The following is a 46,330-nucleotide window of genomic DNA, read 5'->3' as shown; positions in this document are numbered from 1 at the left end:
CGTCGGGTAGGCAGAGACGCAATGAAGGAGCGTGATGTCGCGACAACCTGCTTCCCGTAATGTCGTGACTGCCTCGGCAATTTCCTCCATGGTCGCCATGCCGGTGGAAAGAACAACTGGCTTGCCGGTTTCGGCACAGGCGATCAGGAGATCTTTCCAGAGCAGTTCGTAGGATGCGATCTTGTAGAAACTGACAAACGGAGCCAGCTCGTTCACCGCTTCCAGATAGAATGGCGTACATGAAAAAGCAATATCATGTTCCACGCATTTTTCATGGAGAAGAGGAAGAAACTCGGTGGGCAGTTCCCACTGTTTTCTTTTTCGATGCTCGGCACTGCGCCGGAGGACAGAGGGGGCAAAAAGTTGGTCTATTCTGAACAACTGAAATTTGACAACGGTGCACCCTATCCATGCGGCTGTTTCGATAAAGCGATAACAGCGCTCGAGATCCTGATTGTGGTTGCTGGATACCTCGGCAATGAAGCTGACAGTCATGTTATGGCTGCTCGAAGAGTGACTTTATTTTACGCACAATGTTCGGGGTGCCGTCTTTCATGGTGTCTCCTGTCTGTTCGCCCAGGGCCATGTTGATTATCCTGGCAAGTTCGTCCTCACGCAGGTCATCTGGCACCATGATTGGTTTGAGTCCAAGGTTTCTGTAGAAAGATCGGGCATCACGATCATGGGCAGCGGAAAACGGCCAGGTTACCGGATAGGTGCCCAAGGCAACAGCCTCGTAAAAGGAGACTCCAAATCCGCTCAGCAAGACCCGGCTCCGGGCCAGGAGATGATGGAAATTGGTACATTGTTGTTCTATGACGTGCACAGAGAGATCCGTCTTTCCTGCGAACTTTCTGATCACGTCTTGCTGCCATTTGTGGTGCAGATAGACCAACAGGTCAATGTCCTTTGCAACCTTGTTCCTTGTCATCCTGCTGATCTCCCGGCGAAGAATCACATAGTCGCGGCCCGCAAGGATTGCAGGGTTTTCGCCGGTGGTTTTGTTGGTCAGGATTTGCGCTGTAACGCCCGGGATAATAACAAGATCCGATTCTTGGGTCCAGTCGTCGATCCTGTCCAGGACGACGACCTTTGTCTCGTTTGAGAGAGCTTCTCTCCACCTGCATGGCAGGGTATTATCACTGTTCAGGTCCAGGATTATAAGATCAAAGGAAGGAAGCCGGACGTTTTTTTCAGGATCGAAAAGATCCGATATCGTGATGTCCATGGGAAGAAGAGGAAACCCCACTGCCTGAAGAGAGCTTCGTGCTTCCTGGTCACCGGACAGGAATGTGCACGGCCATCCAAGCCGTTCCGTGATCTGCAGGGCCAGCTCACGGCTCCGCATGAGATGTCCGTATCCGTAGTCTTCACCGGCATCCACCACCACAAGAACCTTTCTGCTGCTCTCCTCAACCCCTTTCTGGTGGACGTGACTGTTGATGTCCAGAAGAGAGTGGTCCTGCTGCAGGAGACCAATGGCTGCAGAGAGGCTGTAGGCAGAACCCCGGGCGGCAAGAGCATTGTACAACGCATTGTGAAATTCGAGATCCGCCCAGGTGTCAATAGAATATCGATGGTGGAACGGGGCATGGATTTCCTCTGGCAACGTGATCCTGTGACAGGTGAAAAGATCTGGCCGCTGATGAAGAATCGGGAAATGATGTTCCTTCAGGGCCGGACGATCCGACAGATCATCGGCACGTTGCCAGGCTTTAATTCTGGCAACCAGGACACCTTGCAGGGCAGGGTAGTTTCCTGGTTTGTTCTGTCCGGCTGTGACAAAGTCCGCCTCAGGATGGCACTTGATTGCTGAAATCAGTCGATCAATGGCCGGAGCATGGATCAGGGGGCAGTCGCCGCTGACAAGTACGCATATGTCTGCCGAGAATTTTTCCGCTCCTTTCCTCAGCCTGGTGGTCACACGATTAACGTCTCCCTGGTAACTGTACGCAGAGATCCCGTGCTTTCTGGTCCAGGACAAGAGGGGGATGTTTTCAGGTTCGTCTGATGTGGCAAGGACTATCTCATCGATATGTCGGCATTTTTTGAGTTCATCAAGAAGGTGGTCAATGAGTGTTTTGTGGCCGATTTTCCGGAACTGTTTTGCCGGAAGTCTGGATGACCCGAGACGGGCCACAATAAATGCGACTGTTCGTTCCGGTTGATTTGTATCCTTGCTGTGACCCTGCATGCCTGCCTGTTCAGCTCAAGTTTTGAATCGAGGATCTTGGGGGGCGTTGGGAGCAGAGCCGGAGTCCTCAATTAAAGTGGAAGTTTTCAGGACTCCTTGCTGGCTCTGTTGCCAGCAACATCATCCTGGTTCTTTTTGCTTTTTACTTTCCAGAGGGTTCCACCCTGGGCAGCGGAGTCCTGACATCATAGGGAGAGTTTTCCAGTATCACCTGGACCGCACGGTTGCTTTCGGGAGCAAATAAGAGTGGGGCTTTCAGGTTCAGGGTGATTTGTTGATCCGGGTGCACTGTAACTATGGCCAGAACGAAAAGCTTGGACTCCTGGTCAGACTCAAGCCTGCTGAGGATATCTTCACCTGGTTCCGGGACTGCGTAATCGGGAAAAAAGTTGGTTGGATCGGTTACGACAAAGGCAAACTCCGGGTTGTCGACGCACTGGATCCAGAACAGGGGCCCTTCTTTCTTGTTGGGCATGACAATGAAGTGCTGGAGATCTTCGAGCCCTACGAGTCCTTCCGGAAAATAAATTGTTTTTTCAGGGTCGTATTCCACCTCGCCAAAGCGGGTTATTATTTTTTTAAGCGTCATTTTTTTACCGTCCTGGTTGCAAGAGAATCGCTGAGATTATCGAGGTCTGTAATATCCCAGCGGGCAGCTTCTATGTTTTCCTGGCAAATCCGGTCGTAAACTTCCTGGCGGTATATTTTCGTCGTCCGGGGAGCTTCAATACCGATCCGGATGGAGCCTCCCTTGGACTCGATGATTTTGACAACAATGTTGTCGCCGATGACGATACCTTCTCCCGGCTTTCTGGTCAGAACCAGCATGATGGGGTTACTCCTGTCCGCACCTCAGTTCCAGGTGCTGGTTTTGTATTTTTGATACGAGCAGCAGTGTTGACGCATTGACATCTCTGAATGGTCAATGATTCCTGATACCAGGATGGAGGCGGTGGAGAGTTGTTCTCCTTTGTGAAATCGCTGCTCCCATGCGGTTACCGACCGGTGATCTTCCGGCACCTGTGTGTCTGCGGCCGGGCGCGACCGGTGACCGCCTTTCATTACGTATCCTGATATGATGCGTTTTTTCATGTCCTTACAGTATGGGATAGATTTCTTATAATTACAACCGTATTCTCAATCTCTGCACCAGGAGTTTGGAGAAGGGGCCTCAGCGCAGTGCGTATTCGGAGAAAGCGGTTTCGCGCGATTTGCGAGTATTGGTCAGGCACAACCGTGCAAAGATAGGGCCCCTGTGAGCGTTTGCGTTACATGAAATCAAGGATTGATAGCCTGGAGATTTTAGAAGTTATGCTGAGAGCCGCCTCGTAAGCAGTTTCCTGTTCCATGATTGCGTTGAATGCCTCGATGGCATCTGCGTCTTCGTATCTGGAAAGGATCTGTTTAAGGTCAATTTTAACCTGTTGCTGGTGCAGGATCGCTTCATCTATTCTGGCGGCCCTGTTGCCCATCTGACTGCGAAGCCGCCGGTTTTGTTCGGCCGCCTTGTCAAGCTGGATTTGCTGAACATTGAGCGCATCCATGTCGCCTCTTCTGATGGCGTCCTCGGTCAGGGCCAGAACAGCGAAAATATCGACCCGGTCACTGTCAACGGAACCGTCCAGGTCTGAGTCCCCAATAAACAGTTCCGCCCCGGTCAGGTTTGTCTGTATTTTTTCGCCAGGTGAAATTTCAAGATAAACGTGGTTGTTGTCTCCCTGGTAGGTGTAGGGCCAGGTGGTTGAGTCGTTTGGATCATACAGGTCCGGGTCGAAGGAATCGTTTTTGACAAAAGGGATTGTTTTGTCTTCAAAGCCGGAGAATATGTATCGGTCGTTTATGATTCCATTGGCTGTGTCGGCCAGTTCTTCCTGGATATTCTTCAGCTCATCGGCCAACACTGCCCGGTCTTCGGAGTTAAGGGTTGCGTTGGCCGCGTTGATGGCTATTTCCTTGGCTCGTTGCATGATTCTTTCCACATGCTCCAGAAAACCATCTGTGGCCTGCATGGTATCTGCCGAAGTAGCCATGGTTTCCAGGTAGCGGTCCACATTGCTGATCTGTTTTCGCATCGAGAGAACCGGACGAATGGCCGAAGGATCATCGGAAGGCTTGATGAGCCGTTTGCCGGTTGCGCCGATATTCCGCAGTTCTTCAAGACGGGTCGTGATATCGTCCAGGCGTGAGCCCAGCATTCTGTAGGTGGTTCCCTGGGTGGCCTTCATGGTTTACCTCTTCATCTGGAGGAGAGAGTTCATCATTTCGTCAATGGTGCTCAGGAATTTTGCCGACGACTCGAATCCTCTCTGGTACTGGACCAGGTCAATCATTTCTTCGTCCAGAGATACGCCTGAGTATCCATCCCGCAAGTTCTGCAGCTGGACAAGGGCGTCTTCTGCACCATTACGTGCCAGGTCGTTACGGTTGGCCTCGATTCCTACGGTTGAAACCATCTTGGAAAAGTAGGCATCATAGGTGTCCCCGTTCAAACCTGCGATTGCCTGCCGCTCGAGAGCTGCCATGGCAAGGGCGTTGGTGTTGTCTCCGGGAGGAGCAGGGGTTCCTGGCGGATCGGTGGGGCCACCGGCAGCCAGCTGGCTGGCATCGGTGATTTGTACTGTCAGGTTACGGCTGGGATGATCTTCTGGATCCAGGGTTGCGGGATCGACAAAGAAGTTCAGTCCTGTGGAACCATCCAGTCCGGTACCGTTTTGATGAACCTGGTTTACTGAGTTGGCGATTTCGGTGGCAAGGGTGTCAAGGTTGTCGCGCAGGTCCCCGATGAATACATCGCGCATATAAAAAAGGCCTTTCATCTCTCCGCCAAGCTGGTTCAGGCCTATGTCCTGGGTTGATCCGGCAATGTTGACCTGCAGGTTGACATCGCTGCCATTCATGACAACCTCGATCTTCATTGCCTGCCCCCCCTGGACAAGAGGCAGCCCGCCTGGCAGTTGCACGTTCAGCATGCCGTTGCTGTCGGTATATGTCTGTACTCCCAATGTCTGGGAAAGATCCTGAATCAGCAGGTCTCTCTGGTCTCTGGCCGCGTTGGCGGTTTGACCTGATGTTTCCACCTGGCGGATACGATCGTTTACTTCCGCTATCTGGTTCAGTTGTTCGTTGATGGTGTCTACCTTGGAAAGAATGGAGTTGTTGATGTTTTGACGGACATTTTCCAGTTCGTCGTAACTGGTTTTGAAGGCGTCACCAAGGAGCTGGCCCCGCTGGATAACCGTGTCCCGTTCCACGAGACCGCTCGGGTTGGCTGCGAGCTGCTGCCAGGCGTCGAAGAATCGGTCTATTTCCGAGGCCAGGTTGTCTTCCGAAATGCTGAATATACGCTCGAGCTCGGCCAGGGAATTGGATTTTCCCAGCTCCTCGCCATAATCAATGTTTTTTTCCTGGAGCTGGCGATTGATGAACACATCGTAGTCGCGCTTCACATCGGTGACCGTTACGCCCTGGCCGACGAAAAAGTCTCCCCAGTTCACCGCCGGGATCTGTGTCAGCTCGGCCCGTTGCCGGGAGTAGCCCGGCGTGTTGACGTTGGCGATATTATTACCGACAATTTCGATGGATTTCTGATTAACCGACAGGCTTGTCTTGCCTGCATTCAATGCTGTGAGAAGTCCGCCCATGTCTTTGTGTCCCTGTTAAGGATATCGAGGCTTTTTGGAGACCCCAGCGTCAGTCATGGGGCCAGAGGCACTACCTGCCTATCATATCGGCAGAAAAGAGGTAGATGTTTAGAGCAGCTTTGATTTGCAGCGGGACTGGAAAATGAAAAAAAAGGGAGCGAAGAAGGAGAGAGCTACAGTCGAGACAGCTTTGCAGGGGTCGGTGAGCTGCAAAGGCGACAGCTGGGACTGATATTCTTTTTGGCCCGTGTCGGGCCAGGCTATATGGTGAAGGCTGGCAGCGGGTTGTTTAGATTTTGCCGGAGAGCAGACGACCGTTGACCGGTGGGGCCATGGTTTGGCCAGTTTGGCCGTAGATGGCTGGCACGGTCCTGCGGCCGAAAAATTCCATGGTCTCCTGGATCCAGTTCAGTGTTGACTTGAAAAGATAGGCGTTGCGCCTGTTTTCCATCCTGACCTGACGGGCGTATTCATGATCGTCGGGATGCAGGTCCTTGACCGTATCGAGAACCTGGATCAGGGCCTCTTTCTCCTTTCTCAAACGGGCCATGGCCTCAAGGTCCATGTTCTTGGCATGTTCCCGTTCTTCACGGATGAGGTCCCGCAGCCGGATGAGATGCTGGCGCACGGTTTCCCTGGTCATGGCGTTAACCTTCCTCCACCAGAAACTTGAGCAGGCTTGAAGCCACCCGGTCGAGATCCGGCTGGTACGAGCCGTTGCTGACCTGTTCTTTGAGCGCCTGTACCCTGGCTGCCCGTTCTGTGTTTTGTGTGGGGGTCGTTGCCTGCATTTCGGATGCACCCTGAAGTGCGGTGGCAAAGGTGGTTGATTGTCCTTTTTCACCTTTTTCTGCTTTTTGAGGACCTCCGGGGGAATCTGTCTTGCGGACTCCGCCGACCTGGCCAAACCCTTGGACTCCGAAAAAGTTGACTGTCATGATGCTCACCTTTAATTTACTGAAATCAGGTCTTTTTTTGTTTTAAGAGCTTCTTGCTTTACCTGATTTTCATCCTGTCTGTGATTCGATCTTGCGAATCACTGCAGTTTATTTTCTTTCTCTTACTTATCGTATCGACAGCAAGAAAAAATATCTTTATACAAAAAAATTTTTTTTTGGCTGAGTCATTTCGGCTGGCAGCGCTCCAGCATTCCCGGCAATATGGGTTCTGGAATGTTTTGCAGTCATCAGAGTGTATTTTCGTTTTTGTCCAGCAGTCTCTGCATTTGCCGGTACATGGTGTCTGCCATGCCTGTGCTCTGGGTCCGGGCCATTTCAGCCGCGAGTTGGCTGTCAAGCATGTCCTGGTAAATATCATGGGCATTGTCTTTGTCGAACAGGCCGCCCTCCGGTACGGTCTTTCGCATTGATTTCAGGAGGTACTGGATAAAGATCGCCTCAAAATCCTGGCAGAGCTTTTTCAAGGTCTCAGGATCATTTTTTGTCTCCTTCGGCGCAGGATTTGTTGAGGGACTGATAACGGTTCGGGGATCAATCTGCAGGTTCATGGTTTTCACAGTATGACAAGTTCTCCCTGAAGGGCTCCGGCGGCCTTGATGGCCTGGAAAATAGCGATCAGGTCGCGGGGTGTTGCGCCTATCGCGTTCAGGGCCTTGGCGATATCGCCAATGGAGACGCCCATTTCGAGCACCACCATGTTTCCCTGATCCTCGCTCATATTGATGGTTGTCCGTGGCGCAGCCACTGTCTGCCCCTCTCCCAGGGGGTTGGGCTGTGTAACTTCGATTGGCTCGGTGATCACCAGGTTCAGGTTGCCATGGGACACGGCTACGGTGGAGATCCGTACGTCTCTGCCCATGACGATGGTGCCGGTGCGTTCATTGACCACGATTCTTGCAGGAGCATCGGTCTGGACTTCGATCTTTTCAAGATCGGCGACAAAGGACACCACATCGCCCTGGTATGCCGACGGCATTTTGACCCGGACCGAACTCGAGTCCATCGAGTGGGCGGTATCCTGGCCAAACCGGGAGTTGATCGCTTCTGTCATCCTGGCCGCGGTGGTAAAGTCCGGCTGCCGGAGCTGGTAGAGCAGGTTGCCGGTGTCTGGGAGTCGGTAGTCGATCGGCCGCTCGATAACCGCACCGCCCGGAATGCGGCCCACGGTGGGGTGATTTTTCTGGACCTTGGCCGTCTTGCCTCCGTACGAGATCGCTCCAACGTTCAGCGGGCCCTGGGCCACAGCGTAAACCTTGCCGTCAGGCCCCTTGAGGGTGGTCATCAGGAGTGAGCCGCCGGCCAGACTCGAGGCGTCACCCATGGAGGAAACGGTTACGTCAATGGCTGTTCCGGGACGGGCAAACGGGGGCAGGGAAGCTGTGACCATGACAGAGGCCACGTTTTTTGTTTTCATCTGGTCAAATGTTTCCGGGGTCAGGGCCAGGCCCAGTCTCTTGACCATGTTGATCATCGCCTGTTTGGTGAAAACAGATTTCTTGATGTCATCTCCGGTTCCATTGAGACCGATGACCAGGCCATAACCGATCAGCTGGTTTTCCCTGACACCCTGAATATCGGCGATGTCCTTGATCCGGGCAGCCTGGCTCCATGATTCGGCAAGCAACGAAAAGAGTATCGTCAGGACCACCGTATACATTTTAAATGAAGTCTGTTTCATGGCCATATCAGTTGTCGTCTGTCTGTCCGGGAAAGGTCATTTAGAAAGGCCATACATTGTCGACAATCCGCATCAGCCAGCCCGGTTTCTGTTTGTCGGACAATGCTCCTTTTCCGGTATATGCTATCCTGGCATTGAGGATATGACTGGAGTCAATGGTGTTGTCTGCTGTTATGTCTTCGGGCCGGACGATTCCTGTCAGATAGATAATCTGCTCCTCATTGTTGACGATGATGGATTTGCCGCCCCTTATTTTCATGGTTCCGTTGGGGTAAACTTTGATTACCTGGGTTGTCAGGGTGGCAACCAGGTCCTCTTTGCGCATGGTTTTGCCAGATCCTTTGAACTGGTTGCTGAAAGTTGCGTCAAGCAGAGTGGTCATGTCCACTTTCTGATTTTTGGCCATGATGGATTTTTCAAGGCCGAAAAGAGCGGGAATACCGGCAGACATGGAAGTGTCGCGTCCGCTTTGGGTGGAAGCTTCCTTGCTGGCCCTGGCTTCTTCCTTGATCGTGATGGTGACAATATCTCCAACTCGCCTTGCTTTGACGTCGGCATACAATCCCTCACGCTCACCGGGCCATAACGAGCCGGGCGACCTGGTGCCTGGTGGTGCACTCATAACGGGTTCGAGGGTGTCCGGAATTTTTACGATCCGAGGTTCTCGGGAAGCGCAGCCGGTGAGCACCAGAAGAGATGAGAAGAAAAGAATGAAAAGCTGTTTCATGGTTAAAACTCCACAGAAACCAGACCAGGGGCATCCACCCGGCAGTAGATCAGTTTTCCAGAATTCATGTTTTGTACCCGAACAACATCACCGGGACGACCATCCATGCGCGACATGCCGGTGGCCGTCAGCTGGAGACCGCTGCGGCTGGCAATAATCTTGACCAGGTCTCCCTTGCGGATAACCGGTGGCTCTTCAACATGCCGATGCTCGATTGCTTTTCCCGCGTGCAGGGTATAGCGGACCTGCATCCCGATGATATTGTCAGGGTTGAAGAAAGGGTCCTGCAGGGAGGCGATATCTTGTCTGGTCATGCGAATTTTGTCTGCGGTTACAATCTGTCCCCGGCGCAGGGTAACAGCAGCGGTGGCTACCCTGGCCAGGACTTCAATTCTGCCCCGGACAGTGCAGTTACGCACAGTGGTTCCGTTCACTTTAAAGATGATCGAAAAACTGGAGCTGCCGATTATTTCAGGTCTTGAAGGGACGACCTTCCAGTTCAGCCTTCCGGACGGCAATGTGAATGGGGCCGGAATGCGTAGAGAGGAAAAACGTATCTGGCCCCTGGGCAGTTTGTTCAGGTTTTGCTGGAGGTAGTCTGCCAGAATCTTTTGTATTTGTTTCCTGTCTATGACAATGCCGTCACGCTCCACGATGATATTGCCGGATCCCTGCCAATATGCGTCTTGCAGCCGCTGGTCACCGGCCAGTCGGCGGATCACGTCTTCAGCCTGAAGTTTCCTGGATTGGCCTGGTAGAGGTGCGCGGCCGACCAGGAGGCTGGCAATGGAGCGGGTCTGGTCGTTCTCCGGGTTCAGAGTGGCTATGTCCCCCAGGGTGATTTTGTCCGCCTGTACCACGGCTTTTTCCCTGAAGGTCACCACCAGGGATGAAGCCTGGGTTATAGCCGGGAGAACAACAAGAAGAAGGAGAAAGACAGATTTAACCAGAAACATTTCAGGTTACACCATATTGACCGTTGTGCGCATCATTTCGTCTGTGGTGGTTACGGACTTGGAGTTGATTTCAAAGGCCCGCTGAACGGTAATCATGTTGGCCATTTCCTCGACCATGTTGACATTGGAACTTTCGAGATAGGTCTGCAGAAGAATACCGAGACCGTCGGTCCCCGGCGTGCCAACCGTGGCGGCGCCCGAGGCGTCGGTTTCCCGGAACAGGTTCTGGCCGATGGCGAGGAGGCCCGAGTTGTTGGTGAATGTGGCCAGGTCGATGTTTCCAAGCTGGGTGGCCGTGGTGTCATCTCCCAGGAGAGCGCTGACAATACCGGTTTCGCTGATGGTGATCTGTCTTGCATTATCGGGGATGACGATTTCCGGATCCAGCGGGTAACCATCGGAGGTTGTCAATCGACCGTCGCCGTCGCGTTTGAGTGCCCCGGCCCTGGTGTAGCCGGTAATACCGTTGGGCATGGCAACCATGAAAAATCCTTCCCCTTCGATGGCCACGTCAAGGGGGTTGCCGGTCTGGATCAGTTCACCCTGGCTGAACACTTTCTGGACAGCGGCGGTGCGTACTCCGAGACCGACCTGGATGCCGGTGGGGGACCTGGTTTCCTCCGACGTCGGGCTGCCAGGAACCTTGATGGCCTGGTAGAGCAGATCCTGAAAGTCGGCTCTGCTTTTTTTGAAGCCGGTGGTCCCGACATTGGCCAGGTTGTTGGCAATAACATCCATGTTGAGGTTTTGAGCCCCCATGCCGGTAGTTGCTGTCCACAGCGATCTCATAATAGTTGTCTCCCGTGAGTTTCAAGCAGTTGGCTGTCGTTTACGCTGGTACTTTTTCCTGTCATGCAACAGTGCCAAGCTCGCTCTGCTTTTCGCCCAGCTTCGAATAGCTTTTCATGGCCTTGTGATAGGCCTCGTATTTACGTAATGTATTGATCATCAGGACCATCTCCTCCATCATATTGACGTTGGAGAGTTCAAGGTGCCCCTGGACTACCCGGCTTTCAGGGTCCGGAACCGGTATGGCTCCATCGAAGGTAAACAGGGAATGTCCCGCCTTCTTAAGCTGGTCGGGATCATCCACGGTATAGATCTGCACCCTGCTTTCAACCGTTCCGTCCACCGAGATATTGCCGTTGTTGTCGATAATGATGCTTTTTCCGGAATAACCACTTATCTGCACCGGTCCGCCACCGTCATCGAGCAGGTTGTGTCCGGCAGGGGTTTTGATGAAACCATCCTGATCGACGATGAAATGACCCTGGCGGGTGAGATAGCTGGTGGTTTGGTCCTGGACCATAAAAAAACCCTTTCCGTCAATGGCAAGGTCAAGGGGGTTATCTGTCTGGCGCATGGGGCCAGGGGTGAAGTCTGTCCCGATCTTACGGATTCTGGTGAAGTTTATCCCTTTGGCTTCGTTCACCTGCTGGCGGCCACGGAGCAGGGATTCAAAAGAAACCCGGTCTTTCCTGAAGCCAGAGGTTGATACATTGGCAAGATTGTTGCTGATGGTGGACATGGCCTGTTCCCTGGCCACTGCACCTGAAAGAGCACTGTATTTTCCTGATACCATAACTCTTGTGTCCTGTTTTGTTGCCCGGGTTCTCCGGACACGTGGAACCTGTGACAGGTTGCTCTTTGATTCTTTCGTCACTATCCCGGGTAATCTTTAGCCGCGCGAGGCCATTCTTGCCAGGGTGACCAGTTGCCTTGCCTCCGCTCGGGCAATGCCCAGTATGGAGGAAATTTCGTCGATGGTCATACCGTTTTGGACCATGCTGGCTGCATAACGGTACTTCTCCGGCGGCTCTGCGCTGCCGTTCTGGTGCAGGGCGAGGCGGGGTTTTTGCAGCCTGGTGGTGATTTCCGCACTTGCCAGGGTGTCGATGAACTCTTCCTGTTCCCGGCGGCTGGTCTCGAGCCGGTTTATTTTTTCCCGGGTTTCCTGCAGGGTTGTTTCCAGCCGGGTGATCTCTTTGTGCTGCTTTCGCACTGTTCTTCGAAGAGAGAAAATCACCATGACAAGAAGAAGAAAGAGCACGAGGAGCCAGGATGTTGTCCACAATTCGGAAGAGGTGGTGATCATTGGAGTCATGACGTCTAGTTGGGACTCTGTTAACCGTCGTAGAAGTCCGCGTTGAGCAGCTTGACACGCAGCTTCAAAAGGGCCTGGCTGTGGAGCTGTGATACCCTCCCCTCAGAAACCTGAATGACCTCGGCGATTTCTTTCTGGGTCAATTCTTCATAATAGTAGAGAGCGATGACCAGCCGTTCCTTTTCGGTCAGCTCTTCGAGCAGTTCGGCAAGCAGTCTGGTCAGTTCCTGATTTTCGATCAGCTCCAGGGGGGTCGGGCCCTCGTGATCTTCCAGGCTGTCGAGGAAGTTGCGGCCCTCCTCGGTGTGATCCAGGGTCTGGTGCAGACTGACGCATCCAAGATGGCTGACCTGGCCAAGGAGATCGTGATACTCGTCCAGGGTCATGTCCAGCGCTTCAGCCATCTCTTCTTCACTCGGTGACTGTCCGAGTTGACGTTCGAGTCGGAGCATGGTCTGGGTGAGGCGGTTCTGTTTCTCCCTCAGGGAACGGGAGAACCAGTCCTGTTTACGCATTTCGTCGAGTATGGCCCCGCGTATCCGGTACTCGGCAAAGGTTCTGAACTTGACCCCCTTGGATTCATCGAACCGGTTGGCGGCATCGATCAACCCCACCATGGCGGCGCTGGTCATGTCGTCTCTGGACATGAACGAAGGAACTTGCGGGACCATCCTTTCCACAAGCAGCTCTACGAGAGGCATGTGCTCGCGGATAAGCAAGGAACGATCATCCAGTGGCGGGACTTGAGGAATCATTTTTATACTTGTTGATGCAACAGGTTTACGTTTTCGTTTTTGAATTTTGGTTTGTCGCAATATCAAACCCCTTGGACTCGGTCCCGATTCGGGGCTTATTTGCCGAAATCCAGGAGTCTTTTCCAGAAAAACTGTATGGAACCTTTAGGTTCGAGATGCTGTGTTTCTTCGATCATGGCCCGGGCTATGTTTTCAAAAGCCGCACTGGTCCTGCTGGCAGGGTGCAGTTCGACTATGACTTTCTGTTTGCGGATGGCGTCGACCATTTGCCGGTCCATGGGGATGGATCCCAGGTAGTCGATGGATATGTCAAGATATCGGTTGGCGACCATGGTCAGCTTGCGGAACACATCCAGGGCTTCGTCTTCACTGCGAATGCAGTTGACTATGAGGTTGAAGTGTTTTTCATGATACTGGGTGGACAGCAGTTTCATGAGAGCATAGGCATCTGTGATGGCGGTCGGTTCCGGGGTGGTGACCACCAGGATTTCCTGGGCCGCGGTGTTGAAGTAGGTCACGTTTTCGGAGATACCCGCTTCGGTGTCAATCAGTACGACATCGAATTTGCTGTGCATGGAATCCAGGGCCTCGAGCAGGCGCATTTTCTGCCTGGAGTCAAGCTTGGTGAAACGCTGGACCCCGGAACCGGCCGGAAGAATCATTATGCCTTCCGGTCCGCGGACCAGAATTGACTCAAGGTCGATGTCGCCGGAAAAAAAATGATTGAGGTTATAGCTCGGAGCCAGGCCGAACACCACATCTATATTGGCAAGTCCCAGGTCTGCATCCAGTATGAGGACGCGTTTGCCCATGCGGGCCAGCAGAACGGCCGTGTTGGCAACCACTGCTGTTTTGCCGACCCCGCCTTTACCGCTGGTGACGGAAAAAACTCTGGTCGTATGGCCGGCCTGGCCGGATAAATCTGGATTGTCGAAGTTGCGGGCCCTCAGGGTTTGGGCCTGGTCGTTGTAATCTACTGCGTTGTCAGCCATGATGCAGAGTCCTGTTTGTGTCCATGATCATCCCTGCGATGGTCTCGGGGTCCGGGGTGATGATGTCTTCTGGCACGCGCTGTCCGTTGGTCAGGAACGAGATCGGGGTTCCTTGCCTGATGTGCAGATTCAGCAGTACACCCAGCTGGGAACACTCGTCTGCCTTGGTAAAGATAAAATGGTCTATGGGCAGGCTTGAGAAGCGGCGGATAATGGTATCGAGCTCTTCGTCTCTTGTGGTCGCCGAAAGGACCAGGTGGTTTTCAATTTCAAAATGAGGCCGCAGAAAGCCGGCCATTTCCTCGATATCCATGCTGTTATGTGGGCTGCGTCCGGCTGTGTCAATGAGTACAAGTTCCTTGTCCCTGTGTTTTTCAAGGGCTTTTTCCATGTCTTCGGGGCGGATGACCACCTCCACCGGCAGTTTCATGATCTCTCCATAGACTTTGAGCTGCTCGACCGCGGCAATGCGGTAGGTATCAATGGTGACCAGGGCGATGCTTGGCGAGTGACGGCTCAGGTAGTTTGCCGCGATCTTGGCTATGGTGGTGGTTTTTCCCACCCCGGTAGGACCTATGAGGGCCAGACGCTGTTGCTTTGTTTCCCGGACCGTCAGCGGGTGGCTGGTCCGGAACAGGCCGGTGATGGTTTGGGTTAGAAATTTGTCAAGAGTGGCGGGGTCCGGCAACTGGTCGCCAAAGCTCTGGCGGGTGTATTCAGCGATGGTGGCCGCAGCTCCGTTGTTGATTCCCAGTCTGGCCAGCCGATCCATGACCGGGTGTTCCACAGTTTCCTTCCTGCGGGAGTGGATATATTCCGGTTCCACGTATGGACTGGCGACACTTTGACTGGTTATTCCGGCGAGCCGTTCGCTCAGACCGTGTATCAGGCTGCGCAGTTCGCTCAATTCCTCACGCATTGAGGCGTCCGGCCTGTCCTGGGAGGAGGTGGCGGTGTTCCCCGCACCTTTTCCCGGCTCAGGGGCAGAGTTTTTCCACAACGATTCATAGGTCAGCTCGGTGCCAACCGGTTCCTGTCCGGCCGGGTCGAGAAGGGCCTGGCGGTCTATGCTGTCCGGTTCGGTCCTGCTTTCAGGCCATGGTTTGTCAATGGCTGCTGTTATTTCAAGGACCGGCTTGCCAAGCATTCCCAGTTTCCCCCGACGGACGGTTCTTGTGGAAAGAATAAGGGCGTCCGGCCCGAGGGCTTCTTTGACCTTTTTCAGCCCGCTCGCCATGTCCCGGGCCTCAAAAACTTTAACCTGCATCGATGGTCACCGTGTCGAGTGATTGGATTTTCATGTTGGTGGCGATCTCGTTATGGGAGAGTACTGCCAGGTTAGGATAATAGCGCTCAGTCAGCCTTCTGACATGGGGGCGGATCTGAGGAATGACCAGCAGTACAGGTTGTTGGCCGGGAGGAAAATTGTTGAGAATTGTGCCCAGGCTGTCGAGAATTTTTTGGGCAATCTGCGGATCCAGGGCCAGAAAACTGCCGTGTTCCCGGTGCTGGATGGATTTCTGTATAGTTTCCTCGACACTCCGGTCCAAGGTGATCACCGGCAAAGTGTTGTCAGGCTGGACATACTGGGACGAGATGGAGCGGGCCAGGGCATGGCGGACATACTCGGTCAGTACGTCGGTGTCCTGGGTCATGGGGATGTAGTCAGCCATGGTTTCCAGGATGGTTCGCAGGTCTCGGATGGACACACCCTCTCGGAGAAGGTTCTGGAGTACCCGCATGATGGTGCCCAGGTTCAGGACACCGGGTACAAGGTCCTCGACCAGTTTGGGATAGCTTTTTGCCAGGTTGTCAATCAGGTCCTGGGTCTCCTGGCGGCCAAGCAGTTCGTGTGCGTGCTGTTTGATTATCTCGCTTATATGAGTGGCCATGACAGTTGTGCAGTCAACAACCGTGTATCCTGCGATCTGGGCCTGTTCCTTCTTGTCTTCGGTGATCCAGACCGCGGGCAGGCCAAACGCCGGCTCCTGGGTCGGTATTCCCTTGATGGTTTCAGTGACGGTTCCCGGATCCATGGCCATATAGTACCCCGGCATCATCTCGGCCGTGGCAATCTGAACGCCCTTAAGGCTGATCACATACTGGTTGGGACTGAGCTGCAGGTTGTCTTTGATGTGGACTGGCGGGACGATGAAACCAGAGTTCATGGCAAACTGTTTACGGATCCCCTGGATCCGCTGGAGCAGTTCACCGTTTTGCGCGGCATCGACAAAGGGGATCAGTCCGTAGCCAACTTCCAGCTCAAGGAGATCCACTGTCAGCATGGCTTCGTAATTTTCTTCCTGGATTGCTTCAGGTTCTGGAGGACTGACGACTGTCTCGTCCTGCTTTCTTTTCTCTGCCAGATCGATACGCCAGGCAAGGAAAGCCATGGCGGACGAGATGACCAGGAAAGGAAAGAAAGGCAGGCCCGGGATAAGGGCAAACAGAAGCAGGATGCAGGAAACCACCCAGAGTGCTTTTGAGTAGCGGGTGAACTGTTCCTTGAGCTCGGATCCGAAATCGTCCTGACCCGCTGCCCTGGTGACCAGCATACCTGCTGCAGTTGAGATTATCAGGGCTGGAATCTGCCCCACAAGGCCGTCGCCAATGGTCAGGATCGTGTAGTTCTGGGCCGCTTCGGCCATGGGCATGCCTTTCTGCATCACTCCGATGATGAATCCAGCACCAATATTGATAATGGTGATGATGATACCGGCGATAGCATCACCACGGACAAACTTTGAGGCACCATCCATTGCGCCGTGGAAATTGGCCTCGTTGGCGATTTCTTCCCGCCGCCGCCGAGCCTCGTCTTCGTTTATGAGTCCGGCGTTCAGGTCAGCATCTATTGCCATCTGTTTGCCGGGCATGGCGTCCAGTGTGAATCGGGCAGCGACCTCGGCGACCCGGCCTGCGCCTTTGGTAATGACGATGAAATTGATGATGACCAGGATGACAAAAATAACCAGGCCGACCACATATGAACCGCCCACCACAAATTGCCCGAAAGCCTTGATGACCGAACCGGCCGCTCCAAGCCCCTCGTTGCCGTGGAGCAGGATCAGCCTTGTGGAGGCGACATTGAGCGACAGGCGAAACAGTGTGGTTGCAAGCAGGATGGACGGAAAGATGGAAAATTCCACCGCTTTTTCGGTGTACAGGCTGATAATAAGGATCAGCACTGCAAGGGTAATGTTCAAAGACAGGCAAAGGTCAAGCACCAGGGGCGGAAGCGGGATGATCATCAACATCAGGATGCCGATCAGGGCGAGGGAGGCCCATATATCACTGCGCCCCATGAATTCTCCCAGCCGTTTCTGGCTGAACAGTGCCTGTTGCTGGACGGATTCCATTACCTGGTGTTGTGTCCTTTAAGTGAGTATACGTGAGCCAGTATCTCGGCCACAGCCCGGAAAAGCTCTTCCGGTATCGACTGGCCTATCTCGACTTTCGAATGCAATAATCTTGCCACAGGAGGGTTTTCGACAATTGGGACGTTGTGCTCCCGGGCAAGTTCACGAATTTTTCCGGCCACCAGTTCCTGGCCTTTTGCCAGTACTATCGGGGCTTCCATCTCGCTCATGCGATACTGGATCGCCACGGCTATCCTGGTCGGATTGGTTATGACCACATCGGCATCAGGAACCGCAGCCATCATGCGGCTGCGGGCCATTTGTTGCTGGATAGTACGGATTTTTGACTTTATGTGCGGATCACCCTCTGTATCCTTCATTTCTTCTTTTTGTTCCTGCTTGGTCATTTTCATTTTTTCTTCCATCTCCCAGCGCACAAAGCCATAGTCAATAATTGCCAGAACAATCATGACACCACTGACCTTCAGCATTATTTTAGCGGCGACAACAGCAAAATATCGCAGGGAATCAATGAGTTCCGCATCCATTAGGATGAGCAGTCGATCAAATTCGCCCTCTATGGTTCTAAAGGCGATGTAACCGATGATGACAACCTTGAGGGTGGACTTGATCAGCTCAACAAGTGAGCGTTTGGAAAAAAAACGGCCCACGCCCTTGATGGGGTCGAGCTTGCTGAAGTCAGGTATCAGTGGTTTGGTGGTAAAGAGCCATCCGACCTGGGAAAATGTCGAAAAAAAACCAATGACCAGGGCCAACAGAAAAAGTGGTGCCATGAGCAGTCCCAACTGCTGGAGAAGAAAGACCGAGAACTGATGAACAGAAGACGGGGTGATGGAAAACGTTCCTGCACTGGCCCAGATGGAGCCGGCCAGCCTGGCCAGGTGGCCCCAGAATGACGGCGCGTAGAACCACCAGAGCAGCAGCATGGTGGTGAATAATGCCGCTGTGGCAACTTCGCGGCTCTGGGCCACCTGGCCTTTTTCGCGGAAATCCTGTCTTCGTTTCGCGGATGGGGATTCTGTACGTTCCCCGGTTGGTGTGTCTTCTGCCATTCTTTTCGTATTTTACGGAAGAAGAAGATGTGGCGTGGCGGAACCTGTCTGCCGGCTGGGATCTGGTGGCTGCCATGCAAACAATGAACCGGAAAGGTTATGCGGGATGATATATGTTGGATTCCGGCCTTTGACTGCCTGGTTGATGGGGTTTTGTCGTGGACGTTAGCGCAGAAGTTCGAAGAGGAGGAGAATATTTCTGCCCAGAGTGTCAAATTCTCGTCCAAGGACCAGAAGTACAGAGTTCAGTGTCAAACCTATGACAATAAGGGCAATACCTATATTGAGAGGAAAAGAGAGCATGAAGACGTTGAGTTGAGGAAAGATGCGGGCCATGATACCAAGCACCATGTTGGACAGCAGGAGAATGATAAGAATCGGGGCCGAAAATTTTACCCCCAGGATGAACATCCTTGACCCAAGATTCATTAGAAGTTCCACTGCACCATTTGAGAAGTTGAGATATCCCGGTGGGAGAAGCTGGTATGATTCGATGATGAGACGAAAGAACATGTGGTGGACATCGAGAGCCAGAAAAATGAGAATGGCCATAACATTTTGAAACTGACTCATCAAAGACAGCTGCTGGGTTGTTTGGGGATCAAAGATGTTGGCTGCTGCAAACCCCATCTGGTAGCCGATAACAGTGCCGCCAAAGTTGACTGCTGTAAAAACAAGGTTTGCCGTGAGTCCGATCATAAGTCCCAGGAGAACTTCGTTGGCCATGAGAAGGCCCAGGGTAAGGGGAGAGTATGTTGTGTCCGGGGTGTAGGGCGCCATGAGCGGGAAAAGAAGCAGGGCGGTGGCAAACGTGAGGCCCACTTTCAGCTGGGGAGGGATCTGCCTGCTGCTGAAGACCGGAATGGCGCCGATGATGGCCCCGGTTCGAGAGGCGCAGATGAGAAAATTTTCGAACTGGGCCAGGGGGATAATTTGCAGGTCCATGCCGTGTTACCGGCCGACAGTGGAAATCCCGCTGATCAGTCCGGTGGTGAATGTGATCAGCAGGTTCATGATCCAGGGGCCGAAGATAAGAAGGGTTATAAAAACAGCGATTATTTTTGGAATAAAGGTCATGGTCTGCTCATTGATCTGTGTCGCGGCCTGAAAAGTACTGACCAGAAGACCTACGAGCAGGGCAACGATAAGCATGGGCCCTGAGGCGAGCAGAACTGTTTCTACGGCTTTTCTTCCTATGTCGACAACGGTTTCCGGACTCATGATTTCTTACCTGTGGGACTTAATCCTTTTCCTTGCATGTCGGCCTTGTTCTTGTCTGTGAAAGGTCTTGTTCAGTGTTGCTCCGGATTTTCAGAGCATTTTGTCTATTCCCTGTTCGTTCCACAGCACAAGTTTTTTGCCCCTGTAGAGCTGTTGGAACAGTACGTCTTCTTGTCGAACGGGTTTGTCCACGGGCTCATAGGTGATAAGAAGTATTTTTTTGTTTGTATCTGCTATGGCTCTGATACTTTGTACATTGTGAACAACGACAATCGGCTTTGTCAGTCTGCCGATGAACTGAAACTGACCATAATATTTTCCCATGTTGACCAGCAGATATCCCCGATTTTCCATTTGTTTGAGAATCGAGGCCGCCTGGCTGACATCATAACGCTTGAAAAACCTGGTGCCAGACACCAGTATTAAGCATATGAGCGCGGCCGACGACAAACTTGTCCAGGTGATCAGTGCTGCAGTTTTTCTCTTTCTCAGGGCCAGGAAGACAATACCAGTAACGATCAGGCCTGTAGCGAGGAAATCGGTGTTGAAGTACAAAAGGTCGGCCGAACTGCCTTTTAATGGCAATCTATTCAATAAGTATGCCAGGAAGCCTAGAGAAATGTATGCGATTGCCGGCGGCCACGACCACCGCCCGTCCTGTCTGTCGGCAGGCACGAGGCTGAGATTGCGGGCAATGAGCAGGGCGAAGGCGGGTACCATGGGGATGAGGTAATAGACCTGTTTGCCGCTGATTATGGAAAGAACCGTTAGCGAGGACAGGGCCCAGACCAGGGGAAAGCGGACGGAATTATTTTCAGACCAGCCTGGAAGCCTGTAGATGGGGGCGATCATTGTCCACGGCATCAGCAGGGCGGGAATCACGGGCAGGTACCACCACCAGGGGTGCCGGTGGGCAAAGGAGGAAACAACCCGGTTGACGGTCTGTCCCCAGAGGATATCCTGGCGGTAACTTGGCCCACCGGTTGCGACCGCAGGGACAAGCCAGAGGGAAACCAGACCCAGGCCGAGGACAAGGGCCAGCAGGAGCCCGCCGTACCATCTGCTCAGTCGCCTGGATTGCGGAAGCCAGAGAAAGCCCAGCAGGGCCACGGGTACCACATGCGCCAGGATGACAGGCCCCTTGGTCAAAAGGCCACCCCCCAGTGCCGCTCCGACAAGAAGCCAGGGTTTTATCGAGTCTGTCTGTCCGGCCTTCAGCAGGCCGTGGATAGCAAGCAAAACCCAGAATGTCAGAACTATATCAAACATGATAAGGGGGGACCAGACAAGGTAGAGAAGGCAGGATGCAGTGACGGTGGCTGTCAGTCTGGCTGTGCGGGTATCCTGCCACAGTTTCAGGCTGATACGGTATGCCAGGAGGATATTGAGCAGGCTGAAAAGTATCGGGATGGCCCGGATGGTTTGTTCGTTTACCCCGAATATCCACCAGTCCAAGTTGATAAGCCAGAACAGAAGCGGTGGTTTGTGGGAATAGGGAAGACCATTGAGGTGGGGAACGATGAATGAGTTGTTCTGGAGCATCTCCCAGGCCACCGCCAGGTACCGTGTTTCGTCGATGGGCATCGGCGGCATGCAGTAAAGAAACAGCACTCCGGGAAGGAGAATGACGAGGAAGGGAGGCAATAGTTCCCTACATGGTTTCACTGTGTTTTTCCTTGTGTATAAAGTAGAGATTTCTCAAGTAGATAGCCGAACCCATGGACTGTCCGAGTATAAAAACCGGATCCCGCCGATGAATTGCATAGGTGAGCAGAACAAGGGACCCCGTGATGCTGAAATACCAGAACAGCTCCGGGATGACACTTTTTCTGCTTCTTTCGCTGGCAATCCACTGGACGATGAACCGCATGGTAAAGAAAAACTGGCCGGTTAGTCCTATGCCGATCCAGATGGTTTCGCTTGCCGTCATCTCTCTTTTTCATGCCTGAGTTTTATGATTTTTGCCCGTTTTTTGAGCCAGAAGACGCCCATTACATCCACTATACCGGCCAGAAACCGGTTCATGGTTCCGTAATGGGATGCGCCATGCTTCCTTGGCCGATGGGAGACTTCAAGGGATACAACCTGACCGCCCCTTATCTGGACCAGGGCCGGGAGGAAACGATGCATGTGGTCAAAAAACGGTAGCCGCTCAAAGGTGCTTTTGTAAAAGACTTTCAGGCCGCAGCCCGTATCCGGCGTGCCATCCCCGAGAAGATAACTCCGCACTGCGTTGGCCAGTCTGGATGAGACAATACGCCATCTTGAGTCGTTTCTCTTCCTGCGAAATCCAGCCACCATCTGGAGTTCCGGAGGTTGCTGCTCCAGTAACCGGGACACCAGTTTGGGGATATCGGCCGGGTTGTTCTGACCGTCACCGTCCAGGGTGACAATGATTTCTCCCCGTGCATTATAGATACCGGTGGCCAGGGCGGCACTCTGGCCATAATTTTCTTTGTGTTCCAGGACGATCAGTTCGGGAATATTTTTTTGCAGATTCCTGAGGATGGTCCGGGTGTCGTCATTGCTTGCGTCGTCAACGGTTATTATTTCACATGGATACTCCAGGTTGGTCGCTTGGATTTCTCTGATGAGCTCTTCAATATTTTCCGCCTCGTTATGGACGGGCAGTACTACGGATATAGAGATCATTTTGAGCTGTTGTCCTGTTTCAGGGTCTGAAAGCGGATGACATGGATACCGTAACCCAGGTCTGGTACAAAGTATCTCATTCAGTCCGGATAAGGAAAACCTATTCTGTGGGGCCTTACAATGAAATGAATCATAATACCAGGAAATATTTTTTTCAAAAAATGCAGGCCCAGGGGATCCAGCTGGAACCGGCGGCCAGGAGGCGGTTTTCTGCCCCGGCCAAGGGCCTGGTTTCGTCCGCCGGCAGGAATGATCGGTAAAACATGGTGACGGTCCAGGAAGATGTGGTACCTTGAATGGAGCGAATGATGATATGTGGAAATCAATCACGGGAGAAGTGAAATGTCTGTTCTGAAGTGGCTGCTTAAAGGCGTGGTCGGCGTCATCGTTTTGATGATCATTGCCACGATTATCCTGCCCAGAATAATCGACAGTGAAGCTCTTGAAAAACAGGTCTTGAATCGTATTGAGAAGCAAACTGGATACAGTCTGCAGATAGAAGGGCCACTCCGGTGGTCGGTCTTCCCCTGGATAGGTTTGGAGACGGGCAGGGTTACGGTGGAAAACAGGGAAGGGTTTGGTGCCGAGCCGCTGGCCGCCGTTGATAAGCTCGATGTCAAGGTGAAAGTAACTCCGCTTTTTCGCAAACTGGTCGTGGTCGACACCGTTACCTTGAAAGGGGTACGCCTTAACCTGGTTCGTGATCTGTCCGGGCGTGGGAACTGGGAAGTTCCTCTTTCTGACGCAAAGGATAAGACAGAAAAAGCCCAGAAAGAGGAAGGTCCCCCCAGAAGCGGCGGGCCCGGCATGAGCAACCTGGTTTTTGAGATGAACGGTCTTTCCATGCAGGATGTCGCAGTTTGCTTTGAGGATCGGCGTAAAGACTCCAGGATCGAGATTCAGGGCCTTGCCCTTGATGTCGGGAAGCTTGTTCCTGAAAAACCTGCCCCTGTCAAGGTAAGGTTTGGATTGGCAAGCACTGAACCGGATTTGAAACTGGAGGTCGATTTGGGTACCAGTGTTCAGTTTTCCGGCGATTTGCAACGTCTTGAATTGCGCGATTCCGGGTTGGATGTGAAAATCATGGGTGACGGTTTGCCGGAAAAAGGCCTGCGATACAGGCTGGGTGGCGACTTGTCGCTGGATCTGGACAGGGATGAATTAGCTGTTCAGAGACTGACCCTGTCCGGTCCCGGAATGAATGCAGGAGGCAGCCTGAATGTGACTGGAACAGGACCGCAGCTGCGTGCAAATGGCAGGCTGGATTTGAGGCAGGTTCAACCAAGAGAGATTCTGGAGCAGTTCGGTGTTGCCGTGGAGCTTGGAGATCCTCGCGCTCTTTCGACGTTGTCTGGAGAGGTGTCTTTTACCCTTGAAGGAGAAACCCTGACCTTCAAACCCATATCTCTGCAATTGGATGATACCACTGTGACCGGGGATATCAGGGTCCTTTCATTGACAGGCCCGGTTGTGCGGGCAGGTATTTCAATGGATGACATTGATCTGGACCGTTACCTCCCCGCAGGAGCCGGAGAAAAGGACACAGCCTCTTCCGGATCAGCTCCTGAGGAAGAAGATTTGACTGGTAAAACAAAGGACCTGGAACCAAATCAGCAACAGGACGTGTCTCCATCCTTTGATGCATTGCGCCGTCTCGACATGAAAGTGGAGCTCCGGGTTGGCCGGCTCAAAGTGCGTAACCTGCACCTGCAGAAGGTGGTTGCCGGACTTTCGGCCGCTCATGGTGTCATCAGGATGGATCCTCTGGAGGCTGCACTGTATGACGGACAACTTTCAGCCCTGATTTTTGCTGATGTGCGTAAGGATGTTCCTGAAATCAAGATAACAAAGCAGCTTTCCTCCATTCATGTGGGGCCGCTTCTCCGGGATCTGTCCGGTCGGGAGCAGTTGACCGGTATTGGCGACGTTCGGGTCGAGGTTCGTTCCAGGGGATTTTCCGAAGCCATGATTACCAGGAACATGAACGGAAAGTTCTCCTTTGTTCTCAGGGACGGTGCGTACAGGGGATTTAACCTGGGCCGGGCCATTCGTCGGGCACAGGCTGCTGCAGCCGGTAAAACCCTGGCGGCTGACCAGGTAAAACAGACTGATTTTACGGAATTACGCGGCACTGCCCGGGTCATCAGCGGTATAGTGGAAAACAAGGATCTCTATATGGCTTCTCCTGTTCTGCGGATTACAGGTCAGGGAAAAATAGATCTTGTGCGGAAAATGATCGACTATCAGGTTCAGGCCAAGGTCGTTGACTCTCTTGCCGGTCAGGGTGGCAGGGCTGGAGACGAGCTCAGGGGGCTTGCCGTACCGGTACGCATAAAAGGGAGCCTGGACGAGCCTGCGTTCAGGGTCGATGTGGAAGCCGCCTTGAAAAATGCGGCGAAAGAGCAACTTGAAAAAAGGAAATCCGAACTCCTGGAAAAGGCCGCGGAAAAGGTGGAAGGGCGGTTGGGCAGGCAGCTTCTGGAGGGATTTATCGGTCAGTAGGGCAGGCAGTGGGCAGCAAGGGGAGCGGGCCGGCGTTCCGGGTATCTCCGAAGTTTTTCCGGTCAGCCAAAGCTCTGGACGAGTGATCCCACGACCAGTGCCCAGCCGTCCACAAGGACAAAAAGCAGCAGCTTGAAGGGGAGGGAGATGATGATCGGGGGCAGCATCATCATGCCCATGGACATGAGAACTGAGGCCACGATCATATCAATGACCAGAAACGGTACATAAATCATGAATCCCATCTGAAAGGCCAGTTTGAGTTCGGAGAGCATGAAAGCTGGAATCAATACCGTGGTGGACAGGTCGTTTTTATCTTCTGGCTGCTCTTTTCTGGTGATGTCAATGAAAAGCTGAAGCTCTTCTTCCTGAACCTGAGAAAACATAAATTCCCGCATCTCCTGCACGGCGATGTTCAGGGCCTGTTCCTGGGAAATGGTTTCCTGAAGATATGGTTGCAGGGCCTGGTCGTTGATGCGGTTGATGACCGGTGACATGATGAAAAGGGTCAGGAACAGGGCCAGGCCAATGATTATCTGGTTTGGCGGCATGTTCTGGGTCCCCATGGCCTGGCGGACAAAGCCAAGCACTATGACGATGCGGGTAAAGGCAGTGGTCATCAGCAGTATGGCTGGGGCAATGGAGAGTATTGTCAGGACAAAGAGGACCTGGAGGGCTGTAGATACTTCCTGGGGGCCGGCCGCCTCCTTGATGCCAAGAGAAATGGTTGGCAGCCCTGCGGTCAGGGCTGGTGCAGGAAGCAGCAGAGCAGCAAGCATGATGAGGGAAAGAGGCCATACTTTCACTGTGTGCTCTCGTCCATTATTTTTTCGAAATCTGTGCGGTCACGTTTACCCATGTCCGCGAGCAATTCTATTTGGCCGTTACCGACACCAAGCAGCAGCTCTCTGTCCCGTACTTCCACCAGGACGATGGAGGCTTTTGGCTGCAGATGTCTGATTTCCCGAATCTTGATCACCCCTCTCCCGGAATGGCCCAGTCCCATTCTTTTCCGGGCAATGGCATAGATGACGAGAATAAGCCCGACGACCACGAGCAGCGCCCAGACCATCTGCAGTGCTGAAGATCCCAGGGAGTTTGATGACTGGGCTGCCGACGCTTTTTGTGGCAGCATCAGCAGTAATGTCAGCAAATGGAAGGGGAAACGCATGGCTCAGCCGAGTTTCTCGATCCGGTCGGACTGGCTGACGACCTCGGTCAGTTTGATGCCGAATTTGTCCCCCACCTTGACCGCTTCACCTCTGGCAATGAGCCTGGAGTTGACATACAGGTCAAGAGGCTCACCCGCCAGCTTGTCCAGCTCGACCACATAGCCTTCTCCCATCTGGAGGAGATCCTTGATAAGTATCCTGGCCCTTCCAACTTCCACAGATACCTGGAGCGGAACGTCGAACAGAAACTCCAGGTCACGTGGCAGGTTTTTGCGCTCGTCGGCTGTCCTGCCGGCAAGTTCGGCCGCGGTCTCCTTCAGGAGCTCGGCGGTTTCTTCTGGATTCAGGGTTTTTCCGGAAGCATCCGGATCAATATGGTCAGTTGTTTCCATGAAATTCTCCTAATCGATTGGTGTGGATTCCTGTAATGTGGAAAGCCTTTTTGCCGTTCCGTTCGCCTGGAATGGCGAAAAACTTTGGCTTGTCTTCCACGAGAATGGTCAAAGGGCTGTCCGGATCGTATCCAAGATCGATAATATCGCCTTCCTCAAGCTCCAGAATCTGCCTGATGGCCATGTTCAATTTGCCGGACTGTGCTATCACCAATGAGCTCATTTCCTTGACTTCGTCCTGAAACACATTGGCCCAGGTGGAAACGGAATGTGTAACTGTTACTATTTCTTTTATTTTTTCGCGGATTGGTTCCAGTGTCAAATAAGGTATGATCAGACGCATCTCCCCTGTCTGCTGGCCCACTTTCAGCTGGAACCGGCTGACCAGGACCTCGGTTTCAGAGTCGACAATGTTGACCAGGCGAAAGTTGTTTTCCACCTTGATCAGCTTCGGATCAATGGCGACCACCTGCCGGAAAGATTTTCGAAGGTCCGTGCCGATGGAGGCCATGATGCTCTTGAGAACATTAATCTCAATGGTGGTTAACTGCCGGTTCAGGGCTATGGATTCCAAGGTGTTGGAGGAGCCGAGCATGATCTCCAGCAGGGTGAACGAGAGCATGGTATCGAAATGGAACAGGCAGCCGTATTTTAGAGGATCAATGGAATAGATGCCTATGGCCCCCTGGTCCTCGAGTTCCAGCAGACTGTCCTGGAATGTGGAACTGGTGATCTCGAGTCGGTTTATAGTAAAAGTGCGCTGCAGCTGATTCGTCAGTGCTATGCTGAAATTTTTGGCGAAAACATCCAGCAGGATATCCAGGTTGGGTATTCGGAGCTCATCCTTGTCGTCCCGGACATAGATCTGGAGCAGGTCCAGGTCCCTGGTCGGCTTGGGCACGGGTGTGTACCCGCTCTCCTGGTCAATGGAGTCCGGTGAGATGCGTCCTTCCCTGACCGCTGCCAGCAGATCGGCGATCTCTTCTTTGGTGAGGATTGGTTCCACGGTTTATTGCACCACAAAGTCAGTGAGATATACGTCCTTAACCTTGCCGGCCTTGAGAAAGGAGTTTATTTTGCTTTTCAGCTCGGCTTTGAGCTGCTTCTTTCCCTGCAGGTCCTGGAGCTCTTCGAAAGTTTTGTTGCTTATCAAAAGGATGATGGCGTCTCTGATCTGGGGAAGCCGTTTGTTTGCCTCCTCAAGGGCCAGCTCGTCACTGAGCTCCAGGGTCAGGGCAGCCTTGACGTAATGGGTGCCCTCCTCGCTGATAATGTTGACGATGAACTCCTTGATGTCGAGCATCGGGCCTATATCAGGCTCAGCGGTCGCTGCCGGTGCGGCAATTTCAACTTTTTGTTCTGGTGTGGCCTCTTCTGGAGGTGGCTTTTTCAGGACAAGAAAGTAAAAAGCCGCACCTCCGCCAAGCAGCAGGACCACCAGGACTGCGGCGATAATAATGATCAGTTTTTTCTTGGATCCTGACTCTTCCTGACCTTCCGGATTTTCCTTTTTTTCTTTTTCTGCCATGGATGGTCTCCAGTAGGCGGTTTTGGATTACAGAGGAATGGGCGGTGCTGCCTTGGCACTGGCAAACCTGATATCGGGGTGGAGAACAAAATCCACCCTGCGGTTTTTCGCTTTGTTGTCTGGCGAATCGTTGGGCGCGACCGGGCGCGTGTCTCCGTAGCCGACCGCTGCCATGCGATCCAGGGGAAAGAGTTTTCCGCGGTTGTAAAAACGCATGACTGATATGGCACGGGCAACCGACAGGTCCCAGTTGGTGATGTTTTGGCCTGTTAAAGGTGTGTTGTCCGTATGTCCCTCGATGCGCATGGTCATGGGAAGAGGACGGATGATGTCGGCGATTTTCCGCAGCAGCGGGTAGGATCCTGGATTCAGAGCAGCCTTGCCCGGGGCGAACAGGACTGCATCTTTGATACGCAGGATAATGGTGTTGTCATCGCGCTTGATAACTTCGACCCGGTCGCTGATTTTGGTCATCTCGATGTCGGTTTTGATCCTCTTGTAATACTTGGCCGCGGATGGCTGGGGAATGGGGGCGAATTTGTTTTTGGGGGTGGAGGGCATGACCGGGACGGTGTATTTGCTGGTGGTTGAATAGGTGCTGAATCCAAAGGCCTGCTCCAGAGATTTTTTAGCTTCGTCAAATTTGATCTTGTCCATGGTTGCCATGGACAGGAGGAGGACGAAAAAGGTCAGCAGCAAGGTAACCAGATCACTGAATGTAACCATCCACAATGGTGCGCCGGCAGGACATTCTTCCTTTTTTTTTGCCATGATCGACCGTCGTCTCAGTTAAAAGATGATTCCCGTTCGCTGGGGGCAACAAAGGCGTGCAGTTTCTGCTCCATGATTCTGGGATTTTCTCCGGAGAGAATGGAACCCATCCCTTCGACAATAATGGTTTTTTGCAAAATCTCCGATTTTGAGCGGGTTTTCAGCTTGCCGGCCATGGGATTGAAGAGAATATTTGCCAGCACAGCTCCATAGAAGGTGGTAAGCAGAGCAACTGCCATGGCCGGGCCGATGGAGGAGGGATCACTCATGTTCTGGAGCATTTGCACAAGCCCGATCAGCGTGCCGACCATGCCCATGGCCGGAGAGATTGTACCAAGAGAGAGAAAAATTTCCGCTCCCTTGCTGTGGCGATCCTGGATGTATTCGATCTCTATGTTGAGCATGGTTTTCAGATCTTCAGGTTCCTGCCCGTCCACAGCCATCTGCAGGGCCTTGACAAGGAATTGGTCTTCCACCGAATCAATGAGGCCCTGCAGGGAAAGGATACCTTCTTTGCGAGCCTTGTTGGCAAATTCAATGAGTTGCGAGATCAGGTCATTGGTGCTTGCTTCCTGATAGAGGAAAGTTTTTTTGATAACATTGATCGCACCCAGAATATCGCCGAGAGGATAGTTGATCAGGGCAACGCCGAAGGTTCCGCCAAAGACGATGAGCATGGAGGGCACGTCGATAAACATGCCTAGCCCGCCGCCCTGGAGAATCGCCATCAGCATGAGGCCAAAAGCGGCAACGATTCCGATTATTGTTGCTATATCCACGTTGTCATCCTTTTGACAGGAAGGGGAAGTCGTTCAAGGCCCGCAGTATTAGGGCAACAGGCCTGGAATATCTCAATTCGATGATTGTATCTGAATTGAGGATTGATGACAAGGATGCAAGTAAAATGCCATCATCTTTTTCTGTTCCACCACGGGGGACGGGTGAGTTTGTGGGTGGGGCGGTGCAGGTGAATCCGAGGCCCGGAACCTCCGGGCCTCGTCAGGATGCAGGGTGAGTGTCCATGAGTGCCGGCTCATCTCATGGAGGAGGGTTTAGTACCAGGCCTGTTGACAATCTCTGTTTCGGGCGTTTGGCCATAGTATCAAAAACATGTCTTACCGGTCATTATTTTGACACTATGGATTATCGTTTGAGATTGATCAACTCCCCAAGCAGCTCGTCGATGGTGGAAATGATTTTCGAGTTGGCTTGAAAACCGCGCTGAATCGTGATCATCTTGACGAACTCCTGGCCCATGTCAACGTTGGATTGTTCCAGGGAGTTGGTGAATATGTTGCCAAGTTCCGGACCGGGAAGACCGACTCTTGGGCCTCCCGAGTCTGTAGTGGACACATAGAGATTCGATCCTGCCAGTTCCAGACCGTTGGGGTTGCGGAATTTACCCAGGACCAGCTGGGCCACGTTGACCTGTTCGCCGTTGGAGTAGGTGGCGACAATGATACCTTCGCTGTTGATCGACACGTTGGTCAGGTTGCCGGAGGCATATCCGTCCTGCTCCTGACCGATGACCACTGATTCCGAGTCGTACTGGGTGCAGTCGAAAACAATGTCTATGGTCTGGGTCGTGTCCGATCCGTTTCCAAAGTCCAGGGCCGTGGTGGTGACTGCAAAGGAATCGTTGGTGCCATCCCGGTTTTGATCGTACACCAGGTATGCGGGATCGATGTTGCCGTTTGCGTCAAAAGTGAAGGTGCCGAGATCTTCCGAATAACCGGCATCAGGTATTTCCGCGTAAGCGTGCCAGGTGTTTGTCGCCGGATCATCAACTCTCCAGTACACTGTGAGCAGGTGCGGTTCGCCCAGCGAGTCGAAGATCTGTCCTGTGCTCGTGTAGTTGTATGATGTTGTATCAGCCGGGTCAAAGGCGGTGGCTGGAGTTTCCGACGCGGCATCAAGGTTTGTGTTGTAGATCATGTACGTGGTTGGATTGGCCTCCACCAGGCCTGAGGTGACCACCTGGATGTCGGTCGGGTCACCGGGCACGAGTTCATTGTTTTCGTCAAAGATCCTTCCCTGCACCCGGTATCCTTCCGGATTGACCAGGTAGCCGTCCGCATCAAAGCGAAAGGCACCAGCCCGGGAGTAGTAGATTGTATCCTCGGCCGGATTTTTGAGCAGAAAGAATCCTTCGCCCTCGATGGCCACGTCTGTATCCGAACTGGTGGCCTCAAAGGTACCCTGGCTGAAAATGTTGTCGACTTTGGAAACGCCGACTCCGCGGCCGACCTGGGAAAAACCTCCCGAGCCGGCGACAGTGCTGGAGAGCAGGTCGGAGAAGACAGTCCGGGCGCCTTTGAAGCCTATGGTATTGGTATTGGCAAGATTATTGCCTATAACGCTCATGGCTTGGGAGTTTGAGTTGAGTCCGCTGACTCCACTGTACATAGCACTCTGAATGCCCATTCTTACCTCCTGCTGATTGTTTCTTGTCTGGTGATCGGAAGGGGAAGCCGGGTCGTCATGCGTCCTGTTGCTGCCAGCATGACCAACCATGAAGTCTCGGCTCCCACAGTCGGGTGGTGAGCGAGTGAGGTTCCCACCCGAAAGAGGCATCCATGCCTGGTGCGGTCCTTTTTCCCTTGTTTCCTGCGGGCAGGTTCACTGTTGAGGCTCGTAAATTCCATGAACCGAAGAGAGTGTGAATTCACCTGCGCTGGTTATCAGGGTTGCTTCGTTATTGCCCAGATCGACTCCGGTAATTTCGGTGCGAACCAGAGGATAAACCCCGACGGTTTCCTCTTGGGTGGCAGCCTGGGCCTGGATCATGATCTGATAGTTTCCGGCCGGCAGTTCCTGGCCGTTGTTGTCAAGACCGTCCCAGATTATAAAATGATTGCCCTGGGACAGGTCATCGGCTTGCATGGTTTTTACCACTGCCCCGCCGCTGTTGAGGACGGACAGGGTGATATTTGAGGCCTGCCCGTCGACGGTATAGCCTATCTCCACCTCTCCTGCCGGTGGCAGGTAGAAATCAGTACCCTCGACCATGGCTTCCTTGCCGATCAGCGACAGGGCGGCCAGCCGATCCGAGTTCTTCTGGGCCTCGAGAAGCTCTTCCATGGTATCATTGAGGTTCATGGACTGTTCCAGTTGACTGTACTGGGCCAGCTGAGCGGTCCATTCTGTCGAATCCGTGGGGTTGAGGGGGTCCTGGTTTTGGAGTTGGGCCACCAGCAGGGTCAGAAATTCGTCTTTGCCCAGAGTGTCGTTTCTTTCGCTGACCTCACTGGACTGGGAAAACGTTGTCGTTCCCTGATAAATACCTGAAACATAGCTCATGGTGCACGTTCTCCGGAAGGGTTACACATGTACGCTCAGCCCCTGTCGGCTGGTCGGGGGAAGAGGCTCTGTTTCGCTGTCGAGCAGGGATGCAAAGTCCCCGGCCGTGTTACCGGACCTGGTAAAGGTCCCGGAAGCCTGATGATCCGCCGTCGGGTTGCCCTGATCCGGTGTGGAGCTGTCCTGGCCGCTGGCCGCTATACTGACTTCGACTTCCTCGAGATTCATCCCCTGCAGCTCCAGCGCATCTCTCAGTCTGGGCATGTTTTTTTCCAGAACATCCTGTACATGAAGGTTCTGGGTAGTGATGTGGGCCCTTATATTGTCCTGGTCCACTTTAATTTCCATGCGCAATTCCCCAAGCTCCTGAGGGTGGAGACGAAGGACGATGGAGCCGGTCTCCAGGCGCTGGTTGAGGGTGAAACGTTCCACTACCTGACTGATGATATGGTTATCCGGAACATGGATACCTGGAGTCGATTGTGTCATGGCGGTTGCAGGTGTTTGACCTGGAGCCTGAACCGTTGAAAACGGGTTGTTGTCAGCCTGGGCCAGGGTGAATATCAGGGCCGGATTTTTTTCCCCGGCTGTGGAGTGCATCTGTATCCCACGGACCAGTGTATCATGACTGCCAGGTTGATCTTTCTGATTTTGAAGGTTCTGCTCGCTGTATTCTGTTTTCCGGCCGACCGGTTCCAGCCCTGACGGGAGATTGGCCTGGAGGTAATGGGTCTCGACGCTCTGGCGGTGACTCATGCCAGCCTGGTCGATGGCCAGGTTGCCCCCGGATCCGGGCACCCACTCTCTGGGAGTGGCCATGTCCTGAAGTGAAGGTTGTCCGACTCGACTGCTGAATGTCGCTGACCAGTTCTCTATCGTTATTCCGGGGCCAAAACCTGATTTCTGTCCGGCAGGATGAGTTTGTTCCGGCGCTTTCTGGGCCGGTATTGTGAACTCGATGTCCTTACCCGTGGTGAGTGCTGTCAACTGGGTGATTACGTTCGAACCCCTGGATGCGGTAAGTGCGCGGCCGGCCGCGGCTTGGGTGGAAACCGATGCCGGATGCGTGTTCTGTGGCTGCAGAAATGGATTTTCCGGAAGAACAGTCATGACCAGCTGATCATTATGGGTTTCAATTATCGAAACTTCTTCCACAGGGGGTTCTTCCCGAGTCTGGTTCCGGGCACCCGGACGCCCGGTGGGTCCTGTCTTCTGGTCAGGAGCTGTTTTCTGTCCCGTAGCCTGTGCTGACAGCTGTTTTTCAGCAGTTCCCCCACGGGCGGCATCGAGTTGGGACTGGAAATTTTCTCCCTGGGGTTTTGATCCAGTCGCCAAGCCGTCTGTCCGGGCCGGGGCAGAAGTTGTTTCTGCTGGTATGATAGGAATTGTCTGCATAAAGTTCCCTCGTTGCCGGGCCGTGTCAAAATTATGTGCCGGTGTTTCCTCTGGCTTGGGTAATAGTCCTAATCCTGCTACAGGGCCCCGAGTTTTGGAAAGGCGGATGTAAGGCTTGCAGCCTTGTCTCTTTCCATGTTGCTCAGGATTTTTGCCGCTGATTTTGGCTTCATCCGGAAAAGAATTGCTATGGCCAGGTCCTGGTCAATGGTGGCGAGTATCGCCGCCGCTTTTCCCGGATCCATCTTTTCGTACATTTTGCTCAGGTTGGGAGAAACCTGTTCATACATTTTGTTCAGGTTGTCTTTCCGGCGTTGCTCTTCGGCTTTTTTTTCCGCCAGAAGCTGCTCGATATTTTTTTTCAGCTCCTGGAGCCGGTCTAATTTCTTATCGACCTCCTCTTCAAGGGTCTTTAGTTCCTTTTTGCGCGCATCAAGTTCTTTCTTCTCCCGGGCAAGCCTTTTCCGCTCCTCGTCCAGGGAGACATAAAGTCTTCTCTCTTCGACCGATCCATACTGCAGCTCGCTGTCTCTCTCCTGTCCATCTGCATCTGCGGGTGTTGTGGCCGCTCCAAGGGGCATGCAGAGGGAAAAGAATATGCAGATCAGCAGTAAAATGGCTGTCCTGGACTTGAGCATGACGATGACAGGGTTCAGGTTACAGGTCTTTTTCGTAGTGCTGGTATCCATCATTGTTTCCTGTTGTGGAAAAGTACCGCGATTTCATCGAGCATGGCTGCTTCCTTCTTGGCCAGATAAGACCTGTATGCCTTGTTCTGGTGTTCCTTCAGTCTTTCCAGGACCTTTCGTTCCTGCCTCGCCTTGATCAATCGTTTACGCTCCATGTGAACTTTTTCAGCTGCTTCCTGAACTCTGGCTTCGAGCTTGCGGACATTGTCCCGGACAATATCTATACGGTTTTCAAAAAGGATGAGCATTTCCGGAGTGGTTCCCTGGATCCGCTGAGAATCCAGATCATTGAAAAGCTGTTGCAGAGAGTCTTTTTGCCGGACGAGATCCTGCCGGAGTGATTCTTCTTTTTCCCGGGCGGCCATGAATCGCTGCCTGGCCCTGTCTTCTTGCTGTTGCCGGTACTTGAGGACCGGTTCCATGGAAAACGGTTTCATGCGTTGTTCGTCTCAGCCGCGGTTTTGCGACGGTCACGGCCGCGTCTTCCCGGCCGCCTGCGATCTCTTCCCTGGCGTTCGCTGACCAGTTCTCCCATGGCCGCAATTGTTTCTTCCAGAGAGACTGATTCGTTGAACCCCTGAGCAAGAAAGCGGTTTATGGCATCGATGCGGGAAATGGCATAGTCGATTTTCTGGTTCGATCCGGCAGCATAGGCTCCTATGTTGATGAGATCCTCGCTCTCTCTGTAGGTCGCCAGTACGGAACGGATTTTTCCGGCCAGTTCCATGTGGCGCGGTGAAACTATGTCACGCATGACCCGGCTGGTTGACATCATGACATCAATGGCCGGATAATGATTTCTGGCCGCCAGGTCGCGTGACAGGACGATATGGCCATCCAGGATCGAGCGAACGGCGTCGGCTACCGGCTCGGTAAGGTCGTCTCCGTCAACGAGGACGGTGTAAAGGCCGGTTATCGAACCTTTGCCCTGGAAGCTGCCGGCGCGTTCAAGCAACTTGGGCAGAGTTGCAAAGACAGAAGGCGTATATCCCTTGGTGGTGGGAGGCTCGCCAATGGCCAGGCCAATTTCCCGCATGGCCATGGCAAAACGGGTCACCGAGTCCATCATCAGGAGGACATTTTTACCCTGATTGCAGAAAAATTCCGCAATGGCGGTGGCGACGAAAGCGCCGCGCATGCGCAACAGGGGGGACTGGTCTGAAGTAACAACGACAATGACCGATCGTTTCAGGCCCTCTTCTCCAAGATCCCTTTCGATAAATTCGCGAACCTCGCGCCCCCGTTCGCCGATAAGGGCGATGACATTGACGTCTGCGGAGGCATATTTTGCCATCATTCCAAGCAGGACACTCTTGCCGACTCCTGAGCCGGCCATGATGCCCATGCGCTGACCCTGACCGCAGGTGATAAGGCCGTTGATCGCCTTGATGCCAAGGTCGAGTGGATCCTTGATGTTTTTGCGCTGCATGGGACCGGGCGGAAGGCTGTAGAGATGTTTTTCCCCTTCCAGAAGGAGCGGTGGCCCGTTATCGAGAGGTTGTTCCATGGCATCAATGACCCGGCCAAGGAGTTTTTCCCCAACTTTTATGGTGGCGCTTTCCTTGATGACTCTTATTTTGCTGCCCGGGCCAAGACCTCTCAGTTCGCCCAGGGGCATGAGCAGGGCCTGGTCATTGTTGTAACCGACGATCTCGGCCGGTACCGGAAGTCCTTCATCCAGCGGGTGGATTTCGCACAAAGATCCCACAGAAGAGTGAGGACAGTATCCCTCGACTACGAGGCCGACGATTCGTCGTACTTTCCCGTAAACCCGGATGGGCGAGAAATGTTCTATGAGTTCGGGTCTCAGTCGCATTATCTGGTCTGCCTGCCGGGATTGTCAGGAACTGGAGCCGTCGGGATCCTGAATGGCGGCTCTGTCCTCGTCCGAATCGTGTTGAGTCAGGAACTCCCGCGCTGTATCCAGTTGCCCTTCGATTGTGGCGTCCACCGAGCAGAGATTTGATTCGACCAGGCATCCGCCACGGGTTATGCTGGTATCGGTTTTGAAAGAAATATGGTTAAGGCCACGTATGGATGCAATCAGCCCGGCGTGCATCTCTTCGGCCAGGGCCAGGTCGTCGGGGTGGAGGGTGATTGTATACTCGTCGCTGGCTATGGCGGCCTCAAGAGCTGCTTCCAGGGTGGAGGCGATGATGTCCCGGCTGGTAGAAAGTTCACGGCCCAGGATCTTTCTGGTCAGGGCGATGACCACATTGATCACCTCTCCCCGACTGCCGTTGAGGAGATTGCGGTGGAGATCGTTCAGTTGCCGGCAGATTTCCTCCAGGGCTTCGAGGCTGCTTTCAAAACGAGCCTGCAATTCCTCCCTGGCGTCTTCCTGTCCCTTTTGATACGATTCCTTGCGGATTCTTTCCACATCGACCGGCTCTGGTTCTGCCTCCGGGGGTGATCCCGGAGGCGGTGGTGACGGTCCTGCATTCTCCGGCACATCTTCAGGGTTGTCCTCCAGGATAACTGCTTCCTCTTCATCGGTCCCTGGTTCCGGTACCTGTCGGACTACGGCGGTGTCTCCAGGGATGATTTCTTCCGAAATCAGTGTGATGGGGGTAAAGGAGGGGTCGTCTTTAAAGACTTTAGACGAGCTCATCGCCTCCTCCCTTGCCAAGGACAAGCTTGCCTTCTTCTTCCAGCTTCATGGCTATCTTGACAATGGCCTGCTGCATGGACTCGACCTCGGAGAGTCGGACCGGTCCCATGGCCTCCAGATCGTCGCGGATCATGTCGGCTGCCCTGGCTGACATGTTGGCAAATATTTTTTCCTTGAGCTCATCGGATGCGGTCTTCAGAGCCATGGTCAGCGTATCGTTGTTGACTTCCCGCAGGATCATCTGCAGTGAGCGGCCATCCAGGTTGGACAGATCCTCAAAGGTGAACATCTGCTTGCGGATTTCTTCCACCATTTCAGGGTCCATTTCCTCGATATTTTCTAGGATATCCGCATCCAGGTTGTTTTCCATGTGGTCCAGGATCTCAACAACCTTGTCAATACCACCGACCTGGCGCTGTTCATGTTCGGCTACTATGCCAAGTTCTTTGTTGAGGGCGTCTTCTATCCTGTTGATCACATCCGGCGAAACCATTTCCAGGGTGGCGATGCGATAGATAACGTCAGCCTGTTTGTCTTCAGGCAGGTTGGCTATGATTTCAGAGGCGTGATCAGATGTCTGGGTCGAAAGAACCAGGGCCACTGTTTGGGGATGCTCGCGTTCAAGCAGCCCTGCCACCATTGCTGGCTGCATCTTGGATATGGTTTCCAGGGGTTTTCCTTCTGTTCCCGAGGCAAAGCGTTTGAGAAGTGTCTCGACCCGTTCTTTGTCTCCGGCTCTGGAAATGGCTTTTTTGGCAAATTCATTGCCGCGGACAACCATGCCTGCATAGGATTCTCTGGAAAGCTCAAAATCTTCAAGGACCCGCTGGCGCACATCTTCCGGGATGTGTTCGATCTTGGCCATTGCCCGGGTGATTTTGAATATTTCCTCGTCGGTCATCTCCTTGAGGACCTCGGCGGCGATATCTTCACCAAGACATATCAGCAAGATAGCGGCTCGCTGTATTCCATTCAGTTTCTCTGCGGACATCGTTATTGTATTGGATCAGGGAGTGCGGACAGCCCTGGCCTCTTTTCCCTGGCCTGTTTTTTGACGGTATCCAGGTCTCCGGGGGCCACTTCTTTCCGCATTCATGATTGTTTCTGATGTATCCAGTGTTTGAGAATATGGGCTGCAAAAACAGGATTGTTCATAATTTCTTCACGGACCCTGAGCACCGGATCCCGCTGGATTTCAGCCAGCTCCTGCTCTGCCTGCTCTCGAGCCGCGGCCTCGGCTTCCTGTTCCCTGGCCCGCTGTTCAGCCTCCAGTTCCTCGACGGTTTTGAAGTGTGCTGTTACATCCTGGCGCAGGGTTTTTATCAGCGGCCTGATCATGAGCAGGTACACCAGCAGAGCCCCGACAAAGACAAGGCCGTAGCGGATGAGCGGCATGTACTGGTAGATCATGACCCCGGCAACCGATTCCGGTTCAACCTGTTTTGCGGGTTCGGTAAACGGCATGGAGACGATTTCTATCTTGTCGCCCCGCTTTGGATCCAGGCCAAGGGCTGAGGAGATCATGTTTTCGATCCGTTGCAACTCCTGCTCTGTGCGTGGTACGAAGCGGGCCGGATCCTTGTCGGTGGCCGGAGTCATCTTGTCGGCAACGAGAACGCCAACAGATATTTTCTTTATGGTCCCAACCGGTTGGATAGTCTTTGATATGGTTTTGGATATTTCGTAATTTGTGGTGCGCTGGGAGCGGCTGCTTGACGGACTGGTTCCGGTTGCCTGGTTGATATTGCCCTGGAGATTAGACTCCACTCCGGGGATTCCGCCTGTGACCAGGGACGATGATTTTTCTTCAGACAACTGCTCACTGCGGATGACCGGTTCGTCAGGATCGAACTTTTCCTCTGTCTTTTCCGTTCGTGAGAAGTCAAGAACCGCTGTCACCCGAGCCATGGATTTTCCCGGACCCAGTGCTTTGTCAAGCAGGGCCTGGGCCCGTTGCTCAAAGGTCTGTTCCACACTGAGCTGGTATTCTATCATGTCCGGGGACATGGCGCCGAACAGGCCGCTTTCTTCTTTGCGGGTCAGAATTCTTCCGGTCTGATCGATGACTGTCACATGGTCTGGAGATAATCCCTCCACAGATCCGGACACGAGATGGACAATTCCCTGGACCTGGCTCTCCGCAAGTGTCCTGCCTGGTCTGATTTTGAGAATGACCGAGGCTGTGGCCGGTTTCTGCTGGTTCTTGAACAGCCGTTTTTGGGGCAGGGCCAGGTGAACCCTGGCGTTTTCCACCGGTCCAAGAGAAGCTATCGTCCGGGACAGTTCCCCCTGGAGCGCTCTGGTGTAGTTGACTTTCTGGACAAAATCGGTAAGCGCAAAGGATTGCTTGTCAAAGATTTCAAAACCTACTCCTGTGCCCTCGGGCAGCCCGGCCGCAGCAAGACTGAGTCTTGTTTCGTGCACTTTATCTACAGGCACCCAGATGCTTGTACCGCCATTCTTGAGTCTGTATGGGACGTTATTGGCTTTGAGCCACTCGACGACAGAAGCTGCGTCAGTCTCATTGATATTGGCAAAAAGTAACTGGTAGTCAGCAGTACGGGCCTGGATAATGATGATGGCAAACAGGGCTACAGAGACCAGCACTACCCCGGCCAGGGCGAGCTTTCGGGCCAGGGGCCATTCCTTGATACGCTGGATCAGGACCTGCCATCCTGTTTTAGGGGCAACACCTGTTTCATCCCTTTGTGGAGTACCGGATTCTTCTGCCATGGGTTTCTCTTGCTTCTCTTGTCTGGGTCTGGTTTGACACTTTGGGTGCCTGCGGTTCGCAATTCTTTTGATCTTTTGCAAAAACGTACAGCAGGACCATGTTGAGTCTAAGCTGTGTTCTCAGGGCCTGTAACTGTAATCAGACCTGCATCCGCATGACTTCCTGGTAAGCCTCGAGCATTTTATTGCGGACCTGGACCAGGTATCGAACCGATATATCGGCCTGTTCCAGGGCGATCATTGCTTCGTGAAGGTTTTTTTCACCTCCGGCGTGAACTTCCTGGACAGCCTTGTCAGCTTCTACCTGCCTTGTGTTGACCTGTTCAATGGAGTTTTTGAGCAGGTCCGAGAAAGATTTTTCAATACTTGTGACCGGTGACTGGTCCTTACCTGCTGCCGGAGAGGCTGCGCCTGAGCCTGTCAGCGACTGTATCATGACTGTTACCTCCCTATTTCAAGGGCTTTCATGGCCATACGCTTGGCGGACTTGACCACCGTGGTGTTGGCTTCGTAGGAACGGGTTGCAGACATCATGTCGGTCATTTCCTTGAGGACGGAGATGTTTGGCATCAGAACATATCCGTCTTCGCCGGCATCGGGATGGGAAGGATTGTAGATCCGTTGAGGAGGTTCCTGGTCTTCAAGGATCCTGGCTACCCGCACCCCCTGTGCGGCCTGGGCTGCGTTGGAGTTCATGCTGGATTTCATGTACTCCTGAAAGGGAATATTCTGGGTTTCGAAGTAAACCGACTTCTTTTTATACGGTCCTCCCTCGGGGGTAGAGGTGGTTTCCACGTTGGCCAGGTTGGAACTGATTGTATTGAGCCGGATCCGCTGGGCCTTGAGAGCTGATCCGGCGATCTTAAAGGTGGTGAAAATATCCATTTGTGTCTCCTTTGCTTTCAGCGACGTTCGTCTCTGTGTGGAGTCCCGGGCTGTGGTGGGTTCTTGACCGATTTCTGGACAGACACAATCCGTGCTTTCAGGAACTGGTGCTGCCTGGTTCGGCTCATCCCATTGCTCTTAAATGCAAATTACTTGCCATTGTTGGCGGTGTATTTAAGGATGGCCAGTTTTTTGTTCAGCATGGTGACTGCCGCTTCGTAGAGCAACTGGTTTTCTGAGAGTTTCATCATCTCCTGTTCTACGCTGACTCCGTTTTCATCTCCAATGCCCGTTCGGTCTGGTGTTCTGGTTATGGTCCCTGTCACCTGGTCCAGGTTTGACGGAGAAACAGCAATATGTCCAGGGTTTGTCCGGACTGGACGAAGCGAGGGGCCGTGTAGAACATCATGAAGCTGGGATTCAAAAGTCATGGTGGCAGGTGCGTATCCCGGGGTCTCTGCATTGGCTATGTTGGAGCTTATGATGCGCTGGTTTTCCGAACGCAGGTCCAGCACCTTTTGCAGAAGCTTCATCGTGGTATCCAGGCGTGTCAATTCCATGGCTTATTTCTCCGCGCTGAGAGATGGCTTTTGTTATTGAATGGGCGGCATTTGCAAAAGATCTATTTCTTCCCTGGCGGCTTTGCGCCACAAGGGGTCGTTAGTCTCTTCGGCCAACCTTTGAAGCTCATTAAGCGCCTTCTCCATTTTACCTTTTTTTTCATATATCTGTGCCAGCCTGAAAAGGGATTCTTCACGGTGTTTGTCTCCTTCGGCGAGGATCAGGAACAGCTCTTTCGCCTGGTCCATTCGGCCAGTCCGATAAAGTGATTCGGCCAGCTGATACACTTGTTCCGGTTCTTGATCGTTTGGGTCCAGAAGAGGATTCTGGAGGAGTTCGATGACCTTGTCAAAGCGTTTGAGGTCAAAATAAACAGAAGCCGCGGCCCTTATTGTTTGACTGTTCTTGGGCCAGTTGTCGCTGTCCAGGATTTGTTCTGCTTTTTTCAGCTTCCCCTGTTTGGCGAGCGCCTCAAGCCGCAGAAGAAAAATATCCGTTAACTCAGGTCCTTCAGGATAACGCAGTGTGTATTGATCTGCATAGTCTTCCAGGAGGTCGTACCGATGGCACTCCTCAAGGGACTGCAGCAGGGGCAGGTAATGTTTCCTGCGTTGGGATTCAGGCGAAACTTCGAGGAGGTAAAGGTAAACCCGGGCCGCTCGCTCGGGAAGGCCAAGCCTGGTATAGGCCTGGCCAAGTTTGTCGAGGACTTCAGTGCCGAGCCAGCCGCGGGTGAACAGCTCTCTGTTTTCCCGGGCCAGGACCAGGGCTTTGACATAGCTTCCCTGGGAGATGAGTTTGTCCAGAACCCCGGGAAGGTATTGGATCAGCAGGGCCCGTGCTTCGAGATTCAGCATGCCGCTGCGGAATTCACGAAGTTTTTTCATTGCTGTTTCCACGGCTTTTAACTGGTTTCCTGTAAGGGCGTATACGAGAGCTTCCTTGAAAAGGGCTTCTTCCCTTAAAACCTTGACAGGTGCTTTCCCGGCCAGGTCTGCGTATGTACGGGCCAGTTGAACGGGTTCTTTTCTTCCGCTGAGATAGTCGAGATCCGTCAGTTTGAGCCAGGCCCTGAATTTTCCTTCTTTGCCTGGAAAAGCATCCTTTATTTCCTGGAAAACGGGTTTGATTTTTTGTGGAGGTTCGCCGCTGTGCAACCTGCTCATCCCCAGGCGGAACATGGCCAGGTCCTGACCGGGTTTGTCGTTGAGTAGTGCAGCCAGTTTCTTATACCAGGTGGTGGCTTCCTGGTATCGGTAGTGCGTGTAAAGAGCATCTGCAAACATTGCCAGGGACATGGGCTTGCCGGAGATAATCCGGGAGCGATCCAGAAGCTGCAGGTATGAAACCAGGGCACTTATCTGTTTTCCGCGCATGTATCTGGTGTCGGCCTGGCGGAGGAGTCTGAGCAGTTGTGCTCTGCCGGTGAAGGCCACATCATCTCTGGCCAAAATTTTTTCAGCTTGCTCCACTCGTCCAGTGACCAGGGCGAGTTCTGCCTGGAAAATTATGAAGTATGGATGCAGTTTCGGTATGGTCTGGAGGTTTTTTTTAAGTTTTTTCAGGTCGTACCATGCCAGGTGGGGGTCTTCGTGTTCTGCCTGGAGATAGATAAAGAGATATTTGGCCAGAAGAGCGGTTTTTGTGTCAGGCCAGGTGTACATGAGCTGCTGGAGCAACTGATAGGGCTCGGTGTATTTCCCGCCGCGCACCTGCAGCTCCGCATAGGTCAAAAGCAGACGCTCAAGAACAGCGACATCAGGCTGCTGGTCCAGCTTTTCCCGAACCACCTCGGCAGCCTGGTTCCATTTTTCTTCGGCTGCATAACTCTTCGTATCCTCAGGAAGCCAGTGGTCCGGGTTCATAACCGGTGAGACATGCCTGGCCAGCGGGAAAGGGGGCAGGGTGAATACGGGATCTGGTTTGATAGTGACCGGACTTTCATATTCACTGAAAAAGGATTGCCAGTCAGAGGCATATTCGGACAACTTGACCGGGTTGGTGTAGTCTGTTTTTGCGCCTGTAGTCTCCACAAGGCCGGGAATTTTGGTCGCCAGGTCGCGATAGCTGGCGGTCAGGGGCGAGCCGGGCTGAATGCTTAAGGCAATGGAGTTGTCGTTTAATGCAGTTGCTTCTGTTTTATCGGGAGGATAACGAAAATAAAAGGACAGAGATGTGTTTTTGTCCTGCCTCCTGATAAGCATTTTGATGAGTCTGTCATCCTCTTTGAGTGGCGAGATGTTTTTGGCTGTGATGGTGTCCAGCAGCAACAGCTCGAGCCGTTTGCCGGATGTTACCAGGCGGTATTTTGGCAGTTTGTTGAAACGAAGGAACACATGCACAATTCTGTCCTCGTCGGTTCTGCTGAGTTTTTGCAGAATAGACGTTGCCAGGGACGGAACAGGATGCGTCCAGAAAAAGAAAAAGAAAAGGAGAAGTGTTGTTTTTCTGACAGATATCATGGGACCAGTTGGCGTTGAATATTGTCTATTTTTTAAAGCAATAACTGTTCCATTTGTGGCGCTTTTTATGTGCCTGAGTTTGTGTTTGTTGATCATGGTGAGATCTGGAGCGGAAGAAGGTGTTTCGGGATGTTTTGTTGTGTCGGATTATTGACACCGGTTTGGGGGTGGCACCTGAATAATGCGTTTTTGCGCGTCGATCCCTGTTCGCTGGAGTGTGGATGCGGGTGGCTGGATGTGGATGGAATTTTTCCTGTAAACCGGGAAGAGTGCTTGCTTTTAGCCCTTGTAAATTGATACTATATGGGCATCCAGAATTATCCATGATAACATTATCTGTTGATAACATAGGAGGAATGCAGATGGGAAAAAATGTACTGCTCGTCGACGATTCGAGCACAATGCGGAAAATTGTCGGGCGTTCGCTGCGCCAGGCCGGACTGGACTTTGGTACGATATTTGAGGCCGGTGACGGACTTGAGGCCCTGGAAGTTCTTGAAAAAGAGTCTATAGATATCGTTTTGAGCGATATCAATATGCCGAACATGAATGGTATCGAGTTTCTGAGGGAAAAGGCCAACCGGGAAGGGATCAAAGATATTCCCGTGGTTATGATTTCCACGGAAACAGGAGAGGATATCATCGGTGAGGCGAAAAGCCTCGGAGCAGTCGACGCGCTGAAAAAACCTTTTACTCCGGACAAGGTCAATGAGGTGTTGGGGCCGCTGATGTAGGTTCAGGGGATGGAGCAGGTCAGATTTCCCTTCGATTCGACCTGCTCCGTTACGACGTCGGGGCAGGTTGCGACAACATGCCCGGATCGAAAAGCCGGAGGAGAGTGTGGAAAATTTTGCCGAAATAACGGACAAAATGATAGAGGCCACAGTCGAGATTTTTACGACTATGGTCATGATGGATATTTCAGTTGCCGGGGAGCCGAAAAAGGAACTTGGTCAGCTAAAGGATACCATAACCGGAATGGTCGGCCTTGCGGGCACATATAAGGGTGTACTGGCTGTTCATATTCCCACAGATGTCGCCTTGGCCATAACCTCCAGTTTTCTTGGAATGGATGTGGATGAAATGAACGAGGATGTGCAGGATGCCATCGGTGAAATTGCCAATATGCTGGGTGGTAACGTCAAGACGACCCTCTCGGATGGCGGCAAGGATATTCAGTTGTCTCTGCCTTCAACGATTTCCGGAGATGAATACTCGTTTATGTCCCAGAATCAGGGAGAGAAGGTAATTGTTCCATTTCAGGCTCCCGGGGGGGTCTTTCACGTGGAGCTGGAGCTGGAACAGTAACTGTTTTTTTCAGTGACGACCGGGGCAGGGGATTGCTGGAAAAGGTTGCTTGGAAGCCAGCCCCGGCCGGTTAGCGTTCTGGCAGGTCTCCTTCTTTTGCAGGATGCGGACGGGAGGGGATCTTGTTGTTTTTGCCATGAAGAAAACGATGTTGAGCAGGCTTTTATCCTGTTTGAAGAAAAGGTGAAAGATTCACTTGTTTGCCGGCGAGCCTGATTTGACCGTTCAAAGGTATTGTGAAAAACGCTCTTTACTGTGCCCCGGAGTTTCGTTGCAATCGTTTGCCCGAAGATTACCACAGTCAGTCATGATGGCGTCGCAAAAAGCCCGATCTACTGCGTTGTAGCGGGTACGGCCAATGCTCCCGTACCATATGTACGCCTTCGCTTGGCTGTACCCGCTACGCCCCGGAGTCTCACTCCGTTCGCTTACCTGTATATCGAGCTTTCGAAGGTCTCGCTTCTCTTGCTATCTATGCTGAGCCATCTTTAAATTGTGATGGACTTTTTACGATTCCATCAGTCATGATTATCTTCATGGTTTGAAGTTTTCGCTGCCCGTTGAGGCGGGATATTTCCCGGTCGTGAGCCGGTCGTGCCGGCTCGACAAACCTGCTCAGGTCCTGCCGCGACAGTCATCAGGTATTTATCCGGCAACTCGACAACAGGAGCACCTCTCGTCTGGCTGTGTCTTTGTTTCTTTGTTCATCATTTTTTAAAATCAAAAACAGACTTGGAGAATATAGGCGTGGAACTGGCAAAATATATACAGGAGGCAACCAGTGACGTGTTTGCCAGTATGATCTTTCTGGATATCGAGCCGGGCGAGGCCCTGGAGAATGAAGACTCTGTCCTGGAGTCAAACATCAGCAGTATGATTGGCCTGGCTGGTGATCTCAAGGGGTTGCTGGCTGTTCATTGTCCTGCAGAGGTGGCCAGGAAGATAACTGGATCCATGCTGGGAATGGAGGTTGAGGAGATTGACGATGACGTGAAGGATGCCATTGGCGAGATCGCCAACATGGTAGCCGGCGGTCTCAAGACGTCGTTGGCCCGGGATGGTAAGGACGTGCAACTGGCGATTCCCACAGCCATTGTCGGGTCGTCCATTCGGGCATCGGGTTTGTCAGGGGCTCAGCGTGTAGTTGTTCCGTTCCGTATTTCTTCAGGGGAGTTTGCCATTGAGCTCAAGTATGTTCTGGCCTGACCAGGAGGAATCCATGTGCGAAAAAGTGGCTTTTGGGCGGGCCAGGTAAAGATTACATATCAGCGTGCCGAAAAATACAGAGACTCTTGTGTCAGGTTTGGCCGAAAATGAACACAAGTGTGGATGAGTGTCCAGGAGTTCAGCATGGTTGAACTCCTATCCTGTCTGTTGGGTCGGACTGGGTGCAACAAGGCTAAGTTTCAACAGGTGCCTGACGCATGTTCGTTGAATCGAGTCAGCGGGCCAGGGACCTCTGTGCGAAAAGATGACCACTTTGTTTGTGACCGGCAAATGAAGTGTTAATAAAGCTCACGGGTATTCACTATGAAAGCCAGGGCCAGGTTGGATCGTATAATAGAAGCCTGCCGGGAGCGGATCCAGACCGAGGTTTCCGCCCTCTTAGGTAAGGAGCTGGTGCTGTCTCAGGCAGAGACGGACATCCTTACCAAAGAGGATTTCTTCTCCATGCCGGCAGGCAAGATGGTTCTGGCCCATATCCAGCTTGAA

General features: G+C 52.9%; 50 protein-coding genes (1 of these 50 only partly in view). 5 read left to right on the top strand and 45 right to left on the bottom strand.

From position 1 onward, the window contains the following. The 25 genes from ACXJJY_RS12315 to ACXJJY_RS12195 form a co-directional block, all read right to left on the bottom strand. Nucleotides 1–495 (bottom strand): N-acetylneuraminate synthase family protein (locus ACXJJY_RS12315; RefSeq protein ID WP_456388262.1); only part of this gene is annotated, 495 nt, incomplete at its 3' end. A 1-nt stretch (nt 496) separates the two neighbouring features. Continuing rightward, complete coding sequence (locus ACXJJY_RS12310) at nt 497–2,194, bottom strand: cytidylyltransferase domain-containing protein (protein ID WP_456388260.1); 1,698 nt, start codon at nt 2,192–2,194, stop codon at nt 497–499. A gap of 142 nt (nt 2,195–2,336) precedes the next feature. After that, the gene (fliW, locus tag ACXJJY_RS12305) at nt 2,337–2,783 is read right to left on the bottom strand and encodes a flagellar assembly protein FliW (RefSeq protein ID WP_456388258.1); all 447 of its coding nucleotides are present in this window, start codon (nt 2,781–2,783) and stop codon (nt 2,337–2,339) included. Further along, nucleotides 2,780–3,022: a carbon storage regulator CsrA gene (gene csrA / locus ACXJJY_RS12300; protein ID WP_456388256.1), complete on the bottom strand. Its 243-nt coding sequence runs from the start codon at nt 3,020–3,022 to the stop codon at nt 2,780–2,782. Before csrA ends, fliW begins: the two co-directional genes overlap by 4 nt. 440 nt (nt 3,023–3,462) lie before the next feature. After that, nucleotides 3,463–4,419 (bottom strand): flagellar hook-associated protein FlgL, encoded by a 957-nt coding sequence (gene flgL, locus ACXJJY_RS12295; RefSeq protein WP_456388254.1) that lies wholly within the window; start codon nt 4,417–4,419, stop codon nt 3,463–3,465. A gap of 3 nt (nt 4,420–4,422) precedes the next feature. Continuing rightward, entirely contained in the window at nt 4,423–5,835 is a 1,413-nt protein-coding gene (flgK, locus tag ACXJJY_RS12290; protein ID WP_456388252.1) for a flagellar hook-associated protein FlgK, read from the bottom strand. Between the two features lie 289 nt (nt 5,836–6,124). Then, nucleotides 6,125–6,478, bottom strand: a complete 354-nt coding sequence (locus ACXJJY_RS12285) for a flagellar protein FlgN (RefSeq protein ID WP_456388250.1) — start codon at nt 6,476–6,478, stop codon at nt 6,125–6,127. Nucleotides 6,479–6,482: 4 nt separating this feature from the next. Next, on the bottom strand, nt 6,483–6,773 hold the full coding sequence (flgM, locus tag ACXJJY_RS12280; RefSeq protein ID WP_456388248.1) for a flagellar biosynthesis anti-sigma factor FlgM: 291 nt from the start codon (nt 6,771–6,773) through the stop codon (nt 6,483–6,485). A 248-nt stretch (nt 6,774–7,021) separates the two neighbouring features. Next, nucleotides 7,022–7,342, bottom strand: coding sequence for a rod-binding protein (locus ACXJJY_RS12275; RefSeq protein WP_456388246.1), 321 nt, complete (start codon nt 7,340–7,342; stop codon nt 7,022–7,024). A gap of 5 nt (nt 7,343–7,347) precedes the next feature. Then, nucleotides 7,348–8,472, bottom strand: coding sequence for a flagellar basal body P-ring protein FlgI (locus ACXJJY_RS12270; protein WP_456388244.1), 1,125 nt, complete (start codon nt 8,470–8,472; stop codon nt 7,348–7,350). Nucleotides 8,473–8,512: 40 nt separating this feature from the next. Continuing rightward, nucleotides 8,513–9,199, bottom strand: a complete 687-nt coding sequence (locus tag ACXJJY_RS12265; RefSeq protein ID WP_456388242.1) for a flagellar basal body L-ring protein FlgH — start codon at nt 9,197–9,199, stop codon at nt 8,513–8,515. Nucleotides 9,200–9,201: 2 nt separating this feature from the next. Beyond that, nucleotides 9,202–10,155, bottom strand: a complete 954-nt coding sequence (gene flgA / locus ACXJJY_RS12260) for a flagellar basal body P-ring formation chaperone FlgA (protein ID WP_456388240.1) — start codon at nt 10,153–10,155, stop codon at nt 9,202–9,204. 6 nt (nt 10,156–10,161) lie between these two features. Next, nucleotides 10,162–10,947 (bottom strand): flagellar basal-body rod protein FlgG, encoded by a 786-nt coding sequence (gene flgG, locus ACXJJY_RS12255; protein ID WP_456388268.1) that lies wholly within the window; start codon nt 10,945–10,947, stop codon nt 10,162–10,164. A 58-nt stretch (nt 10,948–11,005) separates the two neighbouring features. Next, nucleotides 11,006–11,737 carry a flagellar basal-body rod protein FlgF gene (gene flgF / locus ACXJJY_RS12250; protein ID WP_456388238.1) on the bottom strand — a complete coding sequence of 244 codons (732 nt, stop codon included), beginning with the start codon at nt 11,735–11,737 and terminating at the stop codon, nt 11,006–11,008. Between the two features lie 96 nt (nt 11,738–11,833). Continuing rightward, the gene (locus ACXJJY_RS12245) at nt 11,834–12,259 is read right to left on the bottom strand and encodes a hypothetical protein (RefSeq protein ID WP_456388236.1); all 426 of its coding nucleotides are present in this window, start codon (nt 12,257–12,259) and stop codon (nt 11,834–11,836) included. Between the two features lie 20 nt (nt 12,260–12,279). Beyond that, nucleotides 12,280–13,014 (bottom strand): FliA/WhiG family RNA polymerase sigma factor, encoded by a 735-nt coding sequence (locus tag ACXJJY_RS12240; RefSeq protein WP_456388234.1) that lies wholly within the window; start codon nt 13,012–13,014, stop codon nt 12,280–12,282. Nucleotides 13,015–13,109: 95 nt separating this feature from the next. Next, on the bottom strand, nt 13,110–14,006 hold the full coding sequence (locus ACXJJY_RS12235; protein WP_456388232.1) for a MinD/ParA family protein: 897 nt from the start codon (nt 14,004–14,006) through the stop codon (nt 13,110–13,112). After that, nucleotides 13,999–15,273: a flagellar biosynthesis GTPase FlhF gene (gene flhF / locus ACXJJY_RS12230; protein ID WP_456388230.1), complete on the bottom strand. Its 1,275-nt coding sequence runs from the start codon at nt 15,271–15,273 to the stop codon at nt 13,999–14,001. The genes ACXJJY_RS12235 and flhF overlap by 8 nt, the downstream gene beginning before the upstream one ends. Further along, nucleotides 15,263–17,362, bottom strand: coding sequence for a flagellar biosynthesis protein FlhA (gene flhA / locus ACXJJY_RS12225; protein ID WP_456388228.1), 2,100 nt, complete (start codon nt 17,360–17,362; stop codon nt 15,263–15,265). Before flhA ends, flhF begins: the two co-directional genes overlap by 11 nt. Next, nucleotides 17,362–18,435, bottom strand: a complete 1,074-nt coding sequence (gene flhB / locus ACXJJY_RS12220) for a flagellar biosynthesis protein FlhB (protein WP_456388226.1) — start codon at nt 18,433–18,435, stop codon at nt 17,362–17,364. The genes flhA and flhB overlap by 1 nt, the downstream gene beginning before the upstream one ends. 165 nt (nt 18,436–18,600) lie before the next feature. Beyond that, nucleotides 18,601–19,380: a flagellar biosynthetic protein FliR gene (gene fliR, locus ACXJJY_RS12215; protein ID WP_456388224.1), complete on the bottom strand. Its 780-nt coding sequence runs from the start codon at nt 19,378–19,380 to the stop codon at nt 18,601–18,603. Nucleotides 19,381–19,386: 6 nt separating this feature from the next. Further along, nucleotides 19,387–19,656, bottom strand: coding sequence for a flagellar biosynthesis protein FliQ (gene fliQ, locus ACXJJY_RS12210; RefSeq protein WP_456388222.1), 270 nt, complete (start codon nt 19,654–19,656; stop codon nt 19,387–19,389). Nucleotides 19,657–19,746: 90 nt separating this feature from the next. Further along, nucleotides 19,747–21,321, bottom strand: a complete 1,575-nt coding sequence (locus tag ACXJJY_RS12205; RefSeq protein ID WP_456388220.1) for an ArnT family glycosyltransferase — start codon at nt 21,319–21,321, stop codon at nt 19,747–19,749. After that, entirely contained in the window at nt 21,308–21,586 is a 279-nt protein-coding gene (locus tag ACXJJY_RS12200; RefSeq protein WP_456388218.1) for a lipid-A-disaccharide synthase N-terminal domain-containing protein, read from the bottom strand. Before ACXJJY_RS12200 ends, ACXJJY_RS12205 begins: the two co-directional genes overlap by 14 nt. Next, nucleotides 21,583–22,308 carry a glycosyltransferase family 2 protein gene (locus ACXJJY_RS12195; protein WP_456388216.1) on the bottom strand — a complete coding sequence of 242 codons (726 nt, stop codon included), beginning with the start codon at nt 22,306–22,308 and terminating at the stop codon, nt 21,583–21,585. Before ACXJJY_RS12195 ends, ACXJJY_RS12200 begins: the two co-directional genes overlap by 4 nt. 342 nt (nt 22,309–22,650) lie before the next feature. Here ACXJJY_RS12195 and ACXJJY_RS12190 point away from each other — a divergent pair, with 342 nt between their 5' ends. Then, nucleotides 22,651–24,810, top strand: a complete 2,160-nt coding sequence (locus ACXJJY_RS12190) for an AsmA family protein (RefSeq protein ID WP_456388214.1) — start codon at nt 22,651–22,653, stop codon at nt 24,808–24,810. A gap of 62 nt (nt 24,811–24,872) precedes the next feature. Here the strand turns inward: ACXJJY_RS12190 and fliP are convergent, their stop codons facing one another. The 20 genes from fliP to ACXJJY_RS12090 form a co-directional block, all read right to left on the bottom strand. Then, complete coding sequence (gene fliP, locus ACXJJY_RS12185; RefSeq protein WP_456388266.1) at nt 24,873–25,589, bottom strand: flagellar type III secretion system pore protein FliP; 717 nt, start codon at nt 25,587–25,589, stop codon at nt 24,873–24,875. 23 nt (nt 25,590–25,612) lie between these two features. Continuing rightward, nucleotides 25,613–25,945: a FliO/MopB family protein gene (locus tag ACXJJY_RS12180; RefSeq protein ID WP_456388212.1), complete on the bottom strand. Its 333-nt coding sequence runs from the start codon at nt 25,943–25,945 to the stop codon at nt 25,613–25,615. Nucleotides 25,946–25,984: 39 nt separating this feature from the next. Continuing rightward, nucleotides 25,985–26,374: a flagellar motor switch protein FliN gene (gene fliN, locus ACXJJY_RS12175; RefSeq protein ID WP_456388210.1), complete on the bottom strand. Its 390-nt coding sequence runs from the start codon at nt 26,372–26,374 to the stop codon at nt 25,985–25,987. Next, nucleotides 26,361–27,380, bottom strand: a complete 1,020-nt coding sequence (locus ACXJJY_RS12170; protein WP_456388208.1) for a flagellar motor switch protein FliM — start codon at nt 27,378–27,380, stop codon at nt 26,361–26,363. The genes fliN and ACXJJY_RS12170 overlap by 14 nt, the downstream gene beginning before the upstream one ends. Nucleotides 27,381–27,383: 3 nt before the next feature. Next, nucleotides 27,384–27,902: a flagellar basal body-associated FliL family protein gene (locus tag ACXJJY_RS12165; RefSeq protein WP_456388206.1), complete on the bottom strand. Its 519-nt coding sequence runs from the start codon at nt 27,900–27,902 to the stop codon at nt 27,384–27,386. Nucleotides 27,903–27,929: 27 nt separating this feature from the next. After that, nucleotides 27,930–28,673, bottom strand: coding sequence for an OmpA/MotB family protein (locus ACXJJY_RS12160; protein WP_456388204.1), 744 nt, complete (start codon nt 28,671–28,673; stop codon nt 27,930–27,932). A gap of 14 nt (nt 28,674–28,687) precedes the next feature. After that, nucleotides 28,688–29,452: a motility protein A gene (locus tag ACXJJY_RS12155; RefSeq protein ID WP_456388202.1), complete on the bottom strand. Its 765-nt coding sequence runs from the start codon at nt 29,450–29,452 to the stop codon at nt 28,688–28,690. Nucleotides 29,453–29,816: 364 nt separating this feature from the next. Next, a complete protein-coding gene (locus ACXJJY_RS12150) occupies nt 29,817–31,097 on the bottom strand; it encodes a flagellar hook protein FlgE (RefSeq protein ID WP_456388200.1) in 1,281 nt (426 codons plus the stop codon). Nucleotides 31,098–31,292: 195 nt separating this feature from the next. Beyond that, nucleotides 31,293–31,973, bottom strand: coding sequence for a flagellar hook assembly protein FlgD (locus ACXJJY_RS12145; protein ID WP_456388198.1), 681 nt, complete (start codon nt 31,971–31,973; stop codon nt 31,293–31,295). 21 nt (nt 31,974–31,994) lie between these two features. Then, nucleotides 31,995–33,128: a flagellar hook-length control protein FliK gene (locus tag ACXJJY_RS12140; protein WP_456388196.1), complete on the bottom strand. Its 1,134-nt coding sequence runs from the start codon at nt 33,126–33,128 to the stop codon at nt 31,995–31,997. A gap of 317 nt (nt 33,129–33,445) precedes the next feature. Next, the gene (locus ACXJJY_RS12135; RefSeq protein ID WP_456388194.1) at nt 33,446–34,060 is read right to left on the bottom strand and encodes a MotE family protein; all 615 of its coding nucleotides are present in this window, start codon (nt 34,058–34,060) and stop codon (nt 33,446–33,448) included. Continuing rightward, nucleotides 34,057–34,494 (bottom strand): flagellar export protein FliJ, encoded by a 438-nt coding sequence (gene fliJ / locus ACXJJY_RS12130; protein ID WP_456388192.1) that lies wholly within the window; start codon nt 34,492–34,494, stop codon nt 34,057–34,059. The genes ACXJJY_RS12135 and fliJ overlap by 4 nt, the downstream gene beginning before the upstream one ends. Further along, nucleotides 34,491–35,873 (bottom strand): flagellar protein export ATPase FliI, encoded by a 1,383-nt coding sequence (gene fliI / locus ACXJJY_RS12125; protein WP_456388190.1) that lies wholly within the window; start codon nt 35,871–35,873, stop codon nt 34,491–34,493. Before fliI ends, fliJ begins: the two co-directional genes overlap by 4 nt. A 24-nt stretch (nt 35,874–35,897) precedes the next feature. Beyond that, nucleotides 35,898–36,668 carry a FliH/SctL family protein gene (locus ACXJJY_RS12120; RefSeq protein WP_456388188.1) on the bottom strand — a complete coding sequence of 257 codons (771 nt, stop codon included), beginning with the start codon at nt 36,666–36,668 and terminating at the stop codon, nt 35,898–35,900. After that, nucleotides 36,655–37,659: a flagellar motor switch protein FliG gene (gene fliG / locus ACXJJY_RS12115; RefSeq protein WP_456388186.1), complete on the bottom strand. Its 1,005-nt coding sequence runs from the start codon at nt 37,657–37,659 to the stop codon at nt 36,655–36,657. The genes ACXJJY_RS12120 and fliG overlap by 14 nt, the downstream gene beginning before the upstream one ends. A 101-nt stretch (nt 37,660–37,760) precedes the next feature. Continuing rightward, complete coding sequence (fliF, locus tag ACXJJY_RS12110) at nt 37,761–39,401, bottom strand: flagellar basal-body MS-ring/collar protein FliF (RefSeq protein WP_456388184.1); 1,641 nt, start codon at nt 39,399–39,401, stop codon at nt 37,761–37,763. 139 nt (nt 39,402–39,540) lie between these two features. Next, the gene (gene fliE / locus ACXJJY_RS12105; RefSeq protein ID WP_456388182.1) at nt 39,541–39,837 is read right to left on the bottom strand and encodes a flagellar hook-basal body complex protein FliE; all 297 of its coding nucleotides are present in this window, start codon (nt 39,835–39,837) and stop codon (nt 39,541–39,543) included. Between the two features lie 5 nt (nt 39,838–39,842). Then, nucleotides 39,843–40,286, bottom strand: a complete 444-nt coding sequence (gene flgC / locus ACXJJY_RS12100) for a flagellar basal body rod protein FlgC (protein ID WP_456388180.1) — start codon at nt 40,284–40,286, stop codon at nt 39,843–39,845. 149 nt (nt 40,287–40,435) lie between these two features. Continuing rightward, nucleotides 40,436–40,846, bottom strand: a complete 411-nt coding sequence (gene flgB, locus ACXJJY_RS12095) for a flagellar basal body rod protein FlgB (RefSeq protein ID WP_456388178.1) — start codon at nt 40,844–40,846, stop codon at nt 40,436–40,438. Between the two features lie 33 nt (nt 40,847–40,879). Beyond that, nucleotides 40,880–43,189 carry a tetratricopeptide repeat protein gene (locus ACXJJY_RS12090; protein ID WP_456388176.1) on the bottom strand — a complete coding sequence of 770 codons (2,310 nt, stop codon included), beginning with the start codon at nt 43,187–43,189 and terminating at the stop codon, nt 40,880–40,882. Between the two features lie 482 nt (nt 43,190–43,671). Between ACXJJY_RS12090 and ACXJJY_RS12085 the strand changes: the two genes are divergently transcribed. The 4 genes from ACXJJY_RS12085 to ACXJJY_RS12070 form a co-directional block, all read left to right on the top strand. Continuing rightward, the gene (locus tag ACXJJY_RS12085; RefSeq protein ID WP_456388174.1) at nt 43,672–44,043 is read left to right on the top strand and encodes a response regulator; all 372 of its coding nucleotides are present in this window, start codon (nt 43,672–43,674) and stop codon (nt 44,041–44,043) included. A 106-nt stretch (nt 44,044–44,149) separates the two neighbouring features. Further along, complete coding sequence (locus ACXJJY_RS12080) at nt 44,150–44,617, top strand: chemotaxis protein CheX (RefSeq protein WP_456388172.1); 468 nt, start codon at nt 44,150–44,152, stop codon at nt 44,615–44,617. 747 nt (nt 44,618–45,364) lie between these two features. After that, complete coding sequence (locus tag ACXJJY_RS12075) at nt 45,365–45,823, top strand: chemotaxis protein CheX (RefSeq protein ID WP_456388170.1); 459 nt, start codon at nt 45,365–45,367, stop codon at nt 45,821–45,823. 342 nt (nt 45,824–46,165) lie between these two features. Further along, a protein-coding gene (locus ACXJJY_RS12070; RefSeq protein WP_456388168.1) for a hypothetical protein crosses the window boundary here: on the top strand, nt 46,166–46,330 show its 5' portion. Its footprint extends 1,725 nt past the window's final position; 165 of the gene's 1,890 nt are visible here — the first part of the coding sequence; the start codon lies at nt 46,166–46,168; the stop codon falls past the right edge of the window.

The sequence above is a fragment of the Desulfolithobacter sp. genome (assembly GCF_054025815.1).
Note: the sequence above shows the minus strand (reverse complement) of the source record. Positions and strands in the feature narration are given on the sequence as shown.

What these genes read in the sequence shown, in the direction of transcription:
- ACXJJY_RS12310 (WP_456388260.1), bottom strand. Translation starts at nt 2,194, where the DNA reads ATGCAGGGTCACAGCAAGGATACAAATCAACCGGAACGAACAGTCGCA.
- fliW (WP_456388258.1), bottom strand. Translation starts at nt 2,783, where the DNA reads ATGACGCTTAAAAAAATAATAACCCGCTTTGGCGAGGTGGAATACGAC.
- csrA (WP_456388256.1), bottom strand. Translation starts at nt 3,022, where the DNA reads ATGCTGGTTCTGACCAGAAAGCCGGGAGAAGGTATCGTCATCGGCGAC.
- flgL (WP_456388254.1), bottom strand. Translation starts at nt 4,419, where the DNA reads ATGAAGGCCACCCAGGGAACCACCTACAGAATGCTGGGCTCACGCCTG.
- flgK (WP_456388252.1), bottom strand. Translation starts at nt 5,835, where the DNA reads ATGGGCGGACTTCTCACAGCATTGAATGCAGGCAAGACAAGCCTGTCG.
- ACXJJY_RS12285 (WP_456388250.1), bottom strand. Translation starts at nt 6,478, where the DNA reads ATGACCAGGGAAACCGTGCGCCAGCATCTCATCCGGCTGCGGGACCTC.
- flgM (WP_456388248.1), bottom strand. Translation starts at nt 6,773, where the DNA reads ATGACAGTCAACTTTTTCGGAGTCCAAGGGTTTGGCCAGGTCGGCGGA.
- ACXJJY_RS12275 (WP_456388246.1), bottom strand. Translation starts at nt 7,342, where the DNA reads ATGAACCTGCAGATTGATCCCCGAACCGTTATCAGTCCCTCAACAAAT.
- ACXJJY_RS12270 (WP_456388244.1), bottom strand. Translation starts at nt 8,472, where the DNA reads ATGAAACAGACTTCATTTAAAATGTATACGGTGGTCCTGACGATACTC.
- ACXJJY_RS12265 (WP_456388242.1), bottom strand. Translation starts at nt 9,199, where the DNA reads ATGAAACAGCTTTTCATTCTTTTCTTCTCATCTCTTCTGGTGCTCACC.
- flgA (WP_456388240.1), bottom strand. Translation starts at nt 10,155, where the DNA reads ATGTTTCTGGTTAAATCTGTCTTTCTCCTTCTTCTTGTTGTTCTCCCG.
- flgF (WP_456388238.1), bottom strand. Translation starts at nt 11,737, where the DNA reads ATGGTATCAGGAAAATACAGTGCTCTTTCAGGTGCAGTGGCCAGGGAA.
- ACXJJY_RS12245 (WP_456388236.1), bottom strand. Translation starts at nt 12,259, where the DNA reads ATGACTCCAATGATCACCACCTCTTCCGAATTGTGGACAACATCCTGG.
- ACXJJY_RS12240 (WP_456388234.1), bottom strand. Translation starts at nt 13,014, where the DNA reads ATGATTCCTCAAGTCCCGCCACTGGATGATCGTTCCTTGCTTATCCGC.
- ACXJJY_RS12235 (WP_456388232.1), bottom strand. Translation starts at nt 14,006, where the DNA reads ATGGCTGACAACGCAGTAGATTACAACGACCAGGCCCAAACCCTGAGG.
- flhF (WP_456388230.1), bottom strand. Translation starts at nt 15,273, where the DNA reads ATGCAGGTTAAAGTTTTTGAGGCCCGGGACATGGCGAGCGGGCTGAAA.
- flhA (WP_456388228.1), bottom strand. Translation starts at nt 17,362, where the DNA reads ATGGAATCCGTCCAGCAACAGGCACTGTTCAGCCAGAAACGGCTGGGA.
- flhB (WP_456388226.1), bottom strand. Translation starts at nt 18,435, where the DNA reads ATGGCAGAAGACACACCAACCGGGGAACGTACAGAATCCCCATCCGCG.
- fliR (WP_456388224.1), bottom strand. Translation starts at nt 19,380, where the DNA reads ATGGACCTGCAAATTATCCCCCTGGCCCAGTTCGAAAATTTTCTCATC.
- fliQ (WP_456388222.1), bottom strand. Translation starts at nt 19,656, where the DNA reads ATGAGTCCGGAAACCGTTGTCGACATAGGAAGAAAAGCCGTAGAAACA.
- ACXJJY_RS12200 (WP_456388218.1), bottom strand. Translation starts at nt 21,586, where the DNA reads ATGACGGCAAGCGAAACCATCTGGATCGGCATAGGACTAACCGGCCAG.
- ACXJJY_RS12195 (WP_456388216.1), bottom strand. Translation starts at nt 22,308, where the DNA reads ATGATCTCTATATCCGTAGTACTGCCCGTCCATAACGAGGCGGAAAAT.
- ACXJJY_RS12190 (WP_456388214.1), top strand. Translation starts at nt 22,651, where the DNA reads ATGTCTGTTCTGAAGTGGCTGCTTAAAGGCGTGGTCGGCGTCATCGTT.
- fliP (WP_456388266.1), bottom strand. Translation starts at nt 25,589, where the DNA reads ATGCTTGCTGCTCTGCTGCTTCCTGCACCAGCCCTGACCGCAGGGCTG.
- ACXJJY_RS12180 (WP_456388212.1), bottom strand. Translation starts at nt 25,945, where the DNA reads ATGCTGCCACAAAAAGCGTCGGCAGCCCAGTCATCAAACTCCCTGGGA.
- fliN (WP_456388210.1), bottom strand. Translation starts at nt 26,374, where the DNA reads ATGGAAACAACTGACCATATTGATCCGGATGCTTCCGGAAAAACCCTG.
- ACXJJY_RS12165 (WP_456388206.1), bottom strand. Translation starts at nt 27,902, where the DNA reads ATGGCAGAAAAAGAAAAAAAGGAAAATCCGGAAGGTCAGGAAGAGTCA.
- ACXJJY_RS12160 (WP_456388204.1), bottom strand. Translation starts at nt 28,673, where the DNA reads ATGGCAAAAAAAAAGGAAGAATGTCCTGCCGGCGCACCATTGTGGATG.
- ACXJJY_RS12150 (WP_456388200.1), bottom strand. Translation starts at nt 31,097, where the DNA reads ATGGGCATTCAGAGTGCTATGTACAGTGGAGTCAGCGGACTCAACTCA.
- ACXJJY_RS12145 (WP_456388198.1), bottom strand. Translation starts at nt 31,973, where the DNA reads ATGAGCTATGTTTCAGGTATTTATCAGGGAACGACAACGTTTTCCCAG.
- ACXJJY_RS12135 (WP_456388194.1), bottom strand. Translation starts at nt 34,060, where the DNA reads ATGATGGATACCAGCACTACGAAAAAGACCTGTAACCTGAACCCTGTC.
- fliJ (WP_456388192.1), bottom strand. Translation starts at nt 34,494, where the DNA reads ATGAAACCGTTTTCCATGGAACCGGTCCTCAAGTACCGGCAACAGCAA.
- fliI (WP_456388190.1), bottom strand. Translation starts at nt 35,873, where the DNA reads ATGCGACTGAGACCCGAACTCATAGAACATTTCTCGCCCATCCGGGTT.
- ACXJJY_RS12120 (WP_456388188.1), bottom strand. Translation starts at nt 36,668, where the DNA reads ATGAGCTCGTCTAAAGTCTTTAAAGACGACCCCTCCTTTACCCCCATC.
- fliG (WP_456388186.1), bottom strand. Translation starts at nt 37,659, where the DNA reads ATGTCCGCAGAGAAACTGAATGGAATACAGCGAGCCGCTATCTTGCTG.
- fliF (WP_456388184.1), bottom strand. Translation starts at nt 39,401, where the DNA reads ATGGCAGAAGAATCCGGTACTCCACAAAGGGATGAAACAGGTGTTGCC.
- fliE (WP_456388182.1), bottom strand. Translation starts at nt 39,837, where the DNA reads ATGATACAGTCGCTGACAGGCTCAGGCGCAGCCTCTCCGGCAGCAGGT.
- flgC (WP_456388180.1), bottom strand. Translation starts at nt 40,286, where the DNA reads ATGGATATTTTCACCACCTTTAAGATCGCCGGATCAGCTCTCAAGGCC.
- flgB (WP_456388178.1), bottom strand. Translation starts at nt 40,846, where the DNA reads ATGGAATTGACACGCCTGGATACCACGATGAAGCTTCTGCAAAAGGTG.
- ACXJJY_RS12085 (WP_456388174.1), top strand. Translation starts at nt 43,672, where the DNA reads ATGGGAAAAAATGTACTGCTCGTCGACGATTCGAGCACAATGCGGAAA.